The following is a 56,438-nucleotide window of genomic DNA, read 5'->3' on the forward strand; positions in this document are numbered from 1 at the left end:
GCGGCGGCCGGGGCGCTGGTCGGCGTCGCGAGCGTCCGCCTGCTCGCCGGCGCCGCCGGATGGGTGTGGTCCCTGCCGGTCGTCGCCGTGGCGACGGCCGCACCGCCGCTCCTCGGCGTGGCACTCGCGGGGGCCACGACGCGGCGCGACCGGGCGCCGGCCAACCGCACCGCGCGGCGCTCCCGGGCGCGCGCCGCCGGCGGGCTGCGGGCGCTCGTCGAGGTGGTCGTGGGGGCGACCGCGGTGCTCGCGTGGGTGGCGCTGCGGCAGCGCGGCGTCGTCGGGAAGGACGGCACGGGTGGCGACGCCACCGCCGCCAGCGCGGCCGTGTGGGTCTCGGTCGCGGCCGCGCTGCTGCTCCTGCGGGTGCTGCCCGCCGCCCTGGCCGCCCTGCTCGCCGCGACGCGCCGCCTCGCCGGTGCGGTCCCGCTCTTCGTCGCGGCGCGGCTCTCGTCCACCCCGGGCCGCGCGCTGCCCACCGTGGCCGTCGTGGTCGCGGTGTCGCAGCTCGTCCTCGGCGTCTCGCTCGTCGTCACGCTGCACCACGGCCAGGCGGCCGGGGCGCGCGTCGCGGTGGGGGGCGACGTCCGGTTCGACGCGCGCCCCGACCCCGCCGTCGCGCGGCTCGCGAGCCAGGTAGCGTCCTCCCCCGGCGTGCGCGCCGCCGCGGCCGCCCGCGTCGAGGACGGCGTCCGCGTGTCCGGCTCCGACGGCTCGGCGCTGGTGCGGCTGGTGGCCGTCTCCCCCGCCGACCTCGCCCGGGTCCGCGAGGCATCCGGCCTCCCGGGTGGCGACCTCGACCGCCTCGCCGGCGACCGCCTCGCCGGCGACGGCGACGGCGACGACGACGACCGGGTGCCGGCCCTCCTCCTCGGCGGCACCGCCGGCCTGCGCCGGGTGCCGAGCCTGGACTGGGAGGGCGTCCGTGTGCCGCTGGAGGTCGTGGGGGACGCACCCGACCCCGGTGCGGGGAGCGATGCGGTGCTCGTCGTCGACGCCACGTCCCTCGCCCGGGCCGGGGTGGCGGCGGCGCCCGACACGGTCTGGGCCTCGGGCACCGGCGCCGCAGCCGCCGTCAGCGAGGCCGCCCGCCAGGCGGGCGCCTCCGGAGCGGTCGTCACGTACGCGGGTGAGCTGGCGCGGCGACGCGACGCCCCGCTGCCGTCGGCGATGACCGACCTGGGGGTGGCGTCGTGCGTGGTGCTGCAGCTGCTGGCGCTCCTGGCCGTCGCGCTGGCCGCGGCGTCCGACGCGCCCGAGCGGCGCTCCTCGGTCGGTCGCCTCCGCGCGCTCGGGCTGCCCCGGCGCGACCTGACGCGGGTGCTGGCCGGCGACCTCGTGGCGCCCGTGACCGTCGCGTCGGCGGTCGGCGCGCTCGTCGGCGCCGTCTGCGCCCACCTGGCGCTGGGCTCGTTCGCGCTCGAACGGCTGACGTCCACGCGCCAGCCGCCGGCCGCCGTCGTGCCGTGGTGGACCGTGGGGTCGGTCGTCCTGCTGGTGTGCGGGGCCGGGCTGCTCGCGGTGGCGGAGTCGCGACGGGTCCGCGGCACGCCGCTGGCCCGGTTGCTGCGATCCTGATCGACGTGGACCACACCTTCACGACCGACGGCGCCCAGTGGCTGCACGAGCCGTCCTGGCGGGTCGAGGGCGACGAGCTCGTCGTGGACGCCGTCGAGGGCAGCGACCTGTGGCGCCACACCAGCTACGGCTTCGTCCGCGACACCGCCCACGCGCTGCTGCGACCGGTCGCCGTGGGGCAGGCCTGCGAGGTCGACGTGCACGCCTCCATGTCCGAGCAGTTCGACCAGGCCGGCCTGCTGCTGCGAGTCGACGAGGAGCGGTGGCTGAAGGCGGGCCTCGAGCGCGCCGACGGTCGCCTGGGGCTCGGGGTCGTGATGACCGACGGGCGCTCCGACTGGTCGACCGCACCGGTCGACGACTGGGCCGGCACCTGGGTGCGGGTCCGGGTCAGCGTGGCCGCCGACAGCGTGACCGTCCGCGCCCGCCCGGAGGGCGGGGCGTGGCAGCTCGTCCGCCTGGTGCCATTCGCGACCTCGGGTGCTGCGCTCGCCGGTCCCTACTGCGCCGCCCCGAGCCGCAGCGGCTGGACGGCCCGCTTCCGTGCCCTCGCGACGACGTCCGCGGACGACGCGCTCCACTGAGCCGCGCCACCTCCCCTCGGGGGTGTGAGGCGGGCCACGTCGCGCTACCGTCGAGGGATGACGAAACTTTCAATCATCTACTACTCCAGCTACGGCACCGCCCACCAGATGGCGACCCGCCTGGCCCGGACGGCCGAGTCGCAGGGCGCGGAGGTGCGCCTGCGCCGCGTGCGCGAGACCGCACCCGACGAGGTCGTCCAGTCCGTCGAGGGCTGGGCCGCGCACGCCGCGTCGGTCGCCGACCAGCCGGTCGCCGAGCCCGAGGACCTCGCGTGGGCCGACGCGGTCATCATGGGCTCCGGCACCCGCTACGGCCACGTCACCAGCCAGCTGCAGTCGTTCATCGACACGCTCGGACCGCTCTGGCAGGAGGGACGCCTGGCCGACAAGGTCTACTCGGCCTTCACCTCGAGCCAGACCCTCCACGGCGGCCAGGAGACCACCCTCCTCGCCATGATCACGACGTTCGCCCACTTCGGCGGGATCATCGTGCCGCCCGGCTACACCGACCAGGTGAAGTTCAACGACGGCAACCCCTACGGCGTCGGCGTGGTCACCGGCGCGGGCGGGGTCGATGACGCCGCCAACGACGCCCTCGACCACATGGTCACCCGCGTGCTCACGATCGCCCAGCGCCTGGAGTCCTGACGGTCCGCGTCCCCCGGGTGTCCGCCGTGCACCGCGCGGACGCCCGGGGTCGAGCCGGCGACAGGGCGCACGAGGTGTGTCACGCTGTCAGGTCACGGCGGTGGTACCCACCACCGCCCGCTCGGAGCGTCCCGGAGGGACATCCATGGAGACCGACGACCGCGCTCACCTGCTCACCCGGCTCGCCCTGGAGCTGCAGTCGGCCCGCGACACGGAGCCGACGGCCGATGCCGTCATCCAGCAGACGCTCGACCTGGTCCCGGACGCCGACTGGGTGAGCCTGACCCTCAGGAGCGCGCGCCGGCGGTTCGTGACCCTCGCCGCGACCGCCGAGGTGGCCAGCACGGCCGACGAGCTCCAGTACACGCTGAGGGAGGGGCCCTGCGTCGACGCCGCCCTCGACGGCGACTGGTACCGCAGCGGCTCGGTGGGCGACGACCCGCGCTGGCCCACCTGGGGGCCGCGGGCCGCCGAGGTCGGCGTCGCCTCGCTCCTCAGCGTCAAGCTCGCGACCGAGGACTCGGTGCTCGGTGCCCTCAACATGTACTCGGGGACGCCCGGTGCGTTCACGGACCGTGACAGCGTGGACTTCGCGGTGCTCTACGGCGCGCACGCCGCCGTCGCCCTGACCGCGGCCCGCGAGATCTCCGGCCTGCACAGCGCCATCCACTCGCGGCACACCATCGGCCTCGCCCAGGGCATCCTGATGGAGCGCTACGGCCTCGGGGTGGACGCCTCGTTCAGCCTCCTGCGCAGGTGCTCGACCGACCTCCACCTCAAGGTGGCCGACGTCGCCGCCGACATCGTGACGACACGGCGCCTGCCGGTGGCGACGACAGCCTCGCCTCAGAGCGAGCCGACCGACCCCGCGTCCACCCGGTAGTTGGCGCCGTTGACGAAGCTGGCGCGCTCCGAGCACAGGAACGCGATCACGGCCGCGACCTCCTCGGGCTCGCCGCGGCGCCCGAGCTCCATGAACGGGCGCTCCTCCTCCAGGAAGGAGGCGATCGCCTCCTCGCGGCTGGTCCCCTGCTCCTCCGCGCGCTGGTCCATCATCGCGTCGGTCATCGGCGTGCTGATGAAGGCCGGGGAGACGCTGTTGACCAGCAGGCCCTCGGCGGCGTACGTGCGGGACAGGCCCTTGGCGAACGACAGCAGGCCGGCCTTGGCGGCGCAGTAGGGCAGCTCGTCGTCGTAGGGCTGCACCGCGTCCTCGGAGCTCACGAACACCATCCGGCCCCAGCCCCGTCGCAGGTCGGCGAGGAACGCGTGGCTGACCCGCACGGCCGACATCAGGTTGGTGTCGAGCACGCTGGTGAAGTCGTCGTCGCTGAGCTCGTGGAAGGCGCCCGTCGGACCGGTGACGCCCGCCCCGTGCACGACGATGTCGACCTCCCCGACGGCGTCGCGCACGCCCCGGCGCAGCGCGTCGAGGTCGCCCTCCCGCGACAGGTCGGCGACCACCACGTGCACCCGGGCGTCGCCGGGCAGCGACGCCCTCGCCCCCTCGAGCGCGTCGCGGTCGGTGTCGGTGAGCACCACCTCGACACCCTCGGCGACGAGCGCCGCCGCCGTCGCGCGCCCGATGCCACCTGCTCCGCCCGTGAGGAGGGCCTTCCTGCCGTCGATGCCGAGGTCCATGCCGACACCCCACCACCTCGTCGCCGGGGCCGCCCACCCCCGCAGGGGTCGGACGGCTCAGCAGCGGTCGAGCATCTCCCGCAGCGCTCGGACCTCGCTCGGGTCGGCGGCGAGGTCGTACCTGCTCTTCACCCGCACCCACCGGACGGCGTAGGCGCACTGGTACGCCTGGCGCGGGCGCCAGGCGGCCGGGTCGTCGTCGCCCTTGCCCGCGTTGGTGGGCCCGTCGACGGCCAGCAGGTTGCGCAGGTCGTTCGCGTAGGTGCGCCGCTCGTCCCCATCCCACCGGTCGGCGCCTGAGGCCCACGCCTCGGACAGCGGGACGACGTGGTCGATCTGGACCGCCTGCGCCTGGGCGAGGTCCTTGAGGTCGTCGAGGACGATCGTGGTGCCGGTGTAGGGGTCGACCCACGTGCCGGCGAGCACGTCGTGGTCGCACGCACCCTGCTGCCCGACCCGCGCGGTGCCGGCCACGGCGTCGCGCAGCAGCACGTCGTCGCGCTGGTTGCACCCGTTGTCGTCGGTGTCGGCCCAGGCCGAGCCGAAGGCGTCCCGGTCGTAGTCGTCGGGGTGGGCCCGGTCGCCGGTGCGGAGGCCGGCGAGCCGCTCCTGTGCCTCCGCCCGCGGCTCCAGCCCGTGGTCGGCGCGGGCGGAGTCGGGAGCGGAGTGGGGGGTGGAGCTGGGGGTGGAGGGCAGGACCGCGCACGAGGTGAGCGCGGCCACGAGCGGAGCCAGGAGCACGCCCAGCACCCCCGCACCACCTCGCGTCCGCACCGCCCGATCGTGGCAGACACCACCCGCGTCCCTTAGAGCCGGTGCGGCCCGTGGTGCTCGCCGTCCCAGATGTCGTGCCCGATCTCGCTCTGGTCCGGTCCGGACAGCCCCAGGAGGGAGCCCGGCGACTGGAGGTTGGCGCCGGCCGACGCAGCATCGAGGACGACCTGCGCGCGCACCGAGTCGGTGTCGTGCGGCACGACGACCAGGCGGAGGCGTTGGCCGGAGGCGAGCGTGACGACCATCAGGTGCGTGTCGTCGCTGGCGTAGGAGCCCATCCGGACCGTGCCGCCCGCGGTGACGACCCGGTGCCACCGGTCGGTGCCCTCGACGGCGTCCCAGTCGGGGCGGGAGAACAACAGGCTCCGCACGTCGTCGCCCGACAGGGCGAGGTGCTCCACGAGGCGGGCGGCCTCGCTGGCGAGGTCGCGCGAGCGCGGCCACCACGCACCGTCGACCGGACCGGACCCGGCGCTGCCGCCCAGCGCCACGCGCACCCCGGGTGCGGGCGACCGGTCGCTCACGGCCCGGTGGCCGTCGCGGCTCGGGCCAGGACCTCCGCGGCATCGGCGCGAGCAGTGGCCTCGCTCGTGAAGCAGCAGTCCGAGACTCCCAGGTGGGCGCCGTCCATCGCGCGCGCCGTCCACCTCCACTGCGCGGGCACCGCCTCGCTGACGACGACCGTCGCGCGGGCCGCACCGGTGCGGAACGCGTGCGCCGCCTGGTCGGCATGGCCTCGGGTCGCATGGGGACGACCACCCCTGGCGACCACCTCGCCGTCCTCGTCGAGGAGGGTCCACCACGCGTCGCGCATCGCCGAGTGGGTGACGAACGTCAGCCGTCGCGGCGACCCGCGCCCCGGGCCGGCGGCGGGCTCACGCACCGCGGGGGCGGGGTGGACATCGGGACCGTTCGACGTCGCCATGACGTCCACCTCTCGGCCGGGTGCGGGTCGTCCGGACAGACACCCCTTCCCAGCGCTCTCCCCGACCCTACGCCGCACCCCCAACGGCGCTAGGCTCCCGGCCGTGCCAGCCACGCTCGTCGCCAAGGACCTGTCCGGTGGACACGGTCACCGCGTCCTCTTCGAGGGCCTCGACCTCACGGTCGCTCCCGGCGACGTGATCGGGGTGGTCGGCGCCAACGGCGCGGGCAAGTCGACCCTGCTCTCGCTGCTCGGTGGCGCCGCGACGCCGATGGCGGGCTCGGTGGCGAGCGCACCCGCCGACGCGTTCGTCGGGCTGCTGCCGCAGGAGCACGAGCGGGTGCCGGGCGAGACCGTCGCGCACTACGTCGCCCGCCGCACGGGCGCGGCACAGGCGACCGCGACCATGGAGCAGACCGCCGCCGCGCTGGGCTCGGGGGCGCCCGGGGCGGACGATGCGTACGCCGCCGCGTTCGACCGGTGGATGGCCAGTGGCGCCGCCGACCTCGACGACCGCCTGGCGCCGGTGCTCGCCGACCTCGGCCTCGAGGTCGGGCCCGACGCCCTGATGACCTCGCTGTCGGGCGGGCAGGCCGCCCGGGTGGCCCTGGCGGCGCTGCTGCTGAGCCGCTTCGACGTGGTGCTGCTCGACGAGCCCACCAACGACCTCGACCTCGACGGCCTGGCGCGGCTGGAGGCGTTCGTGCAGGGCCTGCGCGGCGGGGTGGTGCTGGTGTCCCACGACCGCGAGTTCCTCGGCCGGTGCGTGACACGGGTCGTCGAGCTCGACCTCGCGCAGCACCAGGTCACCGTGCACGACGGCGGCTACGACTCCTTCCTCGAGGAGCGGGCGATCGCGCGCCGGCACGCGCGCGAGGCCTACGACCAGTACGCCGCCACCCGGGCCGACCTCGTCGGCCGCGCCCGCACCCAGCGCGAGTGGAGCTCCCAGGGCGTGCGCAACGCGATGCGGAAGAGCCCCGACAACGACAAGATCCGCCGGAAGGCCGCGACCGAGTCGTCGGAGAAGCAGGCGCAGAAGGTGCGGCAGATGGAGTCGCGCATCGCCCGGCTCGAGGAGGTCGAGGAGCCCCGCAAGGAGTGGGTGCTGCAGTTCGACATCGCGGCGGCCCCGCGCTCGAGCAGCGTCGTGGCGACCCTCAACGCCGCGGTGCTGCGCCTGGGCGACTTCACGCTCGGCCCGGTCTCGGCGCAGGTCGAGGCCGGCGACCGGATCGGCATCACCGGACCCAACGGCGCCGGCAAGACCTCCCTGCTGCGCCTGCTGCTGGGCCGGGCCGCACCCGACGAGGGGTCCGCGGCGCTGGGGGCCTCGGTCGCGGTGGGCGTCATCGACCAGGCCCGCACCGGCCTCGACGAGCAGCTGCCGCTCGGCGACGCCTTCGAGGCGGTGGTGCCGGAGTGGACGCGGGCCGACGTGCGCACGCTGCTGGCGAAGTTCGGGCTCAAGGCCGACCAGGTGGCCAGCGCGGTCGGGCGCCTCTCCCCCGGCGAGCGCACCCGGGCGGCGATGGCGCTGCTGCAGGCGCGCGGGGTCAACCTGCTGGTGCTCGACGAGCCGACCAACCACCTCGACCTGCCCGCGATCGAGCAGCTCGAGCAGGCGCTCGCGTCCTACGACGGGTCGCTGCTGCTGGTCTCGCACGACCGGCGGCTGCTGGAGAACGTGCACCTCGACCAGCACTGGGAGGTCGCGGCAGGCCAGGTCACCGTCCGCCACGTCTGAGGCGTCCGGTCAGCGTCGTCGCCGCGTCCCCCACCAGCGCCACCCGCCGCGCTCGGCCTCCAGCTCGGGGCGGGGCGCGAGCACGTTGCCCGGGTGGACCGGCACGGGGCGACCTCGCAGGACGACACGGTCGACCAGGAACGGCGCGAGCACGTCGTACACCCCGGGCAGGAGGCGGAAGCCGGCGACCGCGACCCGGTTGGCCGGACCCACGTGCACCATCCGGCGCGGCCGGTCGAGCGCCCGCACGCACGCACGGGCGACGGCCTCGGGCGCCACGACGGGCGGCGGCGCGTGGCCGGCGCGGCCGGCCCAGGAACCGCCCTGGGCGTAGATCGGGGTGTCGATGGCGCCGGGGAGCACGAGCGACACGTGGAGGTCGCGCTCGCGCCTGGTCTCGCCCTGGAGCGAGCGCACCAGCCCGAGCTGGGCCCACTTCGCGGTGCAGTACGTCGACATGGAGGGCACCGCGATCTCCGCGAGCAGCGACGACACCACCACCAGCGAGCCTCCCCCGGAGGCGCGCAGCGCGGGCAGCGCGGCCCTCGCCAGCTCGAAGGTGCCCCGCACGGCCACCGTCGTGACCTGCTCGAACGCCTCGGGGTCGACCTGCTCGACCGTCCCGTAGGCCATCGTCTGCGCCGAGGTCACCACCGCGTCCAGGCCCCCGAAACGTGCCACCGCGGTCGCGACCGCGTGCTCGGCTGCGCCGTGCTCGGCCAGGTCGGCCACCACGCCGACGGCATCCAGGGCGCCGAGCGCGACGAGCTCGCGCGCCACGGCCTCGACGCGCTCGGGCGAGCGGGAGGCCACCGCGACCCGCGCCCCCGAGCCGGCCAGCAACCGGGCCGTGGCCAGGCCGATGCCGGACGTTCCGCCGACCACCAGCACCGACCGCGGGGTCCCCTCGTCGTCAGCCGGCACGGCGAGCCTCCCGGTCCGCGGTCTCGGTGCTGCGGTGCGAGACCCGCTCGAAGACGGGGCCGACCAGGCGGTCCCAGGCCCAGGGCACCGCGGTGAAGGCCGCGATGAGCGCCTGGTTGACCAGCGAGGTCTGCACGCTGCGGCGGTGCTGCTCGATCGCGCGGACGATCGTGCGGGCGACCGACTCGGGCGGCAGCACCGGGGGCGGTGGGGTGTTGACCGCACCGGCGTCGTCGAGCGCCTCGTCGTAGATCTCGGTGTCGACGCTGCCGGGCGCGACGTGGACGACGTGCACGTCGGGCAGGTCGATGTTCTCGATGTGCAGCTGCCGGGCCAGCGCCCGCACGCCCCACTTGGACACGACGTAGGGCGTCATGCCGGGCACCGCGACGTGGCCAAGCAGCGAGCCGACCAGCACGAGCGTGCCGCGTCGCTGCTCGCGCAGGACCGGGACGACGTGACGCGCGACCGTCATCGCGCCCAGCAGGTTGGTGTGCACGACGCGACGTGCGTCCTCGGCGTCGGCCTCCTCGACGCGGCCGTAGGTGACGATGCCGGCGCAGTGCACGACCACGTCGAGACGGCCGTGGCGCCCGCGCCCCTCCGCCACCGCGGCGGCGACCTCGTCGTCCTCGTCGACGTCGCAGGACGTCACCCACGCCGACGCGGCGCCCGCGGCGCGGCACTCGCGCGCGACGTCCTCCAGGGCGTCGACCCGGCGGGCCAGCAGGCCCACGTGGTCGCCGCGTGCGGCGAGCGCGATCGCGGTGGCGCGGCCGATGCCGCTGGACGCGCCGACGACCAGCGACACCGTGGCGCCCTCACCCGTGCTGTGGTGGTGCTCGGTCACCGCGTGCTCCTCGATGTGGTCGGGCGGTCAGGTCTCGTTGCTACCCCGGGGCGTGGTCGTCCAGTCGCCCCTCCACCCGCTGGGGCGGTCACCGTCAGGCACCCCGCTCGAGGTAGGCGAGCATCCGGTCGAAGAGACCGGCAGCGCGCAGGAGGTCCGCCGACGGTGCCGCCCCGCGCCGGGGGTCGTCGGCCAGGGCCCCGGGGGCGAGGTGCGCGGCGAGGTCCGGCCGGTGCTGCCGGGCGATCGCCACCGCGGCGCGGCTGGCGGTGCGCACCACCCGCGGGTCCACCGACCACACCGCCTCGAAGCGGCGTCCCGGGGCCGCCGTCCCACGCTCGTGCGGCAGCTCGACGGCGCAGAGCACGGCGGGCAGGTCGTCGGCGTCGCAGACCACGAACCACTCGCGGTTGAGCGCGGAGTCGTCGGGCAGGACCACCTCGGTGACCGCAGGGTCCCGGCCGGGCACGACGGCGTCGGCGTGGGCGAAGACCACGGTCGAGCGCGCCGTCCGGGCGAGCTCGGACCAGCGGTCCCACGAGCGGGCGAGGTACTCGCGCCGCTGGAAGCCACCGAAGAGAGCCGGCGCCGCGGCGAGGGCGCAGCACTCGTCCTCGATCGCGTGGCTCAACGCGATCAGGGTGGGTCGTCGGTAGGTGCGCGCCACGACCTCCGGGTGGTGGCGACGGACCTCGGCGAAGACCGAGCGCGGCGCGGTCGGCGCCGACGTCACGTGCTGCACGGCCGCCTCGAGCGACAGCCCCGAGCGGCGGTGGGCCAGCAGCTCCTCGACCGCGGCCACGTCCTCCTCCGCGTAGCGGCGGTGGCGCCCGGCGTCGTGAGAAGGTGCGAGGAAGCCGTGCCGGGCCTCCCAGCTACGAATCGTGGAAACGGGTACTCCAGTGCGTGCGGCCAGGTCTCCGATGCTCAGGGAAGGCCTCGTTGACATGCGAACCTCCACATCGTGCGTCGACCGGCTTGCCCGGTGTGCGTAGATTAGCCCCCACCACCACAGGGGAGGACCCGATGACCCGCACATCGGCAGACGAGGCACTCGACCGCCTGCTCGAGAGCGGTCGCGAGCGCGCGGCAGCGATCGACGCCCACCACGCCCGCCTCTGGGAGGCCCTGACGGTCGCCACCCACGGCGGCAAGCGGTTCCGGCCGGCGCTCGTGCTGGCCACCCACGACGCGCTGGGCGGCACCCTCGCCGAGGCGGCTGCCGAGGTCGGCGCGGCGGTCGAGCTGCTCCACACCGCCTTCGTGGTGCACGACGACGTCATCGACGGGGACCACGTCCGGCGCGGACGCCCCAACGTCAGCGGGACGTTCCGCGCCGAGGGCCTCGCCGGCGACATGGCCGCCGAGGACGCCGTGCACTACGGCAGCACCGCCGCCGTCCTGGCCGGCGACCTGGCGCTGGCCGCCGCCGTCCGGGCCGTCGCCACCTGCGGGGCACCCGCGACCGAGGTGCACCGCCTGCTCGACCTGTTCGACGCCGCGCTGCACACGACGGCGGCCGGTGAGCTCGCCGACGTGCGCCTCTCGCTCCTGGCCGGACCCGCGACCCTGGCCGAGAGCCTGGTGATGGAGCAGCAGAAGACCAGCGCGTACTCCTTCAGCCTGCCGCTCCAGGCCGGGGCGGTGCTGGCCGGCGCCGACGCCCGCCGCGTCGACCTGCTCGGCGAGGCGGGCCGGCTGCTCGGGATCTCCTTCCAGCTGGTCGACGACCTCATCGGCGTCTTCGGCGACCCGTCGCGCACCGGCAAGAGCGCGACCAACGACCTGCGCACCCGCAAGCAGACCCCCCTGCTGGTGCACGCCGCCACCACCGCCGAGTGGGCGCAGGTCGGCGCCCACCTCGGGCGAGACCTCGACGACGACGACCTGCAGGAGGTGCGCCGGCTGCTCACCGCGAGCGGCTCGCGGGCCTTCGTGGAGGGGCTCGCCGACCGCCACCTCGCCGAGGCCCGCGGGCTGCTGGCGGAGGCCGGCCTCGAGCCCGCCCTCGTCGACGGCCTGCTGCCGGCCCCGGCGCTCCTGCTCACCGGGACGGAGGTCGCGGCATGACGCTCTTCGTCCGGCGCGCCGAGCCCCGCACCCTCTACGACGTCGTCTGCGACGCCAGCTCCGCGCTCGTGATCCGCGAGTACAGCAGCTCCTTCGGCCTCGCCTCCCGCCTGCTCGGCGAGCCCGTGCGCGGGCAGGTGCGCAACGTCTACGCCCTCGTGCGCGTGGCCGACGAGGTCGTGGACAACCCCGACCCGGCGATCGGCACCGAGGCCCGCGAGCAGATGCTCACCTGGCTGGAGGACGACGTGCGCCACGCCCTCACCGTCGGCTACAGCGCGAACCCGGTCGTCCACGCCTTCGCCCGCACCGCCGTGGAGGTGGGCATCACGATGGACGTGGTCGAGCCGTTCTTCGCCTCCATGCGCGCCGACCTCACCGAGCGGCGGCACACGCCGGAGAGCTTCGAGCGCTACGTCTACGGCTCGGCCGAGGTGGTCGGGCTGATGTGCCTGCGCGCCTTCGTCGCCGCCCCCGACGGCCCGCTCGACCGGGCCAGGGCCTACGACGCCCTCACGCCCGGGGCCCGCCGCCTCGGCGCCGCCTTCCAGAAGATCAACTTCGTGCGCGACCTCGCCGAGGACCACGACCTGCTGCACCGCTCGTACTTCCCCGACCTGGTCGTGGAGGAGTTCTGCGACGCCGACCGCGACCGGATCCTCGACGACATCGACGACGACCTCGCCGTCGCGGCGCAGGCGCTTCCGGGCCTGCCCGGCAGCAGCCGTCGCGCGGTGTGCGCGGCCCACGCCACGTTCGCCGAGCTCTCCGCCCGCCTGCGGGCGACCCCGGCCCCGGAGATCCGCCGCGCGCGGGTCCGCGTGCCGGCTCCGGTCAAGCTGCGCATCGCCGCCGGCGCGTTCTACGGAGGACGTTCGTGAAGTACCGCCTGCCCGACGCCCTCTCCCGGCGCTCCTCCGCCCCCGCCCCCGGCCCGCAGCGGGTCGTCGTCGTGGGCGGCGGCATCGCCGGGCTCGCCACCGCCGCGCTGCTCGCCTCCCGGGGCCACAGCGTCGACCTGCTCGAGAAGAACACCGAGCTCGGCGGCCGGGTCGGCAGCGTGGAGCGCGACGGCTTCCGCTTCGACACCGGCGCGTCCTGGTACCTCATGCCCGAGGTCTTCGACCACTTCTTCGAGCTGCTCGGCACCTCCACCGAGGCCGAGCTCGATCTGGTCACCCTCGACCCGAGCTACCGCGTGTTCTTCGAGGGCGAGCCCGAGACCGTCGACATCCGCCCCGACCGCGCCCACAACCGGTCGGTCTTCGAGCGCCTCGAGCCCGGCTCGGGGCCGCGGTTCGACTCCTACCTCGCCTCGGCCGCGTCGACCTACGACATGGCGCTGCGACGCTTCCTCTACAGCAACTTCGACTCCCCCTCGGCCTTCCTGCACCCCGACGTCGTGCGGCGCACCCCGCTGCTCGGCCGGCTGCTCACCCGGTCGCTGGAGAGCCACGCCGCGGCGGCCTTCGAGGACCACCGGATCCGCCAGGTGCTCGGCTACCCCGCGGTGTTCCTCGGCTCCGCCCCCGACCGCGCGCCGAGCATGTACCACCTGATGAGCCACCTCGACCTCGGCGACCGGGTGCTCTACCCGATGGGCGGCTTCACCCGCCTCATCGAGGTCATCGCGGCGCTCGCCGAGCGGCACGGCGCCCGCCTGCACCTCGGCGCCGAGGTGACCCGCATCCGCACCCGGCCGGGCGCCGGCGGTCGTGCCGCGGTCGACGCCGTGGAGCACGTCGGCCCGGACGGCACGATGACCACGCTGCCGGCGGACGTCGTGGTCGGCGCCGCCGACCTGCACCACCTCGAGACCGCCCTGCTCGACCCCGACCTCCAGACCCACCCGGAGCCGGTGTGGCAGGGCCGCTCCCCCGGCCCCGGCGCGGTGCTGGCGATGCTCGGCGTCGAGGGCTCGCTCCCCCAGCTGCCGCACCACTCGCTGTTCTTCACCACCGACTGGAAGAGCAACTTCGGCGACATCTTCGGCGACAGCCCGCAGGTGCCCGACCCGGCGTCGGTCTACGTCTGCAAGCCGTCGGAGACCGACCCGAGCGTGGCTCCGGAGGGATGCGAGAACCTGTTCGTCCTGGTGCCCGTGCCGGCCGACGTGTCCATCGGCCACGGCGGCGACCAGGGGGCCGGCTCGCCGGTGGTCGAGCGCGCCGTCGACGCGGCCATCGACCAGGTGGCGTCGTGGGCCGGCGTCCCGGACCTCCGTGAGCGCATCCGCGTGCGCCACACCGTCGGCCCGGAGGACTTCGCCACCCGCTACCACTCGTGGCGCGGCGGCGCGCTGGGCCTGGAGCACACGCTGCGCCAGAGCGCCTTCCTCCGCCCGGGCAACACCTCCGCGAAGGTCGACGGCCTGCTCTACGCAGGGTCCACGACCGTGCCCGGTGTCGGCCTGCCGATGTGCCTGATCAGCGCGGAGCTCGTGCTCAAGAGGCTGACGGGGGACCGCTCCGTGCTGCCGGTGGGCGGATGAGCCACGCCGCCTACCTCGCCATGCTGGCGTTCTGCCTGGCCGGCACGCTCCCGCTGGTGCCGGCGTTCCGGCTCACGGTGCTGCGGCAGCCGCGCCGCCTGCTCCTGACCATCGCCTTGGCCGGGACGCCGTTCCTCGTCTGGGACCTCTACGCCACGCACGCCGGGCACTGGTGGTTCGACGCCGCCCAGACGCTCCCCCCGCGCGTCGCGGGCCTGCCCCTGGAGGAGATCGCCTTCTTCGTGGTGATCCCGCTGGTGTCCGTGCTCACCTACGAGGCGGTCGGGGCGGTCCGGGCACGAGGGGGCAGGCAGTGAGCTACACCGCCCTCGCGGTCCTCGGCGTCGTGGCGGCCGTGGTCCTCGACCGCTGGGTCGCGCGCACCCGCATCACCAGCACCCGCCAGTGGTGGGGCGCCTACGCGATCATCGTGTTCTTCCAGCTCCTCACCAACGGCTGGCTCACCGGGCGGCGGATCGTGCAGTACGACCCCGCCACCATCCTGGGCGACGACCGCGTCGTGCTGCTCGGGGCGTGGCGGATCCTCTATGCGCCGGTCGAGGACCTGATGTTCGGCTTCGGCCTGGTGCTGGCGTCGTGCGTGGCCTGGACCTGGCTGGGTCGTGGCCGGGAGCAGGCCGCCGGATGAGCGTCGCCACCCGCCTGCAGTCCCTGCAGCAGACGATCGAGCAGTCGACGCAGCCCACCGACGTGGGCGTCCCCGGCCCGACACCGGGCGACATGGCGCGCGCGTTCCGCTCGGTGCGCCGTGACCCGCTGACCTTCCTGGGGCAGGTCAGCGAGCACTACGGCGACCGGGTGTCGTTCCCGGTCCCCGGCGCGCCGGCACTGCTGCTCAACCACCCCGACGACGTGCGCCACGTGCTGCAGGTCTCGGCCCGCAGCTGGGGCAAGAAGACGATCCAGTACGGCGCCCTGGCGCGCGTCACCGGTCAGGGGCTGCTCGCCTCGGCCGAGCCGAGCTGGATCGAGCACCGCCGCATGGCGGCGCCCGCCTTCCACCACCAGCGGCTGGAGGCGGTCAGCGACCAGGTGCGCGCCGCCGCCGACGGCGCGATCGCCGCAGGCGTCCCCCACCTCGTCCCGGGCACGTCCCGGCTCGTGGACGTCGCCGCGCTCACCCACCGCATCGGGCTGGACGCCGTGGGGCGGGCGCTGTTCTCCGCCGACCTGTCCGGGCACGCACAGAGGCTGCTCGACGCCACGAGCGACGCCGCCGAGCTGGTCGTGCGCCTGGGCCGGTCGGTGGTGCCGACCGCCCGGTGGGCACCGACCCCCACCAACGTGCGGCTGCGCATCACCCGGCGCCGGCTCGACGCGATCACCGCCGAGCTCGTCGCCGACCGGCGGGCCCGCGGTCGCGCGGGTGGCTCGGCGGCCCACGGCGACGACCTGCTCGGCCTGCTCCTCGACAGCGGGCTGGACGACGCGGCGATCCGGGACGAGCTCGTCACGATGGTCATCGCCGGCCACGAGACCGTCGCCGGCGCGCTCACCTGGACCCTGATGCTGCTCGCCGAGCACCCCAAGGCCCAGGAGCGCGCCCGCGCCGAGCTCGCGGCGATGCCCGCCCCGGTCTCGATGCTCGACCACCGCGACCGGCTCCCGTGGACGCGGGCCGTGATCGACGAGGCCCTGCGGCTCTACCCGCCGGCGTGGGCGATCTCGCGCCGCTCGACCGCGCCCGACGTCCTGGGCGACCTGGCCGTCCCGGAGGGCACCCTGGCCATCATCAGCCCGTGGGTGGTGCACCGGCGCGAGGACCTCTGGCCCGAGCCGCTGGCGTTCCGCCCCGAGCGGTTCCTCGACCCCGGGGCGGGCCGCACCGGCTACCTGCCCTTCGGGCTGGGCCCGCGCCTGTGCATCGGCCGCGAGTTCGCGATCGGCGAGATGGCCGTCGCGCTGGACCGCCTGCTCGCCACCCACCGCGTCACGCTCCCCACCGGGTGGCGGCGCCCGCGCCCGGAGGCGCAGGTGGCGGTGCACCCCGAGGGCGGGATGCCGCTGCTCCTCACCCGGCTGCGGGCGGACCTCCGTGGGTGACCTGCTGCTGGTCGCGCTGCTCCTCGGGGCGATGGCCGTGCCGTGGCTGCTGCTCAGGCGCCCGCTGACGGTCCCGGCGGCGACCCCTGGTCCGGCCACCGGCCCCGCGGTGTCCGTGGTGGTGCCCGCCCGCGACGAGGAGCGCGCGCTGCCCGCCCTGCTCGGCGCCGTGCACGCCTCGACGGTGCCGGTTCGCGAGGTCGTCGTCGTCGACGACGGCTCCGGTGACCGCACGGCGGCCGTGGCCCGCGACGGCGGGGCTCGCGTGCTCCCCGCCGGCACGCCGCCGCCCGGCTGGACGGGCAAGGCGTGGGCCTGCCACGTCGGCGCCGGTGCCGCGACCGGCGACCTGCTGCTCTTCCTCGACGCCGACACCCTGCTCGCCCCCGACGCGCTGGCTGGCCTGCTCGCGCTCCGTGCCGCGCACGGGGGCCTCGTCTCGGTTCAGCCCCACCACCGCGTCGAGGAGCCGCACGAGCAGCTCTCGGCCTACTTCAACGTCGTGGCCCTGATGTCGAGCGACGCGTTCTCCGGGCGCGCCACGACCAGGCCGATGGCCTTCGGCCCGTGCCTGCTCACCACCCGCGACGACTACCTCGCCGCGGGTGGCCACGCGGCGGTGCGCGGCGACGTGCTGGACGACGTCGCCCTCGCCCGCGCCTACGACGGCGCCGCGCTGCCGGTGACCTGTGCCCTCGGCGGCGACGAGGTCACCATGCGCAGCTATCCCGCCGGTCTGGGCCAGCTCGCGGCGGGCTGGACGAAGAACATGGCCTCCGGCGCCACCGCGGCCGCACCGCGGGCGTCCGCGGCGACGGTGCTCTGGGTGTGCGCGCACCACGCGGCAGCGGTGGGGACGCTCCTGGCCGCGGCCGGCGCCCTCACCGGGCGCGACCTCGTCGCCGGCAGCGCCCTGCTGTGGCCGGCGGCGTGGGTCGTGCTGGCGTGGCAGCTGCGGTCGCTGCTCCGGCTCGCCGGGACGTTCCGCTGGTGGACGTGGGTGCTCTTCCCGGTGCCCCTGCTGGCCTTCGACCTCGTCTTCGCGCGCTCCGCGCTCCTCACCGGCGTACGGCGCACCGTGCAGTGGCGGGGCCGGGAGGTCGACCTGCGCGCCGGCCGCACACCGGACGAGGCCGGCTGATGCTGCGCTACGTGATGCCGATGTGGCTCACCGTGCTGGTCGACGTCGCGGCGTGGGGGGTCTTCCACGCCGCCACCGGCTACGCCGCCCACCGGGTCCCGGCGGAGCGGCTGGCGCGCGACGGGTGGTGGCTGCGTGCCCGGTCGTTCGAGCGGCGCGGCCGGGTCTACCGGCGGGTCTTGCGCATCCACCGGTGGAAGGACCGCGTCCCCGAGGCGGGTGCCCTGTTCGACGGCGGCATCAGCAAGCGCGAGCTGCCCGCCCGCGACCCCGAGGGGCTCCGGGTCTTCGTGCAGGAGACCCGCCGCGCGGAGCTCGCGCACTGGTGGGCGATGGCCTGCTCACCGCTGTTCCTGCTGTGGAACCCGCCGGTCCCGGCCGCGCTGCTGGTGGCCTACGGCGTGCTGGTGAACCTGCCGTTCATCGCCATCCAGCGCTACAACCGCTTCCGCACCCAGCCGGTGCTCGACCGGCTCGCCCACCGGAGCGCCCGGTGACGGCCGTGGTGCGGGAGTCGCCGTCCGCCCCGGTCGGCGAGCGGCCCACCCGGCACGGGCCCATCGCGCAGCTCCTCATCGCCTGGTCGCCGCTGAGCGTGATCCTGGTGGCCTACGTGGTCGCCCAGTGGATCAGCGACCCCCTGGGCACCGGCGACGGCGCCGCGACCAACCGCGTCGGTGCCCCGCTGCACGTCGCCGCCCCGGCGCGGGGCGACGAGGCGCTGTTCGGGACCGTCCCGACCGTCTGGCTCCAGGCGCGCCTCGGCACCGGCACGGCCCACTGGTACGACGCCGTCGGCGCCGTCGTCTACCTCACCCACTTCGTCGCCATCCCCCTGCTGACCGCCGTGGCCTGGTTCCGGTGGCGCGAGCGCTTCCGCGGCTGGATCGTGGCGGTGCTGACCATGACCCTCGTCGGCACCGTGACCTACGTCGCCTGGCCGGCGGCGCCGCCGTGGCTGGCCTCCGAGCACGGGGTCATCGGCGACGTCGACCGCACCTCCTCGCTCGGGTGGGAGTGGCTGCACCTCGACGTCGTGGCCCGCCTCACCGAGGGCGGCCAGGGCGACAGCAACCCGGTGGCCGCGATGCCGTCCCTCCACGCCGCGGCCGCGCTCCTCGTCGCCCTGTTCGCGTGGCCCTCGGTGTCGCGCTGGGCCCGCGCCGCCCTCCTGGCCTATGCCCTGGCGATGGCGGCGGTGCTCGTCCAGACCGGCGAGCACTACGTCGTCGACGTCCTGGCGGGCTGGGCCGTGGCCGTCGCCGGTGTCGTCGCGGGCGCCTTCGCCACGTCCGCGCTGGCCTCGCGCTCGAGCCCACCCGCCGCACCCCCCGTCGTACCGTCCAGCCCGTCGACCGAACGAGGTGTCCCGTGACCACCGCTCCCACCACCCCCGACCCCAGCCCCGAGCCCAGCCCCGAGCCCGTCGAGCAGGTCGTGCTGCTCGACGAGGCGGGCCGCGCCGTGGGCACCCACGACAAGGCGACGGTGCACCACGCCGACACGCCCCTGCACCTCGCCTTCTCGTGCTACCTCTTCGACGACGCCGGCCGCGTGCTGGTGACCCGCCGGGCGCTGCACAAGCGCACCTTCCCGGGCATCTGGACCAACGCGTGCTGCGGCCACCCCGCCCCCGGCGAGCAGCTGGAGCCGGCCGTCCACCGGCGCGTGCGCTCCGAGCTCGGCTGCGAGGTCGAGGGGCTGCGGCTGCTGCTGCCGGCGTTCCGCTACCGCGCCGAGCAGGACGGCGTCGTGGAGAACGAGATGTGCCCGGTCCTCGTCGCCCGCATCGCACCCGACGACGAGGTGCGCCTCGACCCCGACGAGGTGGCCGAGTCGGTGTGGGTGCCGTGGGAGGAGTTCCGCCGCGACGTCCTCGACGGCACCCGCTCGGTCTCGGCGTGGTGCCGGCAGCAGGTCGAGCAGCTCCCGGAGGAGCCGTGGACCGCCCCCGCCGCCTCGACGGACGGCCTGCCGCCCGCCCTGCGCCCGGCGGCCTGAGTCACGTCGGGCCCGCCGCGGCCCCGGACTTGCCCGTTCGCCTGTGCTGACGCCCGGATCGACCTACGCTTCCGTGGACAGGTGTACGGGGAGTCGACGGGAGGGCCACACGTGAAGGGCATCATCTTCAACCTGCTAGAGGAACGTGTGGAGCACGAGGGCGGACCTGCCGCCTGGGACGGCCTGCTCGAGTCCGCGGAGGTCGACGGCGGCTACAGCGCCATCGGCGACTACCCCACCACCGAGCTCGTCTCGCTCGTCGGCGCCCGCGCCCGCGCGCTCGACTGCACCGAGGCCGACGCGGTCCGCGACTTCGGGCACGGCGCCCTGCTGAGCCTGGCGGAGAAGTTCCCGGCGTTCTTCACCCCGCACACCACCACGCGCGACTTCCTGCTCACGCTCAACGACGTCATCCACCCGCAGGTGCGCAAGCTCCACGCCTGCGCGCGGCCGCCCGAGTTCGACTTCACCGTGATCGGTGACGACCGGCTCCGCATGGTCTACCGGTCCGAGCGGCAGCTGTGCGGCATGGCCGAGGGGATGGTCGCCGGGGCGGCCACCCACTTCGGGCAGAGCGTCGAGATCGTCCAGGAGGAGTGCGTGCTCACCGGCGCCGACGCCTGCGTGCTGGACTGCACCTTCCGCGACCGTGACGACCGTGCTGAAGTCGGTCGCTGACCCGAGCGCCGAGATCGCCCTCCTGCAGCGACAGCTGGAGCGCGAGCGGCGCGCCAGACGCATGGCCGAGGAGGTCGGCGAGAGGTCGACCTCGCAGCTCTACGAGACCGTCCAGGAGCTGCGCCACGCCCAGGGCCAGCTGCGGCAGCACCTCGAGGACCAGCAGCTGGTGCACCAGCTCTCGCTCGACCTGCGGCGCGACCTCGACCCCCAGGGGATCATGCGGCGCGCGGTCACCTCGGTGGGTGCGGCCGTCGAGGCCGACCGCTGCCTGGTGCGCTTCGCCGACGGCTCCGGGATCGGCCGGATCGCCGAGCAGTGGTCCGCCCCCGACGTCCCCCCGGTGACCTCGGGCACCACGCTGCCCCCCGAGCTGGCCCGGCTGTCCCTGGCGGCCGCCGACGAGCACACGACCCTGGTCGTCGACGACGTGCTCGCGGACCCACGGCTCTCCTCCGAGGGCGCCGGACAGGTCGTCGACGCCCTGGGAGCGCTGTCCTACCTCGGCACGCCGATGCGGATCGGTGACCGGCTCATCGGCTGGCTGGTCCTGCACGCGACCACCCACGCGGCACCGTGGTCGGCGCGCCAGCTCGCGGTGGTGGAGGGTGTCGCCGACGCCCTCGGCATCGCCCTGATGCAGGCCGAGACCCACGCCCACCAGACCGAGGCGCTGGAGCGGCTGCGGGCGGTGGACCAGGTGAAGACGGAATTCGTCTCCACGGTCTCCCACGAGCTGCGCACGCCCGTGACCAGCATCAGCGGCTACGCCCAGCTGCTCCTCGACCCCGAGGTCAGCGAGCTCTCCGAGGACCAGGAGCGGATGGTCTCGGTCGTCAGCCGCAACGCCGACCGGCTGCTCAACCTCATCGAGGACCTCCTCTCGCTCTCCCGGGCGGACGCCGGGGACCTGTCGCTGCCGCCCGGCACCGTGGACCTGCTGGCGGTGCTCGACGACGTACGGGCGGGCGTGGTGCCGCTCGCCCGCCGGCGCGGCATCGACCTGGTCGTCGACGGCGACGAGCACCTGCCGAGGATCCCGGGCAACCCGGACGCGCTGGAGCGGGTGGTGTTCAACCTCCTCTCCAACGCCCTCAAGTTCTCCGCGGACGGGTCGGGCGTCACCGTCACGCTGCGGCAGCAGGACGCGGGTGTCGTGCTCACCGTCCGCGACACCGGGATCGGGATCCCCGAGGCCGACCTGCCCCTCGTGTTCGACCGGTTCCACCGCTCCCCGCTGGCCGTCGAGCGCGCGATCCAGGGCACGGGGCTCGGCCTGTCGGTCGTGCGGAGCACGGTCGAGCTGCACGGCGGGAACGTGAGCATCGACTCCCGGGTCGGCGAGGGCACCGAGGTGCGCGTCTGGCTCCCCCTCGACGACGGGGTGGACGACGGGGTGGACGGCTGACCCTGGACAACTTCGTCCAAGGTTTGTCCAAGGTTTTCGTTTTTCGGCTGTTCCACCCTGTCCTCGTCTCCAAGGATGGTGCGTGCGGGACCCGAGAGGGTCCCGACCACTTCCCGCCGTCCCTCCCAGGAGAAGCCGTGGCCACGATCACCGTCCTCCCGCAGCGCCCCGGCGCCTCCGACGACCCGTCCGCTGCGGGCACGACGACGTCGCGGACAGGTCGTACCGAGCACGTCGTGGAGCGGTTGCGCGCCGCCTCGACGGACGCGGAGCGGCAGCAGCTCGTCCACGAGCTGATCGAGGTCAACGTGCCGGTCGCCCGAGCCCTCGCCTCCGGCTACCGCAACCGCGGCATCGACCTGGACGACCTGCGCCAGGTCGCGCTGATGGGCCTGACCAAGGCAGCGCAGCGCTTCGACCCCGAGTCGGGGCACGACTTCCTCGTCTTCGCGGTGCCGACGATGCGTGGCGAGCTGCGCCGTCACTTCCGCGACTCCGGCTGGATGATCCGGGTGCCCCGGCGCATCCAGGAGCTCCAGGCGCGGATCGGCCGCGAACAGCACGTGCTGCACGCCCGCCTGGGCCGGGCCCCGCTCGCCACCGAGCTGGCCGACCACCTCGCCGCTCGGCTCGAGGACGTCGTCGAGGCGCTCGCCGCTGAGGACTGCTTCCGTCCCACCTCGCTCGAGGTGGCGGTCGGCGGCGACGACGGCACCAGCACGCTCGGCGACCTGCTCGGCTGGGAGGACCCCGGCCTGGCGTCGGTCGAGGCGCGGGTCGTCCTCGGCACCCTCGTCGGCCAGCTCTCCGAGCGCGACCAGCGGATCCTGCACTGGCGCTTCGTCGACGAGCGCACGCAGCAGGAGATCGCCGAGCTCGCGGGCGTCACCCAGACCCAGGTCTCGCGCATCCTCACCCGGCTGCTCAGCCGGCTGCGCGACTCGCTGTCCGAGCCCGCGCCGGCGGCCTGACGGCACGCTCCGGGAGCGCGGACCGCGACTGGTCCTCGACCGGGTGGGTACCGTCGCACCAGGGAGCCCGACCGGGTCCCGGACGAGGGAGCCCGAGGAGGGCCGGATGACCGCCGAGCTGTCCCAGGGCCACCGTCCCGGTGGCACCGCAGCCGCGCGCGGCCTCGTCGCGGCCGCCCACGCCGGACCCGCCGTGGCCGTCACCGTCCTGGCGGCGCTGCTCGCACTGGCGCAGGGGCTCGACCCCGGCCGTACGGTGCTGCTCGTGGCGGCCGTGCTCGCCGGCCAGCTCTCGATCGGCTGGAGCAACGACCTGGTCGACCTCGGCCGGGACCGCACGACCGGGCGCGCGGACAAGCCGCTCGCCACGGGAGCGGTGTCGCCGACCCTGGTGCGGGGCTGCTGCGGCGCCGCGGTGTTGGCGTGCGTCGCGCTGTCGCTGGCCTGCGGCACCGCTGCCGGGCTGGTCCACCTGGTCTGCGTGGCCGCGGGCTGGGCCTACAACCTCGGCCTCAAGGCCACCGTGCTGTCCTGGCTGCCCTACGCCGTCGCCTTCGGGGGGCTCACCGTCTTCGTCGCGCTGGCCGACGGCGACCGGGCGCCGTGGTGGTGGCCCGTGTGCGGCGCCCTGCTGGGCGTCGGCGCCCACCTGCTCAACGTGCTGCCCGACCTCGACGACGACGCCGCCACCGGCGTACGAGGCCTCCCGCACGTCCTCGGGCGACGCCGCATCGCGCCGGTGGCCGCCGCCGTGCTGGTGGCCGCGAGCGCCGCGGCGCTCCTCGGCGCGGCACCGGCGCCGGCCGTGACGGCGGTGGCGGCCCTGGCCGTCCTCGGCCTCGCGGTCGCCGTCGTGACGGCCGCGGGCCGGCGTCCGTTCGTCGCCGCGGTCGGCATCGCGCTGGTCGACGCCGCGCTGCTGGTGGTGGGCCGATGACCGCCGCGCACGCCACCGAGCACTGGGACCTGGTCGTCGTGGGCGCCGGCCCGGCGGGTGCCTCCGCCGCGCTCGGCGCGCTGGCCGAGCGACCCGGCCTGCGGGTGCTGCTGCTCGACCGGGCCGACTTCCCCCGCGACAAGTCCTGCGGCGACGGCATCGCCCCGCACGTCCTCGACGCGCTGGCCGGGGTCGGCGCCGGCGACGTCATCGACGACTGGACGCCGCTGCGCCACCTGACGCTCTCGCACGGCTCCGTCGAGGTCTCCGGCGAGATGCGGCGCGAGGTGCACGTCGTGCCGCGCCGGGTCCTCGACGCGCGCCTGGTCGAGCGCGCCGTCGCCGCCGGCGCGGTGCTCCGCCGCCACCGGGCCACCTCGATCGACCCCGGTCCGGGCGACCCGGTCGTCTCCGCCGAGATCAGCGGCCGGGTCGTCGTCGGCGCCGACGGTGCCCACTCGGTCGTGCGCACCACGCTCCTGGGCACCACGCGACGCACCCGCGCGATCGCGATCCGCGGCTACGCCCCCACGACGCCGGAGATCGCCGGCCGGCAGGTGATCCGCTACGGCGACCGCCGCCAGCCCTCCTACGCCTGGGCCTTCGACCGGGGCGACGGGCTGGCCAACGTCGGCTACGGCGAGCTGCTCCCGGGCGAGCGCGACCACGACCTCACCCCGAGCCGGAAGCTGCTGCTGGAGCAGCTCGAGCTGTTGCTGCCGGGGGCCGCGAGCACCGGGTCGGACTGGCGCGGCCACCACCTCCCGCTGAGCGGGTGGCGCTGGGACCAGCCCGACGGCGCCGTCCTGCTGGCCGGCGACGCCGCCGGCCTCGTCAACCCGATGACCGGCGAGGGCATCTACTACGCCGTGGCCACGGGCATCGCCGCCGGCCGGACCGCCGCGCGCTGCCTGGCCGCCGGACGACCCGAGGACGCCGGCGCGCGGCACCGCGACGACGTACGCCGTCTCCTCGGCACGCACCTGCGCCACACCTGGACCGCGTCGCGGCTGGCGCGCTCGCCGCGGGTCGTCGACGCCGGCATCCGCGCCGCCGCCCGCGACCGCCGCGTCTTCGACACGCTCGTCGAGATCGGCCTCGGCGACGGCCGCATCGACCCCCGGCTCGCCGGCGGCCTGGCGCGCTCGCTGCTCCCGGGCCGCTCCCGACCCGCTGCCCCTCCCCCGACCCCGACAGCCACGAGGTGACCGACGTGCACATCCTCTCCGCCCGGGCGGCGCTGCCGCCCCACGCCCATCCCCAGTCCGAGATCACCGAGGCGTTCGCGCAGGTCATCTCCCAGGACCGCCTCGACCACGCGCTGCTGCGCCGCTTCCACCGCAACGCCGGGGTCGAGCGCCGCCACCTCGTGCTGCCGCTGGCCGACTACGCCGCGCTCGGCGACTTCGGTCGCGCCAACGACCTGTTCATCGAGCACGCCGTCGAGCTCGGGGCCCGGGCGCTCGTCGACGCGCTCAAGGCGGCCGACCTGACCCCCTCCGACGTCGACCTGGTCGTCACCGCCACCGTCACCGGCCTCGCCGTGCCGTCCCTCGACGCCCGCATCGCCGGGCTCGTGGGGCTGCGCGAGGACGTGCGCCGCATGCCGCTGGTCGGGCTCGGGTGCGTGGCCGGCGCGGCCGGGCTCGCGCGCGTGCACGACTACCTGCTCGGCCACCCGGGCCACACCGCCGTGCTGGTCGCGGTCGAGCTCTGCTCGCTCACCCTGCAGCTCGACGACACCTCGGTGCCCAACCTCGTCGCGAGCGGGCTGTTCGGCGACGGCGCGTCGGCCGTGGTGGCCACCGGCGACGCCGGGCGCGAGGGCCCGGTCCGGGTGCTCGACTCGGTCAGCCGGCTCTACCCCGACAGCGAGCGCACGATGGGCTTCGACGTCGCCTCCACCGGCCTCCGGATCGTGCTCGACGCCGAGGTCCCGCACCTCGTCGGCCGGTTCCTGCGCGAGGACGTCGACCGCTTCCTGGCCGGGCACGGCCTGACCCGCGACGACATCGGGTGGTGGGTCTGCCACCCCGGCGGACCCAAGGTCATCGAGGCGCTGGAGGAGGCCCTCGAGGTGCCACGCGAGGCGGTGCAGCTGACCTGGGACTCGCTGGCGCGCGTGGGCAACCTGTCGTCGGTCTCGGTGCTGCACGTCCTGGAGGACACCCTGCGCGAGCGCCCGCCCGCGCCGGGCACCCACGGGATGCTGCTGGCGATGGGACCGGGCTTCTGCTCCGAGCTCGTGCTGCTGCGGGCGGCGTCGTGACGACCCTCCTCGCCTTCACCGTGCTGGTCCTGCTCGTCGGGGTCGAGCGGGTCGCCGAGCTGGTCGTGTCGGTGCGCAACGCCGCCTGGAGCCGGGAGCGCGGCGGCGTCGAGAGCGGCCAGGGGCACTTCCCCTTCATGGTCGTGCTCCACACCGGTCTGCTGGTCGGGGCTCTGGCCGAGGCGTGGCTGCGGCGGCCCGACGTGCCCTCGGCGCTCGCCTGGTCGATGCTCGCGCTGGTCGTCGCCTCGCAGGCGCTGCGGTGGTGGTGCATCGCCACCCTCGGACGGCGCTGGAACACCCGCGTCATCGTCGTGCCCGGCCTCGCGCCGGTGCGCTCGGGCCCCTACCGCCTGCTGTCGCACCCCAACTACGTCGCCGTCGTCGTCGAGGGCTTCGCCCTGCCGCTGGTGCACGCCGCGTGGATCACCGCTGTCGTCTTCACCGTCCTCAACGCCGGGCTCCTCGCCGTACGCATCCGGACGGAGGAGGCCGCGCTGGCGACGCTGCCGCCCGCACCCGCGGAGGCCTCCCGTGCGTGACCTCGTCGTCGCCGGCGGCGGGCCCGTCGGCATGGCCGCAGCCCTGCACGCCCACCGCCTCGGGCTCGACGTCGTCGTGCGCGAGCCGCGCACGGGCCCGATCGACAAGGCGTGCGGCGAGGGGCTGATGCCCGGCGCCGTCGCCGAGCTGGCCACGCTCGGGATCCACCCGCACGGCCGCGAGCTCTCCGGCATCCGCTACCTCTCGGCCACGCCGGGCCGCCCCGCCACGGCACCCTTCTCCCACGGCCCCGGGCGCGGCGTGCGCCGCACGGTCCTGCACACCGCGCTGGCCGAGCGTCTCGCCGAGGCGGGCGTGCCGGTCGAGCAGCGCGCGGTCGGCGACGTGCGCCAGGACGACGACCACGTCGTGGTCGACGGGGAGCCGGCACGCCACCTGCTGGCCGCCGACGGCCTGCACTCACCCGTGCGCCGGATGCTCGGGCTCGACTCCCCCGGCACCGCCCGCCCCCGGTTCGGCTTCCGCTGCCACGTCGAGCAGGAGCCGTGGACGTCGTTCGTCGAGGTGCACTGGTCCGAGCGGGCCGAGGTCTACCTCACGCCCGTCGCCGACGACCTCGTCGGCGTGGCCGTCCTCGTCGGCCGGGGCGCCCGCTTCGACGACGTGCTCGAGGACTTCCCGGCACTGCGAGAGCGCCTCACCGGTCGTCGCAGCAAGGTCCTCGGTGCCGGTCCGCTGCGCCAGTCCGCGCGCACCCGCGCTGCGGGGCGGGTGCTGCTCGCGGGCGACGCCGGCGGCTACGTCGACGCCCTCACCGGCGAGGGCATCGCCCTCGGCCTCGCCCAGGCGCGCGCGGCCGTGAGCTGCATCGTCGGCGGACGCACCCACGACTACGACCGCGTCGCCCGGCGCCTCGCCCTGCGCCACGAGCTGCTCACCCGCGCCCTCGTCGGCTCGACGGCCTACGGACCGGTCCGCCGCATGCTCGTGCCCGCCGCCCGCCGCGCCCCGTGGGTGTTCCGCGCTGCCGTCGACCAGCTCTCACGCCCGATCGTCGTGCCGTCCTGAGGCCAGCCCGCCGCTGGCGGCGGTTCTTCCACCACGTCCGGGCGGTCCAGACCCGAGCATCCACTCATCGCGATGTCCGGATGCTCCGCACAGGTCGTTGCTCACCCTCACGTGTCCCCAGCTCTGCGGTGTCCGGGCCGGCCGCCCGCCGGGACGGGGACGTACTGCCGTCTAGGCGTTGTGGGACTCCGGATCGGGGGTCGCCGGGGTGGCGACGAGCGAGCCGAGGAGCGCCAGCGCTTCTGCGGTGCGGGAGGCGGGTTCGGCGGCGTAGATGGTGAGGCTGAGGCCGGGGTCGGAGACCATGTCGACGCTCTCGTAGGCGAGCTCGAGCTCGCCTACGGCGGTGTGGTGGAAGGTCTTCGTGCCGGCCCCGTGGAGGCGGACGTCGTGGCTGGCCCAGCGGCGGCGGAACTCCTCGCTGCGGGTGGCGAGCTCGCCGACGAGGTCGTGCATCAACCGGTCGTGGGGGTCGCGGCCGGCCTCGGTTCGCAAGATGGCGACCGCGGTGTCGGCAGCGGTGTCCCAGTCAGGGTAGAAGCGGCGGGAGTCGTCGTCGAGAAAGGTGTACCGCGCGAAGTTCGGGACCGGTCCGAGCGCACGCTCGTACAGCGACGCGTGCATGGCGCGGCCCAGCGCGTTGGTGGCGAGCAGGTCCATGCGCCCGTTGCGGACCAAGGCCGGTCCGCCGGTGATCGCGTCGAGCACCCACGTGAGGCTGGGCCGCGGTTCCCACGTGCGGGTGCGGCGCCGGGGGCGGAGCATCTCGCTGGTCCCGTCGGCTGCTCGGGCGAGGTTGAACAGGTGGCTGCGTTCCGCGTCGTCGAGGCGCAGCGCCCGGGCGATGGCGTCGAGCACGGAGGCGCTCACCCCGCCGAGCGCGCCGCGCTCGAGCTTGGCGTAGTACTCGATGCTGACCCCCGCCAGGGCGGCCACCTCGCCGCGTCGCAGCCCGGGGACGCGCCGTTGCCCGACGTCGGGCAGTCCGACGTCCTCGGGGGTCAGCCGGGCCCGGCGCGAGCTGAGGAACTCTCGCACCTCCGAGCGGTTGTCCATGCCGTCGACGCTACCCGCGGCCGGCGATGCTCCGACACCCGAGAGGGATGCCCTGCTGGTACACCTCACGAGCGTGACTTCCTCGCGGACGCGAGCGCCGGTCGAATGGGGACATGCCCCTCCTGCACGACCCGACTCCCTCCACCGCCGCCGCCCCGACCTCGTCGACCTCGGCGGCGGCTGCTCGACCCGGCGGTCGTGCGGCGTTGCCGGCGTCGGTGCTGGGTGGGGTCGTGCTCATCACCGCCATCGCACCGCTGGCCACCGACATGTACGTCCCCGCGTTCCCGCTCGTGGGCCGCGACCTCGACGCCTCCGCCACCCAGGTGCAGCTCACGCTGACCACGTTCTTCGTCGGCATGGCGCTGGGCCAGCTGGCCGGCGGCCCGTTCTCGGACCGGGTGGGACGCCGGCGGCCGCTGCTGGCCGGCCTGGTGGTCCTCGTGGCTGCGTCGGTGGCGTGCGCGTTGAGCCCGTCAGTGGCCGCGATGATGGCCGCCCGGCTGGCACAGGGCTTCGCTGGCGGCTGGGCCATGGTCATCGCCCGGTCGGTCGTCGTGGACCTCACCGACGGCGTGCGCATGGTGCGGGCGATGAACCTGGTCGCTGCGGTGGCCGGGGTCGCCCCGATCGTGGGACCGCTGCTCGGCGCGATGGTGCTGTCGGTGACGCACTGGCGGGCGTCGTTCTGGGTGGTCGCCGCCTTCGCCGGCGTGATGGTCCTGACGGTCGCGCTGGCCATGCCGGAGTCGCTTGCCGTCGAACGGCGCCACGGAGGTGGCCTCGGACGGCTGCTGGGCGCGACGGGCGAGGTGTTGTCCTCGCGCGTGTTCAGCGGCCACCTGGTGGTGTTCGCGTTCTCGATGGGAACGACGTTCGCCTACGTCGCCACCTCGGCCTACGTGCTGCAGTCGATGAACGGCCTCACCCCGGTGCAGTACTCGCTGGACTTCGCCCTCAACGCCGGCGGGATGACGGTGGCGGCCCTCGTCGCCGCCCGGTTCGCCGACCGCGTGCCGGCGCGTTCGTTCGTCGCGGTGGGCCTCGTCGCCACGGGTGCCGCCGGCCTCGTCCTGGCCGTGTCGGCCGTGTGGTTCTCGATGCCGCTGGGCGTGGCGCTGGTGGGGTTCTTCGTCCTGATGACCGCACAGGGCCTGGTCGGCCCCAACGCCGGAGCCCTCGCGTCTGCTGCCGTCCCCGACCACCCCGGTACGGGGTCAGCCCTGCTGGGCTTCCTGCAGTGGGTCATGGCCGGTGCCATCGCCCCGCTGGCCGGCCTCGGCGGCGAGCACGCCGCGGTCCCCATGGCGGTCATCGTCCTCGCACTCACCGCGGCCTCCGCCGTCGCGTTCCGAGTCGCAGGGCACCGCGCACCGCCGGACGCCGGTCCCGCGCCGGCACCCGGGACCTCCTGACCCCGAACCTCAACCCAAACCTGACCCGAGACCCAACCCCCACCCGAGAGGAACCCGCCATGCGTGGAGTAGTGATGTACGGGCCCGGTGACGTGCGCGTCGTCGACCGCGCCGAGCCCCGCATCGTCGAGCCGACCGACGCGGTCATCCGCCTGACCGCGACCTGCATCTGCGGGTCGGACCTGTGGCCCTACCGCGGCGCCGAGCCCGCGGACGGGCTGCCGATGGGACACGAGTACGTCGGCGTCGTCGAGGAGGTCGGAAGCGACGTGACCACGGTGAAGCCTGGCGACTTCGTCATCGGCTCGTTCGTCATCTCCGACGGCACCTGCGACAACTGCCGCGCCGGCTACCCGTCTCGGTGCGTGCACGCCGAGTTCGTCCACGGCACCATCGGCACCCAGTCCGAACGAGCCCGCATCCCGTACGCCGACGGCACCCTCGTCGCCACCCCGGGCATGCCGGACGACGCCCTCGTCCCCAGCCTGCTGGCCGCCTCCGACGTCCTCGGCACCGGCTGGTTCGCTGCCGTCGCCGCCGAGGCCGGACCCGGCAAGACCGTCGCCGTCGTGGGCGACGGCGCCGTCGGACTTCTCGGCGTGCTGGCCGCGCGCGAGCTCGGCGCCGAGCGCATCATCGCCATGAGCCGCCACGCCGACCGGCAGGCTCTGGCTCGCGAGTTCGGTGCCACCGACATCGTCACCGAGCGTGACGACGCTGGTGTCGCCCGCATCAAGGAGCTCACCGACGGGCTCGGCGCCCACTCGGCCATCGAGGCCGTGGGCACGCAGGAGTCGATGATGCAGGCCATCCGGTCCACGCGGCCCGGCGGCCACGTCGGGTTCGTGGGCGTCTCCCACGACGTCCAGCTCCCCGGCGACGAGATCTTCTTCTCCCAGGTGCATCTCCACGGCGGACCCGCCCCCGTACGCCGCTTCCTGCCCGACCTCGTCGACCGCATCTGGAACCGCCAGATCGACCCCGGCAAGGTCTTCGACCTCGAGCTCCCCCTCGCCGAGGCCGCGGCCGGCTACACCGCCATGGACGAACGACGCGCCATCAAGGTCCTCCTGCGCCCGTGACCGGTCGACACACCCCACCCAGACTCGCTGCGGCGGCGACAATCCTCGCCGCCGCGCTCCTCAGCGGCTGCGGTACCGCCGCGGACCCGCAAGGTGTGCAGCCCTCCTCCATCAGGCAGGACGGCAACGGGGCCAGCCCGTCCACGTCGTCAGGCACCCCCGCACCCAGCACGTCCACCCGCAACGGCTCGACCCAGGAGGCCGACATGCACATCCAGGTCCAGATCGGACAGGAACTGCTCACCGCAGCTGTCGACGACACCCCCGCCGGTCGCGACCTGATGACCCAGCTGCCGCAGACCATCGAGATGATCGACCATGGAGGCGTCGAGAAGACCGGACCCCTCCGCGCGCCGCTCGACCTCGACGGGCAACCCGATGGCGCAGACCCCGACGTGGGCGACCTCGGCTACTACGCCCCCGGGAACGACCTCGTCCTCTACTACGGCGACCAGTCCTACGACGCCGGCATCGTCGTCCTCGGCCGCCTCGACGACACGGCAGCCAGCCGTCTGGCCGCCATGGACGGCGACATCACCACGACCCTCACCGCCGCCCCCGCCGGCGCATCCTGAGCCCCGCGCGGAGACAGATCGACACCCGAAGGAAGAAGCCCATGAAGTTCACCCCCAGCGGGAGCCGGACGGCTCCCGGCCCCGCCGACTGGTTCACCGGCTCGGTCCACATCGACGGCATCCGCAACCCCGATGACCAGTCCGCCATCGGATGCGCGCACGTCCGGTTCACTCCCGGTGCCCGCACGGCCTGGCACACCCACCCCAAGGGCCAGACCCTCTACGTCACCGACGGCATCGGCTACGTCGCGACACGTGGAGGTGGGGTCCAGGAGATCAGGCCCGGCGACGTCGTGTACATCGAGCCCGGCGAGGAGCACTGGCACGGCGCAACCCCTGACCGGTTCATGGCGCACATCGCCATGCAGGAAGCCGACGGCAACGGCGACGTGGTCACCTGGCTCGAACACGTCACCGACAACGAGTACCGGCCCTGACAGAGGCCCCCTCGCCGCAGGTCAGCCCAGCCCTCGTCCTCACCTGCCCACGCGCGCAGCGTCGTGCACGTGTCCGAGATGTTGCCCTCTCACTGCGAGACCAAGGGCGACATGTCGGACACGTGTGCCCGACTGGGCAGGACGCGCCGGTGGCGGGAGGTCCGGGCGTCCGGCGCTCAGGCGCCGTCGGAGTTGGGGTCGCGCCAGCTGCGCTCGAACGGCAGCCGCCAGGTGAAGGGGGCGACGAGCTGGTGGATCTGGTTCGGGCCCCACGAGCCGGGCGCGTACGGGCGGACCACCGGCGGGTTCTCCAGCAGGGGCGTGGAGATCTCCCAGAGCCGCTCGATGCCCTGCGCCGAGGTGAAGAGCGTGTGGTCGCCGCGTGCCGCGTCGTGGATGAGCCGCTCGTAGGCCTCGAGCACCGACCCCGCCCAGCCGGTGTCGTGCATCGCGAACTGCATCGAGAGCTTGTCGAGCTTCATGCCCGGGCCCGGCCGCTTGCCGTAGAACGACAGCGACATCCGCGACTGGTCGGCGAGGTCGAAGGTGAGGTGGTCCGGGCCGTGGTCGCCGACGCCCGACCCCGAGGGGAACATCGTGCGGGGCGGCTCCTTGAAGGCGATGGAGATGATCCGGGCACCCTCGGCCATCCGCTTGCCGGTCCGCAGGTAGAACGGCACGCCCGCCCAGCGCCAGTTGTCGATGTAGCACTTGAGCGCCACGAACGTCTCGGTCTCGGAGTCGGGCGCGACCCCGTCGAGCGAGCGGTAGCCGGTGTACTGGCCGCGTACCACGTCGTGCGGCTCGATCGGGAGCATGGAGCGGAAGACCTTGTTCTTCTCCTCCGAGATCGCCTCGGGAAGCAGGGCGGTCGGCGGCTCCATCGCGGTGAAGGCGAGCACCTGGAACAGGTGGGTGACGACCATGTCGCGGTAGGCGCCGGTCGCCTCGTAGAAGCTCGCCCGCTGGGCCAGGCCCAGCTCCTCGGGCACGTCGATCTGGACGTGGTCGATGTGGTGGCGGTGCCAGATCGGCTCGAAGAGGCCGTTGGCGAAGCGGAAGGCGAGGATGTTCTGGGCCGCCTCCTTGCCGAGGAAGTGGTCGATGCGGAAGATCTGCGACTCGTCGAAGACCTCGTGCAGCTGACGGTTGAGCTCCACCGCCGAGGCGAGGTCGGTGCCGAACGGCTTCTCCATGATGATCCGGCTGCGCTCGGCCAGGCCGGCCTCGCGCACCTGGGCGACGACCGGGAGGGCAGCCCGCGGCGGCACGCTCAGGTAGTGCAGGCGCTGCGGGTGGGTGTCGACGGGGAAGGTCGCCTCGGCCTCCTCCACGACGCGGCGCAGGCCGGCAGGTCCCTCCGCCCCGGGCGCCCAGTGCAGCAGCGGCGCGAAGTCTGGCCACGCGTCGACGTCGTCGTCGTCGCCGAACTCGCGGATCGCCTTCTCGGCGAGGTCCTGGAAGGACTGACGGGTGTGCTCGTCGAGCGAGGTGCCGACCACCCGCACCTGGCGCAGCAGCCCGGTCTTGAACAGGTGGAGCAGCCCGGGGAGCAGCTTGCGCTGGCTGAGGTCGCCGGTGGCGCCGAACAGGACGACGGTGGTGGGGTGCTCGTCTGCCATGCCGCCAGCCTAGGTCGCCGGGCTGCGGCGCGCACCGGTCCGCCCCGGCGTGTGGTTCGGTCGGCGCCTGGGTACCGAACTGCGTGCTCTCCCTGACCTACGTGAGCTCGGCGACCGAGGAGATGAGCGTCCTCGAGCTCGACGACCTGCTGCGCGCCGCTCGTCTCACCAACGAGCGCTGCGACATCACCGGGATGCTGCTCTACGCCGGTGGCACGTTCATCCAGACCCTCGAGGGACCGGCCGACGCCGTCGACGCACGCTTCACGATGATCGACGCCGACGAGCGGCACCACACCGTCTTCGTCGTGCGGCGCGAGGAGGTCGCGCGACGGCAGTTCCGTGCGTGGTGGATGGGCTACCGCCGGATCCCCGAGCGCGACGCCCTGCGGCTGCCCGGCCTCACCGACTACCTCGACACCGGTCGCATCGACGGCGAGGAGCCGCGACGCTCCGCCGTCGAGACGTTCCACCGCGCGTTCCGCGAGCACCTCGGCGGATAGCCTCCTGCCATGGACGCCGACCAGGTCCTCGTGCTCAACGCCGGGTCCTCCTCGCTGAAGTACCAGGTCCTCGCCCCCGACGGCTCGGTCACCGCGAAGGGGGCGGTGGACCGCCTGTCCGCGGAGGGCGACCACGCCCGGGCCCTCGAGCAGGTCACCGACGACCTCCGACGTGCCGGCGTCGACGACGACCACCTGGTCGGCGTGGGCCACCGGGTCGTCCACGGTGGACCTGACCTGGTCCGACCGACCGTGGTCGACGACCGGGTGCTGGCCGCGGTCGCGGACGCCGTGCACCTCGCGCCGCTCCACAACCCGCCCGCGCTGGCCGCGCTGCGCGCTGCCATGGAGTGGCTCCACGACGTGCCCCACGTGGTGGTCCTCGACACCGGCTTCTTCGCCGACCTCCCCGCGGCGGCCGCGACGTACGCCGTCGACCGCGAGCTCGCCGCCCGGGCCGGGGTGCGGCGCTACGGCGCCCACGGCATCAGCCACGAGCACGTCGCCCGGAGGGCCGCGGAGCACCTCCGTCGCGACGACCTCCGCCTGGTCACCCTCCACCTCGGCAACGGCGCGTCCGCGGCCGCCATCGAGGCGGGACGTCCGCTGGACACCTCGATGGGGCTGACGCCGCTGGAGGGCCTCGTGATGGGCACCCGCGCCGGCGACCTGGACCCAGGGGTCGTCGTCCACCTGGCCCGTCACGAGCAGCTCGACGTCGACGCGCTCGAGGACCTGCTGCACCACCGATCGGGCATCCTCGGGCTCACCGGGCGCGCGGACTTCCGCGACCTCCAGGCCGGGGTCGAGCGCGGGGACCCCGACTGCGTGCGGGCGTGGGACGTCTACTGCCACCGCCTGCGCAAGTACGTCGGCGCCTACCACGCGGTGCTCGGCGGCGCCGACGCCGTGGTCTTCACCGCCGGGGTCGGCGAGAACGCCCCGCGGCTGCGGGCAGACGCCCTGCACGGCCTGGAGCGCCTCGGCATCGAGGTCGACCCCGCACGCAACGAGGCCGACGGCACCGGCCCGCGGACCATCTCGCCCGACGGCTCACCGGTCGCGGTGCTCGTGGTGCCGACCGACGAGGAGCTCGCGATCGCCGGCGCCGTGCGCGAGCTCCTCGCCGGACGCGGCTAGAGGTTGTCGGCCGCCGTGTCGGGCTCGGCGGTCGTCGACGGCGAGCGCCCGGCCTGCGGGTCGGCGTCGGCGTCCCACCGCCAGTCGCGCACCTCGGGCAGGTCGTCGCCGTGCTCGCGGGTCCACTCACGTGCCCGCCGGCGCGTGTCGACCATCAGCTGCCGCACGTCCGCGGCACGCGAGCCGAGACCCGGCGCCCGGTCGATCACGTCCATGACCAGGTGGTAGCGGTCGGTGTCGTTCATCATCACCATGTCGAAGGGCGTGGTGGTGGTGCCCTCCTCCTTGTAGCCGCGCACGTGCAGGTTGTCGTGGTTGGCGCGCCGGTAGGTGAGCCGGTGGATCAGCCACGGGTAGCCGTGGTAGGCGAAGACCACGGGTCGGTCGCGGGTGAAGACGGTGTCGAACTCCCGGTCGGAGAGGCCGTGCGGGTGCTCGCGCTCGTCCTGCAGCCGCATCAGGTCGACGACGTTGACGAAGCGCACCTTCAGCTCCGGCAGGTGCTCGCGCAGGAGCGACACCGCCGCCAGTGCCTCCAGCGTCGGCACGTCACCGGCGGCCGCGACCACGACGTCGGGGTCGCCGTCGTCGTTGGAGGCCCACTCCCAGATGCCCAGCCCGCGCGCGCAGTGCAGGTCGGCCTGCTGCGCGTCGAGCCAGTCGAAGCCGGGCTGCTTGCCCGAGACGACGACGTTGACGTAGTGCTCGCTGCGCAGGCAGTGGTCCATCGTCGAGAGCAGCGTGTTGGTGTCCGGCGGCAGGTACACGCGCACGACCTCGGCCTTCTTGTTGACCACGTGGTCGATGAACCCGGGGTCCTGGTGGGAGAAGCCGTTGTGGTCCTGGCGCCACACGTGCGAGCTCAGCAGGTAGTTCAGGCTGGCGACGGGCGGCCTCCACTCGATGGTCCGCGTGGTCTTGAGCCACTTCGCGTGCTGGTTGAGCATCGAGTCGACGATGTGGATGAAGGCCTCGTAGCAGCTGAAGAGGCCGTGGCGGCCGGTGAGCAGGTAGCCCTCCAGCCAGCCCTGGCAGGTGTGCTCGGAGAGGATCTCCACGACGCGGCCCGAGCGCGCCAGGTGCTCGTCGACGTCGCGGATCTCGCCGGCCCAGACCTTGTCGGTCACCTCGTAGACCGCGTCGAGCCGGTTGGAGGCCGTCTCGTCCGGCCCGAAGATGCGGAACGTGGTGTCGTTGTCGCGCACCACGTCGACCAGCCAGCTGCCCAGCACGCGGGTCGGCTCGTGGATGGAGGCACCCGGTCGCTCGACCTCCACCGCGGCCGTGCGCCAGTCGGGCAGGCGGAGCGGTCGCTTGAGCAGGCCGCCGTTGGCGTGCGGGTTGGCGCTCGTGCGCCGCGTCCCGACCGGCGCCTGCTCGAGCAGCTCCGGCACCGGCCGGCCGTCGACGTCGAAGAGCTCCTCGGGCCGGTACGAGCGCAACCACTCCTCGAGCTGCGCGCGGTGGGCGTCGTCGTCGCGGGTGCCGGCCAGCGGCACCTGGTGGGCCCGCCAGGTGCCCTCGACGGGCTTGCCGTCCACCTCGGCCGGACCGGTCCAGCCCTTGGGGGTCACCAGCAGCACCATCGGCCACGGACGCCGGTCCAGGTCGCCGTCCTCGCGAGCGGCGCGCCAGGTCTCCCGGATCATGTCGTGGGCCTCGTCGAGGGCCGCAGCCATCTGCCGGTGCACGTCGGCCGGGTCGTCGCCCTCGACGGTGATCACGTGGTGGCCGTAGCCGCGCAGCAGGCTCTCCAGCTCCTCGCGGTGGATGCGTGCCGGGATCGTGGGGTTCGCGATCTTCCACCCGTTGAGGTTGAGCACGGGCAGCACGGCGCCGTCGTGCACCGGGTCGACCAGCTTGTTGGCGTGCCAGCTGGCTGCGAGCGGGCCGGTCTCGAACTCGCCGTCACCGACGATCGCGGTGACGACGAGGTCCGGGTTGTCCATGGCGGCGCCATAGGCGTGCGACAGGACGTAGCCGAGCTCGCCGCCCTCGTGGATCGAGCCCGGGGTCTCGGGCGCGACGTGGCTCGGGATGCCGCCGGGGAAGGAGAACTGGCGGAACAGCCGGGCCATGCCGTCGCGGTCGTGCCCGATGGCCGGGTAGACCTCGGAGTAGGTGCCCTCCAGCCAGGCGTTCGCCACCGCTGCCGGGCCGCCGTGCCCGGGGCCGCACAGCAGGATCGCGTCGACGTCGCGCTCGCGGATGAGGCGGTTCAGGTGCGTCCACACGAGGTTGATGGCCGGCGTGGTCCCCCAGTGGCCGAGCAGGCGGGGCTTGATGTCCTCGCGCTCGAGTGGTCGTTCGAGGAGGGGGTTGCCGAGCAGGTAGATCTGCCCGACGGAGAGGTAGTTGGCTGCACGGAACCACTGGTCGAGCCGGTGGACCTGGTCGTCGGTGAGCGTCGCCATGCACCCTTCGTACCCGATGGAGGCGTCCCTGTGCAGGGGTCGTTGGTCCCCTGGGGCTCGGGTCAGCCGACCTCGGCGACCGGGGCCACCACGTGGTGCACGAGCTCGACCAGCTCGGCGAGCTTGAAGGGCTTGGACAGGACCTCGTCGGCCCCCGCCTCCAGCGACGCGGCGACGTGGTCGCCGCCGACGTGGCCGCTGACGACGATGATCGCGCCGTCGTAGCCGTCGCCGCGGAGCAGCTGGGTGGCCTCGAGCCCGTCCATGTCCGGCAGGCCGCGGTCCATCACGACGACGTGGACCTCGTGCTGGGCGAGCATGGTGCGTCCCTCGCCACCGGTGGCAGCCGCGACGACGCCGAAGCCGGCCCGCTTGAGGGTCAGCTCCATCACGTGGACGAGGTCGGGCTCGTCCTCGACGATCAACACGGTGGTGGGCATGTTGAAAACCTAACGACAAGATCCACAGGACGTTAACAAAAGCGTGAAGATGGCCCGATCTGACTAGACAGCACGTCCGGGTGACCCAGAGGTGCCGCCCACGCGCGCGGAGGCCTCAGTCGTCGCCCGGCCGGCCGGCGGCGTACCACTGCGCCAGACCCGCCAGCCCGGTGGCGTAGCGACCGAGGTCGGTGACCTCGCCGTGGTCGGTGACCACGGCGAGCAGCTCGGCCAGCGCCTCGTCGCCCCGGCCGAGCTCCTGGAGGGTGAGCGCGCGGAACACCCGCACCGACTCCGAGGCGGGGAACTCGCGCCGGGCGCGGTCGAGCACGTCCAACGACGCCTCGAGGTCGCCGAGCCAGCGCAACGTGCTGCCGTACTGGCACAGGCACCGGCGCAGCGGCTCCCCCGACAGACCGAGCCGCAGGGCCTCCTCGTAGAGGCCCCGGGCGGTGGCCTCGTCGCCGGCCGTGTCGTGGGCACCGGCGACCTCGTAGGTCAGGACGGGGTGCCCGGGGTGCTGGGCGAGCAGGTCCTCGAAGTACGCCACCGTCGGCGCCATGTCGTCGCGGTCGCGGCGCGCGTAGCCGAGGGCGATCGCGGCCTCGAGCTCGGGGGTCGTCTCACTCACGGCGGGAATGCTAGGCGGGCGCACCGACACCACCGCCTGGCCACGCGCGGGTGGTCGACCTCGTCGGGATCGGGATCGGGTGGACGCCACTGGTCGCCCTGCTCCTGCGCGGCATCCTGTCGGTGCCGTGGATGGTGGTGGCGTTCCTCGACCAGACCCGGTCGCGGTGACCGTGACAGGGGTGGTGACGCTCCGGTCCGGTGTCAGCGCGGGACCGGGGCGGCGGGGACCGGACGCAGGGGCAGCGTCGCCTCGAAGGTGCTCCCCCGCCCGGGCTCGCTGGTCACCTGCAGCGTCCCGCCCATCGCCTCGGCGAGCCGGCGCGCGATGGTCAGCCCCAGCCCGGAGCCCTCGTAGGGCCGGGTCGTCGACCCGTCGACCTGGGTGAAGGACTCGAAGACCGCCTCGAGCCGGTCGGCCGGGATCCCGATCCCGGTGTCGGACACGCTGAAGACGATCTCGGGGCGCTCGGGGGAGGTGCGCACGGTCGCGACCCGCAGGGCGATGCTCCCCGAGGGGGTGAACTTGAAGGCGTTGTCGAGCAGGTTGCCCAGCACCTGCTGGAGCCGTACGACGTCGCCCACCACCTGGCACGGCACGCCCGCGTCGCGGTGCCACGACAGCCCGACGCCCGACCTGTCGGCCACCGACCGGTAGTCGTCGAGCAGGTCGTCGAGCATGCGGTGCAGGTCGAAGGGCTGCTCGTCCACGTGGAGGCGACCGGCCTCGATGGCGGAGAAGTCGAGGACGTCCTCGACCAGGGCGCGCAGACGGGTGCTGGCACGGTCCATGCGCTCGACGAGGAAGCGCTGGTCGTCGTCGAGGGTGGTGTCGCGCACCATGTCGAGCGACCCCACCAGGGTGGTGAGCGGGGTGCGGAACTCGTGGCTCATCGTGGCCACGAAGAGCGACTTGGCCAGGGACGCCTCCAAGGCAGCGTCGCGGGCCGCGACCAGCTCGCGCACGTGCCGTTCCTCCGACGACATGAGCAGGGCGGTGCGGACCAGGGCGAGTGCCACCAGGAGGACCGAGCCGAGCGCGAGGGCCCACGGGTGGCTCTCGGCGTGGAGCATGTCGCTGCTCACCTCGAGGGCCGACGGGACGAGCAGCGGGACGACGGCGATGCCGAGCGAGGCCCGCCACCCCCGGACCTTCTCCTGCAGCACGTCGAGCCCGGTGTCCCCGACGGCGCCGAGGTTGGGGTCGGGGTGGGAGCGCCACGCCGACCTGGCCATGAGGACCGGTGCCACCATCCACCCGGCGTCGATGACGACCCGCCACAGGCCCTCGTAGGAGGTGACGAGGGAGCCGGTGTCGGAGAGGAGCCAGACGCTCACGCCGAGGGCGAAGGTGGTCCCGAGGGCGGACCGGGCGCGGGGGCTGAGCAGGGCGCGTGCCACGACCGCGAGCAGCACCGCGTCGAGGACGGGGTAGGACGCCCACACGACCTTGGCGAGCGGGCCGAGACCCTCCTGGCCGAGGATCGCACCGACGGCGAAGCGCCAGAACACCAGCACGCTGACCACGACGACCGTCAGCACGTCGACGACGAACGCCGGGTCGCGGCCACGGTCGGACCGGCTCCGCACGATGACCAGCCAGACGGCCCCGGCGAGCGCGACGTAGCTCGACATCCACATCGGGTCGGCCACCGTGACGTCGGTGGGGAGGCCGAGCCGGTCGAGCAGGTCCCAGGTGAAGTCCCCGAGGGCGGACAGCGAGATCCCGAGGGCGACGAGGCGGGGCACCGTCCGTCCGGCGCGGGGGCCGCGCTCGGCCCCGACCCAGGCGAGCACGGCGGCGCAGAGGAGCGTGCCGTCGTAGCAGACGCGGTCGACCCACCAGGTGTCGCTGACGGCGTAGCCGACGACCGCCGCCAGGAGGGCGAGGGACGCCGCGACGACGCCGAGGGACGGCCGGGGAGCGCGCGTCCGGGCGCCCGCGTCGTTCGTGCCCATCCCACCTCGCTCCGGTCTCGTGCTGAGGGTAAAGACTTCCACGGATCGACCATGGAGGAGTGACACTTCACCGCACAGGGGCCAACGTCCCGACCCCGGTGGGCCGCCCGGGCCATGCCGGAGTAGACACTTCTGGGGGGTGCACCACCCCTCCGGGCTGGCCCGGTCGGCTCGCTTGACTCGTTCGAACGCCTGTTCGATGATGGGGACATGTCCTCCGCCCGCTCGATCACGACGCTCGACCCGTCGCGGTCGGTGGTCGAGCAGCTGCGCGAGCGCGTGGCAGCGATGGAGCGCACGCCCGCCGGCGAGCCCGTCGCGACGCTGCCCGGCCTGGCCGGCGTCGTGCCGCTGCGGGCCGGGGCGACCTACGCGGTCGACTCCGCCTCGCTCGGGCTCGCGCTCGCCGCCGGCGCGTCGCGGGCCGGCGAGTGGGTGGGCTTCGCCGGGTGCGACGACTTCGGCGCCGAGGCCGCCGCCGAGCTCGGCGTCGAGCTGTCGCGCACCGTCGTGGTGCCCGACCCGGGCGAGCACTGGCTGGAGGTGACCGCGGCCCTCGTCGACGTGCTGCGGGTGGTCGTGCTGCGACCGCCGGCCCGGGTCGACGAGCGCACCGCCGGCATCCTCGACTCCCGCCTCCGCACCCGCTCGTCCGTGCTCGTCGTGCACGGCGCGTGGCCGCGGGTCGAGGCCCGGCTCAGCACCGCGACCTCCGGCTGGTTCGGCCCCACCTCCGGCACCGGCGTGCTCCAGGAGCGCCGGGCCCGCGTGCTGGTCCACCGAGGCGCCCGCCCGCCCCAGCACGTCGACCTCTCCTGGCCGGGGGTGCACCTCCTCGACCGCCCGTCCGTGGCTGCCGGCCGGGTCCGTGACGTCAGGGACGTCAGGGACGTCAGGGAGGCCCGTCGTGCCTCCGGGTGAACCTGCGGCCGGTCGACATGTCGGCAGGTCCTCGCGATGAGGGTGATGGTGCTGTGGTGCCCCGACTGGTCGGTGGTCGCCGCCCTCGACGAGGCCGGCCGGTCGCTGCGGGCGCCCGCCGCCGTCCTGGCCGCCAACGTCGTGGAGGTGTGCAACGGCCCCGCGCGCACCGAGGGCGTCCGCCGGGGGCAGCGCCGGCGCGACGCCCAGTCGCGCTGTCCCGAGCTGCTGCTCCTGACGGCCAACCCCGACCGTGACGCCCGCGCCTTCGAGCCGGTGCTGGCCACCGTGGAGGACCTGCGTCCCGGGGTGGCGGCGCTGCGGCCCGGGCTGCTCGCCGTCCGCGCCCCCGGGAGCTGGTACGGCTCGGAGGAGGAGGCCGCCGCCACGACCTGCCAGGCCGTGGTCGAGACCGGCGTCTGGGACGTCCGGATCGGCATCGCCGACGACCTGTTCACCGCCGAGCAGGCCGCCCGCACCGCCGACGTGCAGTCATGGGCCGTCGTCCCGGAGGGCGGGTCCCCTGCCTTCCTGCGTCGCCTGCCCGTGCAGGTCCTGGCCGACGACGGGCCCCGCGGGCGCGAGCTCGTCGGGCTGCTCCAGCGCCTCGGGCTGCACACGCTCGGCGACCTGGCCGACCTGCCGGGCGATGCCGTCGAGCACCGCCTCGGCGCCTACGGCGCGACCGTCCGACGCCGGGCACGGGGCGAGGACCGTGCCCTGTTCGCGGCCCGGACCCCGCCGCCCGAGCTCGAGGCCGAGGTGCCCTTCGAGCCGGCCCTGGAGTCGGTCGAGGCGATCACCTTCAGCGTCCGCACCACCGCCGAGCGCTTCGTCGAGCGTCTCGCCCACCACCAGCTCGTCGCGACGGCCGTGCGCGTGGAGGCCGAGTCCGAGGGCGTGGTCTGCTCCTCGCGCGCGTGGCTGCACCCGCGCCACTTCACCGCCCGCGACCTCGTCGACCGGGTCCACTGGCAGCTGCAGTCCGCCGGCACCGTCGAGGGGGTCGCCGGGGCGCTGCGGGCCCGGAAGGCCTCCGGCGCGGTCCGGGAGCCGATCGACCGGGTGCGCTTCGTCCCCGAGGTCGTCGAGCCCGCGGCCGCCCACGGCGAGGCGCTGTGGGGCACCGCCTCCGACGACCTGGTCGAGCGGGGCGTGGCCCGCGTGCAGGGCATGGTCGGCTTCGAGGCGGTGCGCCGCCCCGTCCTGCAGGGCGGGCGCAGCCCCGCCGCCCGCCAGGCCCTGGTCCCGTGGGGCGAGCGCCCGGTCGACCTGCGCCCCCGCGACCGGCCCTGGCCCGGACGTGTGCCGGGGCCAGCGCCGGTCCGGGTGTTCGCCACTCCCCCGGCCGCCGAGGTGGTCGACGCGTCCGGGCACCTGGTCGTGGTCACCGACCGCGGCGTCGTCAGCGGGGAGCCCTGCCGGTTCCGGGTGTCCGGCGGCGTCCTGCCGTGGCAGCCGGTGACCGCGTGGACCGGTCCCTGGCCGACCGACGAGGGCTGGTGGTCCGGGGGCAGCGGCCCCACCGCCAGGTTCCAGGTCGTCGGCGCCGACGGGCGCGCCTGGCTGCTGGTCCGCTCGCCCGAGGGCTGGTCGCTGGAGGCGGCCTATGACTGAGCACGCCCCTCGTCGCGGGGTGGGTGCCTGATGGGCTGGAACAACCCCGCCATGCACTGGAAGGAGCTCGAGCGCCGGCTCAGCGGCCTGCCCGGTGCCGACGACGCCCCCGTCTCGCGCCGCAAGCGCCCGGCTGCCGACACCACGCGGATCGAGCGACCGGCGCGGGTGACGCCCTACGCCGAGCTGCACTGCCACAGCCACTTCAGCTTCCTCGACGGGGCGAGCTCGCCCACGGAGCTGGTCGAGGAGGCCGTCCGGCTGGGGCTGCACGCCCTCGCGATCACCGACCACGACGGCTTCCACGGCGCACCGATGCTGGCCGAGGCCGCCGCTGCCCACGGCCTGCCCACCGTCTTCGGCGCCGAGCTGTCACTGGGCCTCGGCGGCCCGCAGAACGGCGTGCCCGACCCCGAGGGCAGCCACCTGCTGGTGCTCGCCCGCGGGGTCGAGGGCTACCACCGCCTCGCAGCGGCCATGACCGAGGCGCACCTGCGCGGCGACGAGAAGGGTCGTCCGGTCTACGACCTCGACGAGCTCGGCGCGCAGGGCCGCGGCCACTGGGTGGTGCTCACCGGCTGCCGCAAGGGCCTGGTGCCGCAGGCGCTGGCCGACGGGGGCGAGGCGGCCGCCTCGGAGGCCCTCGACCGCCTCACCTCGCTCTTCGGCCTCGACGACGTCCTGGTCGAGCTCTCCCCGCGGCCCGGCGCCGACGCCTCCAACACCGCCCTCGCCCGGCTGGCGGGGGTCCACGGCCTCGACCTGGTCGCGGCCGGCAACGTTCACCACGCCACCCCCCAGCGCCACCGGCTGGCTTCGGCCATGGCGGCCGTCCGGGCCCGGCGCAGCCTGAGCGACATGGACGGCTGGCTTGACCTGGGCGGGTCCGCCCACCTGCGCAGCGGCGCCGAGACGGCCGCCGCGATGGCCGCCTTCCCCGAGGCGGTCACCCGCAGCGTCACGCTCGCCGACGACCTCGCCTTCGACCTGCGCAAGGCCTCACCCGCCCTGCCCAAGCGGCAGATCCCCGAGGGCCACACCGCCGACTCGTGGCTGCGGGTGCTCGCCGAGCGCGGCTTCGCCGAGCGCTACGCCGGCGTGCCCCACGAGGCCGAGGCGCGCGAGCGGCTCGAGCACGAGCTGCGGGTGATCGCGGAGAAGGACTTCGCCGGCTACTTCGTGATCGTCCACGACATCGTCGCGTTCGCCCGCGAGCGCCGGATCCTGTGCCAGGGCCGCGGCTCCGCGGCCAGCTCCGCGGTCTGCTACGCGCTCGGCATCACCGCGGTCGACGCCGTCTTCTACCAGCTCCCCTTCGAGCGCTTCATCTCCGCGCACCGCGACGAGGAGCCCGACATCGACGTCGACTTCGACTCCGACCGGCGCGAGGAGGTGATCCAGTGGGTCTACGACACCTACGGCCGGCGCAACGCCGCCCAGGTCGCCAACGTGATCACCTACCGCCCCCGGATGGCGGTGCGCGACGCCGCCAAGGCCCTCGGCTTCTCCTCCGGCCAGCAGGACGCGTGGTCCAAGCAGGTCGACGGCTGGAAGGCGGTCGTCACCGGTGACGCCGGCGACCCCGCCGCCCACGACATCCCGCCCCAGGTGGTGTCCCTCGCCGAGGAGCTGATGGGTGCGCCGCGCCACCTCGGCATCCACTCCGGCGGGATGGTGCTCACCGAGCGGCCGATCGGCGAGGTGTGCCCGATCGAGCGCGCCCGGATGGACCGGCGCACGGTCCTGCAGTGGGACAAGGACGCCTGCGAGTCGATGGGGCTGGTGAAGTTCGACCTGCTCGGGCTCGGGATGCTCGGCGCCCTCGACCACATGATGCGGTTGGTGGCCGAGCACCTCGGCGAGGAGTGGGACCTCGCCACGATGCCCAAGGAGGAGCCGGCCGTCTACGACATGCTGTGCCGCGCCGACTCGATCGGCGTCTTCCAGGTCGAGAGCCGCGCCCAGATCGGCACGCTGCCGCGGCTGCGCCCCCGGGAGTTCTACGACCTCGCCATCGAGATCGCGCTGATCCGTCCCGGGCCGATCCAGGGCGGCGCGGTCCACCCCTACGTCCGTCGTGCCACCGGCCAGGAGCCGGTCACCTACGACCACCCCGAGCTGGTGCCCGTCCTCGAGCGCACCCGCGGCGTCCCGCTGTTCCAGGAGCAGCTGATGGCGATGGCGGTGACGCTCGGCGACTGCAGCCGCGACGACGCCGACCTGCTGCGCCGGGCGATGGGCTCCAAGCGCGGCGTGGAGCGCATCGAGTCGGTCAAGCAGAAGCTCTACGCCGGGATGGAGCGGCGAGGCATCACCGGCGAGCTCGCCGACTCGATCTACGTCAAGATCCTGTCCTTCGCCAACTTCGGCTTCGCGGAGTCGCACGCCCTGTCCTTCGCGCTGCTGGTCTACGCCTCGTCGTGGTTCAAGCTCCACTACCCCGCCGCGTTCCTCGCCGGCCTGCTGCGCAACCAGCCGATGGGCTTCTACTCCCCCCAGTCGCTGGTCGGCGACGCCCGCCGCCACGGCGTCGACGTGCGCCGTCCCGACGTGACCCGCTCCTCGGCCCAGGCCGACCTCGAGCCGGTCGTCGTCGGTCCGGTGCGCGCCACCGGTCCCGACGCGTGCTGCACGCCCCGGTTCGCGCGGGCGGAGTGGGTGCCCGGCACGCCCGACCCGGTGCCGGCGCACCGTCGCGACACCGCCCTCGCCGTACGCCTCGGGCTCGACTCGGTGCGCGGCATCGGGCTCGACGTGGCGCGCCGCATCGTCGCCGCGCGCGAGGAGGCACCGTTCACCGGCATCACCGACCTGTCGCGGCGCGCCGGGCTGACCTCCGCGCAGCTCGAGGCGCTGGCCACCGCCGGCGCCTTCGAGGCCTGGGGCCTGCAGCGCCGCGAGGCGCTGTGGGCGGCAGGCTTCGCCGAGGGCGCCGAGCACCTGCCCGGCGTCACCCCCGCTCCTGCCGCGCCCACGCTGCCGGGCATGAGCGAGCCGGAGATCACCCTCGCCGACCTGTGGGCGACCGGGGTCTCGCCCGAGCGCCACCCCGTCGAGCACCTCCGCGAGCAGCTGCGCAGCGCCGGGGTCCGCTCGGTCGCCGAGCTCGCCACCGCCGAGTCCGGGCGTCGCGTCCACGTCGGCGGACTGGTCACCCACCGCCAGCGACCCGGCACCGCCATGGGCGTCACGTTCCTCAACCTCGAGGACGAGACCGGGATGCTCAACGTCGTGTGCTCGGTGGGGGTGATGAAGGCCCACCGGCAGGCGGCGCGCAACCGCGTCGCGGTCGTCGTGCGGGGGCGGCTCGAGCGCAACGAGGGCGTGACCAACCTGGTGGCCGACCGGGTCGAGCCGATCGACGTCGTCGTGCCGGGCGCCGGGGCGGTGCTGCAGGCCAGGGCCTCCTCCCGCGACTTCCGCTGACCCCTCTCGCCGAATCAGGCACCAGCCCCCTCGGCCGGTAGATTTCGGTCGGTGTCCGACACCCGTCCCCGCCGCACGTTCGCCGTCATCAGCCACCCCGACGCAGGCAAGTCGACCCTCACCGAGGCCCTCGCGCTGCACGCCCGCGTCATCACCGAGGCCGGCGCGGTCCACGGCAAGGGCGAGCGGCGCGCGACCGTGTCGGACTGGATGGCGATGGAGAAGGCGCGCGGCATCTCGATCACGTCCGCGGCGCTGCAGTTCGTCTACCGCGACCACGTGATCAACCTCGTCGACACCCCCGGCCACAGTGACTTCTCCGAGGACACCTACCGCGTGCTGTCCGCGGTCGACTCGGCGGTCATGCTGGTCGACGCCGGCAAGGGGCTCGAGCCGCAGACGCTCAAGCTGTTCAAGGTGTGCGCCCTGCGCGGCATCCCGGTGATGACGGTGATCAACAAGTGGGACCGTCCCGGGCTCTCGGCGCTCGAGCTGATGGACCTCATCCAGGAGAAGATCGGGCTGCGACCGACGCCGCTGACCTGGCCGGTGGGCGAGGCCGGTGACTTCCGCGGGGTCCTCGACCGCCGCACCGGCGAGTTCGTCAAGTACACCCGCACCGCGGGCGGGGCCACGCGTGCCCCCGAGCGGCGGATGGGCCCCGACGAGGTCGAGGAGGTCGACGCGCTGCCGTGGTCGAGCGCCGTCGAGGAGCACGAGCTGCTCGGGCTCGACGAGGCCGACCACGACCAGGCCCGCTTCCTCGCCGGCGAGACCACCCCGGTCATGTTCGCCTCCGCGCTGCAGAACTTCGGCGTCGCTCAGCTGCTCGACCTGCTGCTCGACATCGCCCCCGACCCGAGCCCGACCGCCGGCGTCGACGGCACGGTCCGGCAGGTCGACGACCCGTTCAGCGCGTTCGTCTTCAAGGTGCAGTCGGGCATGAACAACGCGCACCGCGACCGTCTCGCCTACGCCCGCGTCGTGTCAGGGACCTTCGAGCGCGGCATGGTCGTGACGCACGCGGGCACCGGCAAGCCGTTCGCCACGAAGTTCGCCCAGTCGGTCTTCGGCCGCGACACCGCGGCGGTCGAGACGGCGGAGCCGGGCGACATCATCGGCTTCGTCAACGCCCAGGCGCTGCGCGTCGGCGAGACCGTCTACGTCGGCGAGCGGATCGAGTACCCGCCGGTGCCGAGCTTCGCCCCCGAGCACTTCGTCACCGCCAGCGCCGGGGACATCGGGCGCTACAAGCAGTTCCGCCGCGGGATCGAGCAGCTCGACCAGGAGGGCGTGGTGCAGGTGCTGCGCTCCGACCTGCGCGGGGACCAGAACCCGGTGCTCGCGGCCGTCGGCCCGATGCAGTTCGAGGTGGTCGAGGACCGGATGACCCACGAGTTCAGCTCGCCGATCCGGATGTCGCGCCTGGACTACCAGGTCGCGCGGCGCACCGATGCGGCCGGCGCGGCGGCGCTCGCGGGCAAGCGCGGCATCGAGGTGCTCGAGCGCAGCGACGGCACCCGCCTCGCGCTGTTCGTCGACCAGTGGCGCGCCATGGTCACCGCCAGGGACAACCCCGACATCATGCTCGAGGCGCTGCCGGCAGGCGGCAGCTGAGCCCGCCAGCGCCGGGGCCCGGTCCCGGGGCTGGGTCCGGGTTCGAGGACGACGAAGGGGGCGTCGCGGACGACGCCCCCTCCTGTGGCCACCCGGGGGTGGCCGGTCCTCAGCCGTTGAGCGCGTTCTTCAGCGCCGTGGCGGGCTTGAAGCCGGCGCTGCGCGAGGCAGCGATCTCCATGGTCTCGCCGGTCTGCGGGTTGCGACCGGTGCGCGCCGAACGCTCGCGCACGTCGAACGTGCCGAAGCCCGGGACGGCGACCTTGTCACCCGACTGCAGCGCCGACGAGACGGCGCCGACGACGGCGTCGACGGCCTTCTCGGCCTCGGACTTGGACAGGCCGGTCTTCTCGGCGACGGCGTCGACGAGCTCACGCTTGTTCATGATCTCTCCTTCTCAGGTCTGTGGTCCTACCGCCCACAACCTAGTGACTCCGGGCTCAGACGCCACAACCGCGCCCCACCGCGTGGCGCGGGAGAGGCCTCCCGGAGGGTGCGCCGCAGATTCCCGGCGCGGATTCCGGGAGGTCGCGCGAGGCGCCCTAGGATGGGCGGAGCAGAGGGTTACACGCGTCCTTGGAGGTGGGTTCGGCGCGTCGTTCCGACGCACCCTGAAGGACCCCCGTGACCCCTCTCGCCTCCTACCGCCGACTCCTCGAGCTGGCGGGCACGACCTACGTCGTCGTCGCCTTCGTCGGCCGGCTGCCGCTCGCCATGAGCCAGCTCGGCACCCTCCTCCTCGTCTCCACCGCCACCGGCAGCTACGGCCTCGGTGGCCTGAGCGCCGGAGCGCTCGCCGTCGCCAACGCCCTCGGTGCTCCCGTCGCCGGCGCCCTCGCCGACCGCGTCGGCCAGCGCTGGGTGGTGCTCGTGCAGTCGCTGCTCGGCGGTGCCGGGCTCGCGGCCCTGGTCGCGGTCGTGGGGCGTGAGGCCACCGACGTCGTCGTGGTGGCGACCGCCGCCGTCACCGGCCTCGTCCTGCCCCAGGTGGGTCCGCTGGCGCGGGTGCGCTGGCGGCCGCTGACCCGCGGTGCGGGCGCCGACCAGCGCCGGCTCGTCGACGCCGCCTTCTCCTACGAGGGTGCGGCCGACGAGGCGTCGTTCGCGATCGGTCCCGCGCTCGTCGGCCTGTCCGTGGCGGTGTTCTCGCCGTCGGGCGCACTGGTGCTCGCCGCCGTCCTCCTCGCCGTCTTCGGGTCGGCGTTCGCGCTCGACCCCTCGGCCCGCGTCGCCCACGGCCACGCGCACGTGGCCACCGGCGGCCGGCTGGTCGGCGCCGCGTTCGTCGTGCTGGTGGCCGCGCAGCTCACGATCGGCACGCTGTTCGGCGCCACCCAGACCGGGGCGACCGTCCTGGCCACCGACGCCGGCACCCCCGGCGTGGCGGGCCTCGTGCACGCCTCGCTCGGCGTCGGGAGCGCGCTGGCCGGCCTCGGCACCGCGTTCGTGCCCGAGCGCTTCCCGCACCAGCGCCGCGCCCTGGTGGCCGCCTCGGCCCTGCTGGTGCTGTCCCTGCCGCTGCTCGTGGTCGACTCGCTGGGCGGCGCCGCGGTGACCGTGCTGCTGCTCGGCTTCGCGGTCGCGCCCTACATGATCGCGGTCTTCTCGCTCGCCGAGCGCGTCGTGCCGCCGGCGCGCGTGGGTGCCGCGATGACGATGCTCGCCAGCGCCACCGGGATGGGCTACGCCCTCGGCTCCAGCCTCGCCGGTCGCCTGGCGGACACCTCAGGCACCTCCGGCGCCACCGCCGCCTTCGGCGTGACGGTGGGCGCGACCGTGGTCGCGGTGCTCCTCGTGGCCAGCCAGCAGGGACGTCTCAACCGCGCGACCCGTTCCGCGGACCCCACCGCCGGCGCGCCCGCACCCGTGACGCAGCCCGTCGGCTGACCCTCCTGCGCATCCCCCCCGGGCGCCGAACCGGGGACGGCGCGCGACCCTCGGGGTAGGTTGGGCAGGTCCGACGACGCCGCCGCACCTCGCGGTAGCCCCGGTCGGACGGGCCGGATCCCCCATGCATGGAGCACGAACCCCTCGGGGCGCGGACGGTCACGACCACCTCGCCTCCCTCCTCGGCGACCTGCAGGAGGCTCGGCGCCGTCTCGACCGAGGGCGCGACAACGCACGCGCCGCCGACCAGCTGACCCTGCGGCAGGGCCTGCTCCGGGCGCTGGAGGCCTACGCCGGTGCGCTCGCCGAGGCGGGAGCGCCGCTGCCCTACCGGCTCCGCCGCGAGATCGACCTGCTCAAGGGACTCTCCGGGCGGGGCTGAGGGCGGGCTCCGGTCCGGTCTCCCACACCCGCACCCAGTCGACGTCCATGTGCTGGGGCAGGCGCTCCTCGCGGATCTTCGGGATCTCGTAGTCGGCGGCGATCAGGCTGAGGATCGGGAACTGGCGCTCCGCGGAGACGCGACCGCGCACCCGACCGGTCTCGCGTCCGTCGATCCGGAAGACCACGCGGCGCGGGGTCCACTCGACGGAGAACACGTGGAAGCCCCTCGACCAGCCGTCGCCCCGCCCGTGGAGGTAGGAGGCCGGGTCGCGGACCCAGCCGCCCGTGCTGACCCTGCGCAGGCCGTCGTAGCGGTGCATGAAGGTCGCCAGCCCGCCCTGCGGGTGGTGGTCGCCGAAGTACTCCACGACGTCGATCTCGCTGCCCGGCGCCCCCGGGTACATGCCACCGGCCGGCTGCAGCCAGAACGCCCCGTGCTGCCCGCGCAGCCGCTGGAACCGCACCCGGGCGGCGGCGAAGCCGTAGCGGAAGGAGAACCGGCCCTGGGTGCCGACGTGCCCGTTGAGCCGGTAGGCGTACGAGCCGCGCACCGCGTCGCGTCCGCGGATCCGGCAGCGCGAGGTCGCGTCGGGGTCCGCGAGGACGCTGAGGCGGACCACTCCCCCGCCCACGCCGACCGCCCTCGGGTCGCCCTTCGAGCACGATCGCCGGCTGTCGGTGACCAGCTCCTCGCCGCGGTGGTTCCAGTCCGGACCGAGCGAGGTCCCGGAGAACTCGTCGCCCCAGGTCGGGCGGTCCCAGCGCGCGGTGCTGACCGGGAGGCCGTTGAACGCACGCAGGCCGCGGGTGGCCATCACGCGCGCCCGGTACGTCGCCGGCGGGCCGCCGGCGGGGGCGGCGGCCGTGAGCTCGACCCGGCCGCGCCCGTCCTGGCGCCTCGTCGCCAGCACCGTCCACGCACCGTCGACCAGCGCCTGGAGCTGCACGCGCCGCCCGGGGCTGGCCGGGCGGGCCGTCGCGACGAACGCGTGGGCCGCGAGGTCGGCGTCGGCGACCGTGCGACCGGGCTGCACCAGCTGCGGCAGCGCGTCGAGCCGCACCCGCTGGTGCGGGACCACGCGCACCGACGACGACGGCAGGTCCTGGACGTCAGCACCGATGCTGGGGCCGTCGCTCGCGCCGGCCGGGTGCGGGGTGGCGAGCAGGACGAGCGGGGCGAGCAGGGCGAGCAGGGCGAGGCTCGCCCGGACGACGAGGGGGCGCGAGGGCATGCGAGACCTTCAGGGGCGCGGGACGTCCCGGAGGGTCGTCGTGACGGGTGCGATCCCCAGTGGGACGCGGCCGGCACGGAAGTGGTTGTCGGTCGGTCAGGTGGCCCGTGAGGTGAGAGATCGAGGCATGTGCGTGGCCTCCCCCTCCCCGGTGGTCGCCAGGGACACCGTCGCGACGAACTCGCTGCCCACACCCGGTGCGCTGCGGACCGAGAGCGAGCCGCCATCAGCTCGACGAGCTCGCGGCAGATGGCCAGACCGAGACCGACGCCTCCGTGCCGACGGGTGCTGGACCCGTCGGCCTGCTCGAACGCCTCGAGGACGCGCTCGATGCGATCCGGGGCGATGCCGATGCCGGTGTCGCGCACGACGAGCTCGAGCATGATGCGCTCGCCAGCGGATGGCTCCGCGCCCGCGCGCCGGACCTCCAGGCACACCGCGCCGTCGTCGGTGAACTTGAAGGCGTTGTCGAGCAGGTTCCCGACGACCTGGTGGACCCGGTGGGGGTCGCCGACGACGAACCGCGGGACGTCCGCCCCGACCGTGGCCGTGAACGCGATGCCGGCGGTGGCGGACCGCAGCTCGTAGGTCTCCACCACGTGGTCCACGAGCTCGTGCACGTCGAAACCGGTCGCGTCGAGCCTGAGGTGCCCGGACTCGATACGGGAGAAGTCCAGGACGTCCTCGACCAGCACGTGGAGCAGGCCCCCGGCGCGACGCATCCGGCGGACGAGGGCCTGTTCCTCGGGTGACAGGCTGGCGTCCTCCAGCATCTCCGTCGTCGCAAGCATCGTGGTCAACGGCGTGCGGATCTCGTGGCTCATCGTCGCGACGAACATCGACTTCGCCCGGGACGCCTCGAGCGCCGCGTCGCGAGCCTCCTCGAGCTCGGCGCGAGCCGCACGTTCGGACCGGATGAGCCGGGAGGTGCGGACGAGCGCGAGCACCACCAGCACGCACGACCCGGCCAGCATCAGCACCGGACGGTCGGGCTCGCCCCGGAGGTCGGCCACGACCTCGAGCGCTGGCGGGACCAGGAGGGGCACCACCGCGATGGCCAGCGACGCGGTCACCGAGCTCGGCCCCACCGCGTCGTCCGCCGGCGGCACCGACCGGCAGCGCCAGGCCGCACGCGCCATCAGGACCGGGGCGACCATCCAGGCGGCGTCCATGACCACCTCTACGTGCCCCGTCGGCCTCTGGACCCACATCACGTCCGCGACCAACCACAGCACGACGCCGAGCGCGAAGGTCCCTCCCAGGAGCGAGCGGGCTGCCGGGACGAGCAGGACCCGGACCATGAGCGCGAGGAGCACCGCGTCGGCCACCGGGTAGAACGCCCAGACTCCACGTGCCACCGCCGGGACGGTCCGGTCGGCGACGATCGCCACGACGCTGAAGTGCCAGAACGCCAGCACGCTGACCGCGACCACGGTCAGCGCGTCGACCACGAAGCCGACGTCAGCACCTCGTCCGGGGCGGCCCCGGGACAACGCCGACCACATCGCCGTGCACAGCACGACGTAGCTCATCGCCCACAACGGGTCGGCGAGGGACACGTCGGTGCCCACGCCTGTCGCGTCGAGGACCCCCCACACGACGTCACCCGACGCGCTCAGGGACAGGCCCAGGGCGAGGAGGACGGGGACGCGCCGCTCGCTCCGGGCGGCGGTGACGGCTGCCACCCACGCGGACAACGCCGCCCCGACGAGGACGCCGTAGTAGCAGACCTCGTCCACCCAGGTCCGGCCGTTCACGACGTACCCGAGCACCGCTCCGGTGACCAGGACCGCCGCGGCCAGGTCTGCCGTGCGCCCACGTCCGAGGCCGGGCGGACGGCTTCCGGCGTCGCTGGTCGAGTCGCGCGTCGGCACCGGGTCAGGAGGCGCGCTCGACGACCGGGAGCAGAGCGCCCACGCAGCCGGCCAGGTCGTGCAGGGAGAACGGCTTCGTCAGGTAGGACGACGCCCCCGAGCGCTCGGCGCTCTGGCGGGTGTCCATGTCGGCGTAGGCGGTGACGATGAGGACCGGGAGGCCGTCGAGGTGGGGCAGGGCGTGCAGCCGCTCGCACAGCTCGCCGCCGTTCATCACCGGCATGCTCCAGTCGAGGATCGCGAGGTCGAACGACTGCGTCGCCGCCACCTCGAGCGCCTTCGACGGGTGGCCGATGCTGGTCACCTCGTGACCGTCGCGTCGCACCCGGAAGGAGATGATGTCGCGGATGTCATCGTCGTCGTCCACGACCAGCACCACTGCCATCATTACCTCGGATCCGTCCAGTGCCGCGTCGTCGGGGGTCGCGCGGCGTGCGTCGCACAAGCCCTTCCCTGGGCCTGTCCACCCACCGTATGGGGTCGCGGCGCCGCTCGGGCGGGAATGGCCAAATCGCTGTGGATCCGCTGTGCCGTCGGGGGTTCAGGCGCGGTGCACGCAGGTCCCGTCGACCCACGTCGACCGCACGCGTGCCGCGCCGATCCGGTCCGGCTCGTCGAACGGGTCGCGGTCGAGCACGACCAGATCGGCGACCGCGCCGGGCGCCACCCGGCCGGCGTCGTCGCGGTGGTTGGCCCAGGCCGAGCCGCTGGTGTAGGCGGCGAAGGCCGCCCCGACCGGGAGCGCCTGGCCGGGCAGGAACGGGTGGCTGCCGGCGCGGCCGGGGTCGTCGTACGCCGTGCGGTGCACCGCGGTGTGCAGCGCGGCCAGCGGGTCGGGGGTGCTGACCGGCCAGTCGCTCCCCGCCACGAGACGCGCCCCGGCCGCGTGGAGGTCGGCGAACGGGTACTGCCTCGCCGCCCGCTCCGCCCCGAGGAACGGGATCGTGAGCTCGGTCATCTGCTCGTCGTGGCAGGCCCACAGCGCCTGGACGTTGGCGGCGACGCCGAGGACGGCGAACCGGGGCACGTCGTCGGGGTGCACCAGCTGGAGGTGGGCGATGTGGTGACGGCGGCGGGGGTCGGTGCCCTCGAACGCGTCGAGGGCCTCGCGCACGCCGCGGTCGCCGAGGCCGTGCACGTGCACCTGGAAGCCGAGGCGGTCGAGCTCGGCCACGTGGCCGCGCAGCGCGAGCGGGTCGACGAAGGAGATGCCGGCGTTGGAGGTCGCGTGGCCGCACCGGTCGAGGTACGGCTCGACGAGGGCGGCCGTGCCGTTCTCGGCGACCCCGTCCTGCATCACCTTCACCGAGGTCGCCCGGAACCGGCCACGCGACCACTCGGCGCGCTTGGCGACCAGCTCGGCGACCTGCTCGGCGCCGCGGTCGCGGTCCCACCACAGTGCCCCCACGACGGTGGCCACCAGGTCGCCCGACGCGGCGGCGCGAGCGTAGGCCGGACCGCAGTCCTGCATGCCGGAGTAGGACCCGACGATGGCGTCCTGCCACGACGTGACGCCCAGGGAGAGCAGGTACCGCTGGCCCTCCAGCAGCGCGGCATGCACCTCGTCGTCTCCCGCGACCGGCAGCACGGGGTCGAGCAGCCGCATCGCACCCTCGTGGAGCACCCCGGTGGGCGCACCGGTGGCGTCGCGCTCGATCCGCCCGTCGGGCGGGTCGGGGGTCTGCGCCGTGATCCCGGCGAGCGCGAGCGCGCGGGAGCTCACCCACAGGCCGTGGTGGTCGCGGTTGGCCAGGGCGACCGGGCGTGCGCCGACCGCCTCGTCGAGCGCCGCGGCCGTCGGCAGGCCGCCCGGGAAGGCCGCCATCGCCCAGCCGCCGCCGCGCACCCACTCCGCCTCGGAGGCGGCCGCCCAGGCCCGGACGTGCGCCACGTAGGCGTCGGCGTCCGCAGGCAGGTCGCTCAGGTCGCACCCGAGGCGCTCCAGCCCGCCCTGGACGGGGTGGACGTGCGCGTCGGTGAAGCCGGGCAGCAGCAGCCCGCCGTCGACGTCCTCGACGTCGACGCCCGGCACGGCGAGGTCACCGCCCACCGCCGCGACGCGGCCGTCGCGGACGAGCACGTCGCCGACCCGGCCGCGGTGGCGGAAGCCGTCGAAGAGGGAGGCGTTGCGGAAGACGGTGGCGGGCACGGAGCCATCCTGCACCCGTCGCGCGCGTCGGGGATCAGCGTTCCCGTGTCACCCGAGCGGGGCGAGGGCGCGGCACGTCGCGCGGGCGGCGGCGCTCGAGCCGCGCCATCAGCAGGGGCAGGGCCATGATGACGACCAGCACGGCAGGGATCCACAACAGGCTCACGACCCGCCCGTACCCAGCCGAGCCACCCCGATCCGCACCCCGCGGCGACTACGTCGTCGAGGCTGCGGCGATGGCGCCCTCGTCAGGTCCGGTGCGCCGGTCCACCACCTCGTCCAGGTAGCGCAGCACGACGGCGAGCACGGCCGTCACCGGGACGGCGAAGAACGCACCAGTGATCCCGAAGAGGGTGCCGCCGAGGGTCACGGCCAGCAGCACGACGGCAGCGTGGAGGTCCATGGACTTCGACTGCAGGAACGGTGAGAGCACGTTGCCCTCGAGCTGCTGCACCACCACGATGAGCGCCAGCACCAGCAGCGCTCCTGACAGGCCGTTCGACACCAGCGCGACGAGCACGGCCAGGAAACCGGCGACGAACGCACCGACGATCGGGACGAACCCGGCCGCGAAGGTCAGGACCGCCAGCGGCAACGCGAGCGGCACCCCGATGAGGAGCAGGCCGCCGCCGATGAGGACGGCGTCGATCAGCGACACCAGGGCCTGGGTGCGGATGAACCCGCCGAGGGTGTCCCAGGCGCGCTGGCCGACCGCCTGCAGGTGGCCGCCTGCCGACGGTCCGGCCAGGCGGGCCAGCCACGGCAGGAAGCGGACGCCGTCCTTG

54 protein-coding genes and 1 pseudogene (1 of these 55 running past the window's edge) are annotated in these 56,438 nt (G+C 74.5%); 35 read left to right on the forward strand and 20 right to left on the reverse strand.

What is annotated here, in order from left to right; genetic code table 11:
* From ACFFJG_RS15165 to ACFFJG_RS15180, 4 genes are all read left to right on the forward strand, one after another.
* Positions 1-1,578, forward strand: a 1,578-nt coding sequence (locus ACFFJG_RS15165; protein WP_378519622.1) for an FtsX-like permease family protein, incomplete at its 5' end; no start/stop codon positions are given.
* Positions 1,579-1,583: 5 nt separating this feature from the next.
* Positions 1,584-2,162 (forward strand): DUF1349 domain-containing protein, encoded by a 579-nt coding sequence (locus ACFFJG_RS15170; RefSeq protein WP_378519623.1) that lies wholly within the window; start codon positions 1,584-1,586, stop codon positions 2,160-2,162.
* A 57-nt stretch (positions 2,163-2,219) separates the two neighbouring features.
* Positions 2,220-2,810 (forward strand): NAD(P)H:quinone oxidoreductase, encoded by a 591-nt coding sequence (gene wrbA, locus ACFFJG_RS15175; RefSeq protein ID WP_378519624.1) that lies wholly within the window; start codon positions 2,220-2,222, stop codon positions 2,808-2,810.
* A gap of 145 nt (positions 2,811-2,955) precedes the next feature.
* Positions 2,956-3,693 (forward strand): GAF and ANTAR domain-containing protein, encoded by a 738-nt coding sequence (locus tag ACFFJG_RS15180; protein ID WP_378519625.1) that lies wholly within the window; start codon positions 2,956-2,958, stop codon positions 3,691-3,693.
* Here the strand turns inward: ACFFJG_RS15180 and ACFFJG_RS15185 are convergent.
* From ACFFJG_RS15185 to ACFFJG_RS15200, 4 genes are read right to left on the reverse strand one after another with little or no spacing between them, the layout of a single operon-like run.
* Positions 3,657-4,451, reverse strand: a complete 795-nt coding sequence (locus ACFFJG_RS15185) for an SDR family NAD(P)-dependent oxidoreductase (protein ID WP_378519626.1) — start codon at positions 4,449-4,451, stop codon at positions 3,657-3,659. The genes ACFFJG_RS15180 and ACFFJG_RS15185 overlap by 37 nt on opposite strands.
* Before the next feature lie 57 nt (positions 4,452-4,508).
* Positions 4,509-5,225, reverse strand: a complete 717-nt coding sequence (locus ACFFJG_RS15190; RefSeq protein WP_378519627.1) for an HNH endonuclease family protein — start codon at positions 5,223-5,225, stop codon at positions 4,509-4,511.
* Positions 5,226-5,257: 32 nt separating this feature from the next.
* Positions 5,258-5,749: a DUF5994 family protein gene (locus tag ACFFJG_RS15195; protein WP_378519628.1), complete on the reverse strand. Its 492-nt coding sequence runs from the start codon at positions 5,747-5,749 to the stop codon at positions 5,258-5,260.
* Positions 5,746-6,150, reverse strand: coding sequence for a hypothetical protein (locus ACFFJG_RS15200; RefSeq protein WP_378519629.1), 405 nt, complete (start codon positions 6,148-6,150; stop codon positions 5,746-5,748). The genes ACFFJG_RS15195 and ACFFJG_RS15200 overlap by 4 nt, the downstream gene beginning before the upstream one ends.
* A gap of 103 nt (positions 6,151-6,253) precedes the next feature.
* On the opposite strand from ACFFJG_RS15200, the gene ACFFJG_RS15205 reads away from it, so the two are divergent.
* Positions 6,254-7,897, forward strand: a complete 1,644-nt coding sequence (locus ACFFJG_RS15205) for an ABC-F family ATP-binding cassette domain-containing protein (protein WP_378519630.1) — start codon at positions 6,254-6,256, stop codon at positions 7,895-7,897.
* 9 nt (positions 7,898-7,906) lie between these two features.
* Here ACFFJG_RS15205 and ACFFJG_RS15210 read toward each other — a convergent pair whose 3' ends face one another.
* The 3 genes from ACFFJG_RS15210 to ACFFJG_RS15220 form a co-directional block, all read right to left on the reverse strand.
* Positions 7,907-8,821 (reverse strand): SDR family NAD(P)-dependent oxidoreductase, encoded by a 915-nt coding sequence (locus tag ACFFJG_RS15210; protein WP_378519631.1) that lies wholly within the window; start codon positions 8,819-8,821, stop codon positions 7,907-7,909.
* Positions 8,811-9,671 carry an SDR family NAD(P)-dependent oxidoreductase gene (locus tag ACFFJG_RS15215; protein WP_378519632.1) on the reverse strand — a complete coding sequence of 287 codons (861 nt, stop codon included), beginning with the start codon at positions 9,669-9,671 and terminating at the stop codon, positions 8,811-8,813. The genes ACFFJG_RS15210 and ACFFJG_RS15215 overlap by 11 nt, the downstream gene beginning before the upstream one ends.
* A 94-nt stretch (positions 9,672-9,765) precedes the next feature.
* A complete protein-coding gene (locus tag ACFFJG_RS15220; protein WP_378519633.1) occupies positions 9,766-10,710 on the reverse strand; it encodes a DICT sensory domain-containing protein in 945 nt (314 codons plus the stop codon).
* Between ACFFJG_RS15220 and ACFFJG_RS15225 the strand changes: the two genes are divergently transcribed.
* From ACFFJG_RS15225 to ACFFJG_RS15310, 18 genes are all read left to right on the forward strand, one after another.
* Positions 10,698-11,741, forward strand: a complete 1,044-nt coding sequence (locus tag ACFFJG_RS15225) for a polyprenyl synthetase family protein (RefSeq protein ID WP_378519634.1) — start codon at positions 10,698-10,700, stop codon at positions 11,739-11,741. The two genes, ACFFJG_RS15220 and ACFFJG_RS15225, sit on opposite strands and share 13 nt — an antisense overlap.
* Positions 11,738-12,622, forward strand: a complete 885-nt coding sequence (locus tag ACFFJG_RS15230) for a phytoene/squalene synthase family protein (RefSeq protein WP_378519635.1) — start codon at positions 11,738-11,740, stop codon at positions 12,620-12,622. Before ACFFJG_RS15225 ends, ACFFJG_RS15230 begins: the two co-directional genes overlap by 4 nt.
* Complete coding sequence (gene crtI / locus ACFFJG_RS15235) at positions 12,619-14,232, forward strand: phytoene desaturase family protein (protein WP_378519636.1); 1,614 nt, start codon at positions 12,619-12,621, stop codon at positions 14,230-14,232. Before ACFFJG_RS15230 ends, crtI begins: the two co-directional genes overlap by 4 nt.
* Positions 14,229-14,549 (forward strand): lycopene cyclase domain-containing protein, encoded by a 321-nt coding sequence (locus ACFFJG_RS15240; RefSeq protein WP_378519637.1) that lies wholly within the window; start codon positions 14,229-14,231, stop codon positions 14,547-14,549. Before crtI ends, ACFFJG_RS15240 begins: the two co-directional genes overlap by 4 nt.
* Positions 14,546-14,881 carry a lycopene cyclase domain-containing protein gene (locus ACFFJG_RS15245; protein ID WP_378519638.1) on the forward strand — a complete coding sequence of 112 codons (336 nt, stop codon included), beginning with the start codon at positions 14,546-14,548 and terminating at the stop codon, positions 14,879-14,881. Before ACFFJG_RS15240 ends, ACFFJG_RS15245 begins: the two co-directional genes overlap by 4 nt.
* Positions 14,878-16,296: a cytochrome P450 gene (locus ACFFJG_RS15250; RefSeq protein WP_378519639.1), complete on the forward strand. Its 1,419-nt coding sequence runs from the start codon at positions 14,878-14,880 to the stop codon at positions 16,294-16,296. Before ACFFJG_RS15245 ends, ACFFJG_RS15250 begins: the two co-directional genes overlap by 4 nt.
* Entirely contained in the window at positions 16,289-17,437 is a 1,149-nt protein-coding gene (locus tag ACFFJG_RS15255; protein ID WP_378519640.1) for a glycosyltransferase family 2 protein, read from the forward strand. The genes ACFFJG_RS15250 and ACFFJG_RS15255 overlap by 8 nt, the downstream gene beginning before the upstream one ends.
* The gene (locus ACFFJG_RS15260; RefSeq protein ID WP_378519641.1) at positions 17,437-17,934 is read left to right on the forward strand and encodes a glycosyl-4,4'-diaponeurosporenoate acyltransferase CrtO family protein; all 498 of its coding nucleotides are present in this window, start codon (positions 17,437-17,439) and stop codon (positions 17,932-17,934) included. The genes ACFFJG_RS15255 and ACFFJG_RS15260 overlap by 1 nt, the downstream gene beginning before the upstream one ends.
* Positions 17,931-18,812, forward strand: coding sequence for a phosphatase PAP2 family protein (locus ACFFJG_RS15265; RefSeq protein ID WP_378519642.1), 882 nt, complete (start codon positions 17,931-17,933; stop codon positions 18,810-18,812). Before ACFFJG_RS15260 ends, ACFFJG_RS15265 begins: the two co-directional genes overlap by 4 nt.
* Entirely contained in the window at positions 18,809-19,438 is a 630-nt protein-coding gene (gene idi, locus ACFFJG_RS15270; RefSeq protein WP_378519643.1) for an isopentenyl-diphosphate Delta-isomerase, read from the forward strand. The genes ACFFJG_RS15265 and idi overlap by 4 nt, the downstream gene beginning before the upstream one ends.
* 111 nt (positions 19,439-19,549) lie before the next feature.
* Positions 19,550-20,116, forward strand: a complete 567-nt coding sequence (locus tag ACFFJG_RS15275; protein ID WP_378519644.1) for a heme NO-binding domain-containing protein — start codon at positions 19,550-19,552, stop codon at positions 20,114-20,116.
* Complete coding sequence (locus ACFFJG_RS15280; protein WP_378519645.1) at positions 20,088-21,524, forward strand: sensor histidine kinase; 1,437 nt, start codon at positions 20,088-20,090, stop codon at positions 21,522-21,524. The genes ACFFJG_RS15275 and ACFFJG_RS15280 overlap by 29 nt, the downstream gene beginning before the upstream one ends.
* A 137-nt stretch (positions 21,525-21,661) precedes the next feature.
* A complete protein-coding gene (locus ACFFJG_RS15285; protein WP_378519646.1) occupies positions 21,662-22,495 on the forward strand; it encodes a SigB/SigF/SigG family RNA polymerase sigma factor in 834 nt (277 codons plus the stop codon).
* Positions 22,496-22,601: 106 nt separating this feature from the next.
* On the forward strand, positions 22,602-23,432 hold the full coding sequence (locus ACFFJG_RS15290; protein WP_378519647.1) for a UbiA family prenyltransferase: 831 nt from the start codon (positions 22,602-22,604) through the stop codon (positions 23,430-23,432).
* Entirely contained in the window at positions 23,429-24,640 is a 1,212-nt protein-coding gene (locus ACFFJG_RS15295) for an NAD(P)/FAD-dependent oxidoreductase (protein WP_378519648.1), read from the forward strand. Before ACFFJG_RS15290 ends, ACFFJG_RS15295 begins: the two co-directional genes overlap by 4 nt.
* Positions 24,641-24,645: 5 nt before the next feature.
* On the forward strand, positions 24,646-25,701 hold the full coding sequence (locus ACFFJG_RS15300) for a type III polyketide synthase (protein WP_378519649.1): 1,056 nt from the start codon (positions 24,646-24,648) through the stop codon (positions 25,699-25,701).
* The gene (locus tag ACFFJG_RS15305) at positions 25,698-26,243 is read left to right on the forward strand and encodes an isoprenylcysteine carboxyl methyltransferase family protein (protein ID WP_378519650.1); all 546 of its coding nucleotides are present in this window, start codon (positions 25,698-25,700) and stop codon (positions 26,241-26,243) included. The genes ACFFJG_RS15300 and ACFFJG_RS15305 overlap by 4 nt, the downstream gene beginning before the upstream one ends.
* Positions 26,236-27,273: an NAD(P)/FAD-dependent oxidoreductase gene (locus tag ACFFJG_RS15310; protein ID WP_378519651.1), complete on the forward strand. Its 1,038-nt coding sequence runs from the start codon at positions 26,236-26,238 to the stop codon at positions 27,271-27,273. Before ACFFJG_RS15305 ends, ACFFJG_RS15310 begins: the two co-directional genes overlap by 8 nt.
* 171 nt (positions 27,274-27,444) lie before the next feature.
* Here ACFFJG_RS15310 and ACFFJG_RS15315 read toward each other — a convergent pair whose 3' ends face one another.
* Positions 27,445-28,329, reverse strand: coding sequence for a helix-turn-helix transcriptional regulator (locus ACFFJG_RS15315; RefSeq protein WP_378519652.1), 885 nt, complete (start codon positions 28,327-28,329; stop codon positions 27,445-27,447).
* Positions 28,330-28,442: 113 nt separating this feature from the next.
* Between ACFFJG_RS15315 and ACFFJG_RS15320 the strand changes: the two genes are divergently transcribed.
* From ACFFJG_RS15320 to ACFFJG_RS15335, 4 genes are all read left to right on the forward strand, one after another.
* Positions 28,443-29,744 (forward strand): multidrug effflux MFS transporter, encoded by a 1,302-nt coding sequence (locus ACFFJG_RS15320; protein WP_378519653.1) that lies wholly within the window; start codon positions 28,443-28,445, stop codon positions 29,742-29,744.
* Between the two features lie 59 nt (positions 29,745-29,803).
* Positions 29,804-30,826, forward strand: coding sequence for a zinc-dependent alcohol dehydrogenase family protein (locus ACFFJG_RS15325; RefSeq protein ID WP_378519654.1), 1,023 nt, complete (start codon positions 29,804-29,806; stop codon positions 30,824-30,826).
* A 206-nt stretch (positions 30,827-31,032) separates the two neighbouring features.
* Positions 31,033-31,401, forward strand: a complete 369-nt coding sequence (locus ACFFJG_RS15330; RefSeq protein ID WP_378519655.1) for a cyclophilin-like fold protein — start codon at positions 31,033-31,035, stop codon at positions 31,399-31,401.
* Positions 31,402-31,442: 41 nt separating this feature from the next.
* Entirely contained in the window at positions 31,443-31,838 is a 396-nt protein-coding gene (locus tag ACFFJG_RS15335; RefSeq protein ID WP_378519656.1) for a (R)-mandelonitrile lyase, read from the forward strand.
* A 176-nt stretch (positions 31,839-32,014) separates the two neighbouring features.
* Here ACFFJG_RS15335 and zwf read toward each other — a convergent pair whose 3' ends face one another.
* On the reverse strand, positions 32,015-33,460 hold the full coding sequence (gene zwf / locus ACFFJG_RS15340; protein ID WP_378519657.1) for a glucose-6-phosphate dehydrogenase: 1,446 nt from the start codon (positions 33,458-33,460) through the stop codon (positions 32,015-32,017).
* A gap of 83 nt (positions 33,461-33,543) precedes the next feature.
* Here zwf and ACFFJG_RS15345 point away from each other — a divergent pair, with 83 nt between their 5' ends.
* The gene (locus ACFFJG_RS15345) at positions 33,544-33,963 is read left to right on the forward strand and encodes a BLUF domain-containing protein (RefSeq protein ID WP_378519658.1); all 420 of its coding nucleotides are present in this window, start codon (positions 33,544-33,546) and stop codon (positions 33,961-33,963) included.
* 9 nt (positions 33,964-33,972) lie between these two features.
* A complete protein-coding gene (locus ACFFJG_RS15350; protein ID WP_378519659.1) occupies positions 33,973-35,103 on the forward strand; it encodes an acetate/propionate family kinase in 1,131 nt (376 codons plus the stop codon).
* Here ACFFJG_RS15350 and ACFFJG_RS15355 read toward each other — a convergent pair.
* The 4 genes from ACFFJG_RS15355 to ACFFJG_RS15370 form a co-directional block, all read right to left on the reverse strand.
* On the reverse strand, positions 35,100-37,517 hold the full coding sequence (locus tag ACFFJG_RS15355; protein WP_378519660.1) for a phosphoketolase family protein: 2,418 nt from the start codon (positions 37,515-37,517) through the stop codon (positions 35,100-35,102). The two genes, ACFFJG_RS15350 and ACFFJG_RS15355, sit on opposite strands and share 4 nt — an antisense overlap.
* A 62-nt stretch (positions 37,518-37,579) precedes the next feature.
* Positions 37,580-37,957 carry a response regulator transcription factor gene (locus ACFFJG_RS15360; protein ID WP_378519661.1) on the reverse strand — a complete coding sequence of 126 codons (378 nt, stop codon included), beginning with the start codon at positions 37,955-37,957 and terminating at the stop codon, positions 37,580-37,582.
* Between the two features lie 115 nt (positions 37,958-38,072).
* Positions 38,073-38,588, reverse strand: a complete 516-nt coding sequence (locus tag ACFFJG_RS15365; RefSeq protein WP_378519662.1) for a tetratricopeptide repeat protein — start codon at positions 38,586-38,588, stop codon at positions 38,073-38,075.
* 203 nt (positions 38,589-38,791) lie between these two features.
* The gene (locus ACFFJG_RS15370) at positions 38,792-40,546 is read right to left on the reverse strand and encodes a sensor histidine kinase (protein ID WP_378519663.1); all 1,755 of its coding nucleotides are present in this window, start codon (positions 40,544-40,546) and stop codon (positions 38,792-38,794) included.
* A 210-nt stretch (positions 40,547-40,756) separates the two neighbouring features.
* Here ACFFJG_RS15370 and imuA' point away from each other — a divergent pair, with 210 nt between their 5' ends.
* Genes imuA' through ACFFJG_RS15390 form a run of 4 tightly spaced genes read left to right on the forward strand, consistent with a single transcriptional unit; the run spans position 40,757 to position 48,127 of the window.
* Positions 40,757-41,467 carry a DnaE2-dependent mutagenesis accessory factor ImuA' gene (imuA', locus tag ACFFJG_RS15375; protein ID WP_378519664.1) on the forward strand — a complete coding sequence of 237 codons (711 nt, stop codon included), beginning with the start codon at positions 40,757-40,759 and terminating at the stop codon, positions 41,465-41,467.
* Positions 41,468-41,503: 36 nt separating this feature from the next.
* The gene (locus tag ACFFJG_RS15380) at positions 41,504-43,084 is read left to right on the forward strand and encodes a Y-family DNA polymerase (protein ID WP_378519665.1); all 1,581 of its coding nucleotides are present in this window, start codon (positions 41,504-41,506) and stop codon (positions 43,082-43,084) included.
* A gap of 30 nt (positions 43,085-43,114) precedes the next feature.
* The gene (locus ACFFJG_RS15385; protein WP_378519666.1) at positions 43,115-46,510 is read left to right on the forward strand and encodes an error-prone DNA polymerase; all 3,396 of its coding nucleotides are present in this window, start codon (positions 43,115-43,117) and stop codon (positions 46,508-46,510) included.
* 51 nt (positions 46,511-46,561) lie between these two features.
* Positions 46,562-48,127, forward strand: a complete 1,566-nt coding sequence (locus ACFFJG_RS15390) for a peptide chain release factor 3 (protein WP_378519667.1) — start codon at positions 46,562-46,564, stop codon at positions 48,125-48,127.
* A 109-nt stretch (positions 48,128-48,236) separates the two neighbouring features.
* On the opposite strand, the gene ACFFJG_RS15395 is transcribed toward ACFFJG_RS15390, so the two are convergent.
* Positions 48,237-48,512: an HU family DNA-binding protein gene (locus tag ACFFJG_RS15395; protein ID WP_378519668.1), complete on the reverse strand. Its 276-nt coding sequence runs from the start codon at positions 48,510-48,512 to the stop codon at positions 48,237-48,239.
* Positions 48,513-48,751: 239 nt separating this feature from the next.
* Here ACFFJG_RS15395 and ACFFJG_RS15400 point away from each other — a divergent pair, with 239 nt between their 5' ends.
* Positions 48,752-50,014 carry an MFS transporter gene (locus ACFFJG_RS15400; protein ID WP_378519669.1) on the forward strand — a complete coding sequence of 421 codons (1,263 nt, stop codon included), beginning with the start codon at positions 48,752-48,754 and terminating at the stop codon, positions 50,012-50,014.
* A 124-nt stretch (positions 50,015-50,138) separates the two neighbouring features.
* Positions 50,139-50,396 (forward strand): hypothetical protein, encoded by a 258-nt coding sequence (locus tag ACFFJG_RS15405; RefSeq protein ID WP_378519670.1) that lies wholly within the window; start codon positions 50,139-50,141, stop codon positions 50,394-50,396.
* On the opposite strand, the gene ACFFJG_RS15410 is transcribed toward ACFFJG_RS15405, so the two are convergent.
* The 6 genes and pseudogenes from ACFFJG_RS15410 to ACFFJG_RS15435 form a co-directional block, all read right to left on the reverse strand.
* On the reverse strand, positions 50,371-51,630 hold the full coding sequence (locus ACFFJG_RS15410; protein ID WP_378519671.1) for a glycoside hydrolase family 16 protein: 1,260 nt from the start codon (positions 51,628-51,630) through the stop codon (positions 50,371-50,373). The genes ACFFJG_RS15405 and ACFFJG_RS15410 overlap by 26 nt on opposite strands.
* Positions 51,631-51,908: 278 nt before the next feature.
* Positions 51,909-53,162 (reverse strand): annotated as a pseudogene (locus tag ACFFJG_RS15415) (sensor histidine kinase); the annotation flags it as partial.
* Between the two features lie 346 nt (positions 53,163-53,508).
* Positions 53,509-53,871, reverse strand: coding sequence for a response regulator (locus tag ACFFJG_RS15420; protein WP_378519672.1), 363 nt, complete (start codon positions 53,869-53,871; stop codon positions 53,509-53,511).
* Positions 53,872-54,045: 174 nt separating this feature from the next.
* Complete coding sequence (locus ACFFJG_RS15425; RefSeq protein WP_378519673.1) at positions 54,046-55,653, reverse strand: amidohydrolase; 1,608 nt, start codon at positions 55,651-55,653, stop codon at positions 54,046-54,048.
* 34 nt (positions 55,654-55,687) lie between these two features.
* Complete coding sequence (locus ACFFJG_RS15430) at positions 55,688-55,819, reverse strand: hypothetical protein (RefSeq protein WP_378519674.1); 132 nt, start codon at positions 55,817-55,819, stop codon at positions 55,688-55,690.
* 48 nt (positions 55,820-55,867) lie between these two features.
* Positions 55,868-56,438, reverse strand: the 3' portion of a protein-coding gene (locus ACFFJG_RS15435) for an AI-2E family transporter (protein ID WP_378519675.1). 554 nt of this gene lie beyond the right edge of the window; the window shows 571 of its 1,125 coding nt (coding positions 555-1,125); its start codon lies off the right edge, out of view; it ends in the stop codon at positions 55,868-55,870.

This window comes from Nocardioides zeicaulis (genome assembly GCF_042432345.1).
GTDB classification, from domain to species: domain Bacteria; phylum Actinomycetota; class Actinomycetes; order Propionibacteriales; family Nocardioidaceae; genus Nocardioides; species Nocardioides zeicaulis.

Bases quoted from the DNA above. Each gene is read 5' to 3' on its own strand.
- wrbA (WP_378519624.1), top strand. From the start codon at position 2,220: ATGACGAAACTTTCAATCATCTACTACTCCAGCTACGGCACCGCCCAC.
- ACFFJG_RS15180 (WP_378519625.1), top strand. From the start codon at position 2,956: ATGGAGACCGACGACCGCGCTCACCTGCTCACCCGGCTCGCCCTGGAG.
- ACFFJG_RS15185 (WP_378519626.1), bottom strand. From the start codon at position 4,451: ATGGACCTCGGCATCGACGGCAGGAAGGCCCTCCTCACGGGCGGAGCA.
- ACFFJG_RS15200 (WP_378519629.1), bottom strand. From the start codon at position 6,150: ATGGCGACGTCGAACGGTCCCGATGTCCACCCCGCCCCCGCGGTGCGT.
- ACFFJG_RS15225 (WP_378519634.1), top strand. From the start codon at position 10,698: ATGACCCGCACATCGGCAGACGAGGCACTCGACCGCCTGCTCGAGAGC.
- ACFFJG_RS15220 (WP_378519633.1), bottom strand. From the start codon at position 10,710: ATGTGCGGGTCATCGGGTCCTCCCCTGTGGTGGTGGGGGCTAATCTAC.
- ACFFJG_RS15230 (WP_378519635.1), top strand. From the start codon at position 11,738: ATGACGCTCTTCGTCCGGCGCGCCGAGCCCCGCACCCTCTACGACGTC.
- ACFFJG_RS15240 (WP_378519637.1), top strand. From the start codon at position 14,229: ATGAGCCACGCCGCCTACCTCGCCATGCTGGCGTTCTGCCTGGCCGGC.
- ACFFJG_RS15250 (WP_378519639.1), top strand. From the start codon at position 14,878: ATGAGCGTCGCCACCCGCCTGCAGTCCCTGCAGCAGACGATCGAGCAG.
- ACFFJG_RS15260 (WP_378519641.1), top strand. From the start codon at position 17,437: ATGCTGCGCTACGTGATGCCGATGTGGCTCACCGTGCTGGTCGACGTC.
- ACFFJG_RS15290 (WP_378519647.1), top strand. From the start codon at position 22,602: ATGACCGCCGAGCTGTCCCAGGGCCACCGTCCCGGTGGCACCGCAGCC.
- ACFFJG_RS15295 (WP_378519648.1), top strand. From the start codon at position 23,429: ATGACCGCCGCGCACGCCACCGAGCACTGGGACCTGGTCGTCGTGGGC.
- ACFFJG_RS15315 (WP_378519652.1), bottom strand. From the start codon at position 28,329: ATGGACAACCGCTCGGAGGTGCGAGAGTTCCTCAGCTCGCGCCGGGCC.
- ACFFJG_RS15320 (WP_378519653.1), top strand. From the start codon at position 28,443: ATGCCCCTCCTGCACGACCCGACTCCCTCCACCGCCGCCGCCCCGACC.
- ACFFJG_RS15325 (WP_378519654.1), top strand. From the start codon at position 29,804: ATGCGTGGAGTAGTGATGTACGGGCCCGGTGACGTGCGCGTCGTCGAC.
- ACFFJG_RS15330 (WP_378519655.1), top strand. From the start codon at position 31,033: ATGCACATCCAGGTCCAGATCGGACAGGAACTGCTCACCGCAGCTGTC.
- ACFFJG_RS15335 (WP_378519656.1), top strand. From the start codon at position 31,443: ATGAAGTTCACCCCCAGCGGGAGCCGGACGGCTCCCGGCCCCGCCGAC.
- zwf (WP_378519657.1), bottom strand. From the start codon at position 33,460: ATGGCAGACGAGCACCCCACCACCGTCGTCCTGTTCGGCGCCACCGGC.
- ACFFJG_RS15350 (WP_378519659.1), top strand. From the start codon at position 33,973: ATGGACGCCGACCAGGTCCTCGTGCTCAACGCCGGGTCCTCCTCGCTG.
- ACFFJG_RS15355 (WP_378519660.1), bottom strand. From the start codon at position 37,517: ATGGCGACGCTCACCGACGACCAGGTCCACCGGCTCGACCAGTGGTTC.
- ACFFJG_RS15360 (WP_378519661.1), bottom strand. From the start codon at position 37,957: ATGCCCACCACCGTGTTGATCGTCGAGGACGAGCCCGACCTCGTCCAC.
- ACFFJG_RS15370 (WP_378519663.1), bottom strand. From the start codon at position 40,546: ATGGGCACGAACGACGCGGGCGCCCGGACGCGCGCTCCCCGGCCGTCC.
- imuA' (WP_378519664.1), top strand. From the start codon at position 40,757: ATGTCCTCCGCCCGCTCGATCACGACGCTCGACCCGTCGCGGTCGGTG.
- ACFFJG_RS15380 (WP_378519665.1), top strand. From the start codon at position 41,504: ATGAGGGTGATGGTGCTGTGGTGCCCCGACTGGTCGGTGGTCGCCGCC.
- ACFFJG_RS15385 (WP_378519666.1), top strand. From the start codon at position 43,115: ATGGGCTGGAACAACCCCGCCATGCACTGGAAGGAGCTCGAGCGCCGG.
- ACFFJG_RS15395 (WP_378519668.1), bottom strand. From the start codon at position 48,512: ATGAACAAGCGTGAGCTCGTCGACGCCGTCGCCGAGAAGACCGGCCTG.
- ACFFJG_RS15405 (WP_378519670.1), top strand. From the start codon at position 50,139: ATGCATGGAGCACGAACCCCTCGGGGCGCGGACGGTCACGACCACCTC.
- ACFFJG_RS15410 (WP_378519671.1), bottom strand. From the start codon at position 51,630: ATGCCCTCGCGCCCCCTCGTCGTCCGGGCGAGCCTCGCCCTGCTCGCC.